General features: G+C 62.0%; 44 protein-coding genes and 1 tRNA gene. 24 read left to right on the top strand and 21 right to left on the bottom strand.

Going from position 1 to position 50065, the window contains the following annotated elements:
• Window positions 1–987: 987 nt before the first annotated feature.
• The 5 genes from IFT44_RS20870 to lon form a co-directional block, all read right to left on the bottom strand.
• The gene (locus IFT44_RS20870) at window positions 988–2235 is read right to left on the bottom strand and encodes a ribonucleotide-diphosphate reductase subunit beta (protein WP_122476712.1); all 1248 of its coding nucleotides are present in this window, start codon (window positions 2233–2235) and stop codon (window positions 988–990) included.
• A 643-nt stretch (window positions 2236–2878) separates the two neighbouring features.
• Window positions 2879–3835, bottom strand: a complete 957-nt coding sequence (gene cmoB / locus IFT44_RS20865; protein WP_192176502.1) for a tRNA 5-methoxyuridine(34)/uridine 5-oxyacetic acid(34) synthase CmoB — start codon at window positions 3833–3835, stop codon at window positions 2879–2881.
• The gene (gene cmoA, locus IFT44_RS20860; protein WP_192176501.1) at window positions 3832–4614 is read right to left on the bottom strand and encodes a carboxy-S-adenosyl-L-methionine synthase CmoA; all 783 of its coding nucleotides are present in this window, start codon (window positions 4612–4614) and stop codon (window positions 3832–3834) included. Before cmoA ends, cmoB begins: the two co-directional genes overlap by 4 nt.
• A gap of 406 nt (window positions 4615–5020) precedes the next feature.
• Window positions 5021–5413 carry a protease inhibitor I42 family protein gene (locus tag IFT44_RS20855; RefSeq protein WP_192176500.1) on the bottom strand — a complete coding sequence of 131 codons (393 nt, stop codon included), beginning with the start codon at window positions 5411–5413 and terminating at the stop codon, window positions 5021–5023.
• 546 nt (window positions 5414–5959) lie between these two features.
• The gene (gene lon / locus IFT44_RS20850) at window positions 5960–8380 is read right to left on the bottom strand and encodes an endopeptidase La (protein WP_122476705.1); all 2421 of its coding nucleotides are present in this window, start codon (window positions 8378–8380) and stop codon (window positions 5960–5962) included.
• 163 nt (window positions 8381–8543) lie between these two features.
• On the opposite strand from lon, the gene IFT44_RS20845 reads away from it, so the two are divergent.
• From IFT44_RS20845 to IFT44_RS20830, 4 genes are read left to right on the top strand one after another with little or no spacing between them, the layout of a single operon-like run.
• The gene (locus IFT44_RS20845; RefSeq protein ID WP_192052725.1) at window positions 8544–9218 is read left to right on the top strand and encodes a methylamine utilization protein; all 675 of its coding nucleotides are present in this window, start codon (window positions 8544–8546) and stop codon (window positions 9216–9218) included.
• A complete protein-coding gene (locus IFT44_RS20840) occupies window positions 9202–11562 on the top strand; it encodes an EAL domain-containing protein (RefSeq protein WP_192052727.1) in 2361 nt (786 codons plus the stop codon). The genes IFT44_RS20845 and IFT44_RS20840 overlap by 17 nt, the downstream gene beginning before the upstream one ends.
• A gap of 19 nt (window positions 11563–11581) precedes the next feature.
• The gene (locus tag IFT44_RS20835; RefSeq protein WP_244652209.1) at window positions 11582–12427 is read left to right on the top strand and encodes a DUF3034 family protein; all 846 of its coding nucleotides are present in this window, start codon (window positions 11582–11584) and stop codon (window positions 12425–12427) included.
• Between the two features lies 1 nt (window position 12428).
• Window positions 12429–12854: a group I truncated hemoglobin gene (locus tag IFT44_RS20830; protein WP_192176499.1), complete on the top strand. Its 426-nt coding sequence runs from the start codon at window positions 12429–12431 to the stop codon at window positions 12852–12854.
• A 72-nt stretch (window positions 12855–12926) separates the two neighbouring features.
• Here IFT44_RS20830 and IFT44_RS20825 read toward each other — a convergent pair whose 3' ends face one another.
• Together IFT44_RS20825 and IFT44_RS20820 are read right to left on the bottom strand one after the other, a co-directional pair.
• Window positions 12927–15338 carry a glucose/quinate/shikimate family membrane-bound PQQ-dependent dehydrogenase gene (locus IFT44_RS20825; RefSeq protein WP_192102522.1) on the bottom strand — a complete coding sequence of 804 codons (2412 nt, stop codon included), beginning with the start codon at window positions 15336–15338 and terminating at the stop codon, window positions 12927–12929.
• A gap of 91 nt (window positions 15339–15429) precedes the next feature.
• Window positions 15430–16791, bottom strand: a complete 1362-nt coding sequence (locus IFT44_RS20820) for a carbohydrate porin (RefSeq protein WP_192176498.1) — start codon at window positions 16789–16791, stop codon at window positions 15430–15432.
• Window positions 16792–17108: 317 nt separating this feature from the next.
• Here IFT44_RS20820 and IFT44_RS20815 point away from each other — a divergent pair, with 317 nt between their 5' ends.
• Together IFT44_RS20815 and IFT44_RS20810 are read left to right on the top strand one after the other, a co-directional pair.
• Window positions 17109–17333 (top strand): VF530 family protein, encoded by a 225-nt coding sequence (locus IFT44_RS20815; RefSeq protein WP_122476696.1) that lies wholly within the window; start codon window positions 17109–17111, stop codon window positions 17331–17333.
• The gene (locus IFT44_RS20810; RefSeq protein ID WP_446730969.1) at window positions 17333–17971 is read left to right on the top strand and encodes a Pr6Pr family membrane protein; all 639 of its coding nucleotides are present in this window, start codon (window positions 17333–17335) and stop codon (window positions 17969–17971) included. Before IFT44_RS20815 ends, IFT44_RS20810 begins: the two co-directional genes overlap by 1 nt.
• 30 nt (window positions 17972–18001) lie before the next feature.
• Here the strand turns inward: IFT44_RS20810 and IFT44_RS20805 are convergent, their stop codons facing one another.
• The 3 genes from IFT44_RS20805 to IFT44_RS20795 all read right to left on the bottom strand — a co-directional run bounded on the left by IFT44_RS20805 (window position 18002) and on the right by IFT44_RS20795 (window position 23548).
• Window positions 18002–18781, bottom strand: a complete 780-nt coding sequence (locus tag IFT44_RS20805; protein WP_192176496.1) for a siderophore-interacting protein — start codon at window positions 18779–18781, stop codon at window positions 18002–18004.
• Window positions 18782–18865: 84 nt separating this feature from the next.
• Entirely contained in the window at window positions 18866–21964 is a 3099-nt protein-coding gene (locus IFT44_RS20800; RefSeq protein WP_192176495.1) for a transglycosylase domain-containing protein, read from the bottom strand.
• Between the two features lie 150 nt (window positions 21965–22114).
• The gene (locus tag IFT44_RS20795; protein ID WP_122476690.1) at window positions 22115–23548 is read right to left on the bottom strand and encodes a M48 family metalloprotease; all 1434 of its coding nucleotides are present in this window, start codon (window positions 23546–23548) and stop codon (window positions 22115–22117) included.
• Between the two features lie 145 nt (window positions 23549–23693).
• Between IFT44_RS20795 and IFT44_RS20790 the strand changes: the two genes are divergently transcribed.
• Complete coding sequence (locus IFT44_RS20790) at window positions 23694–23933, top strand: sulfurtransferase TusA family protein (RefSeq protein ID WP_122476689.1); 240 nt, start codon at window positions 23694–23696, stop codon at window positions 23931–23933.
• 40 nt (window positions 23934–23973) lie between these two features.
• Window positions 23974–25044 carry an AI-2E family transporter gene (locus IFT44_RS20785; protein WP_122476688.1) on the top strand — a complete coding sequence of 357 codons (1071 nt, stop codon included), beginning with the start codon at window positions 23974–23976 and terminating at the stop codon, window positions 25042–25044.
• A gap of 89 nt (window positions 25045–25133) precedes the next feature.
• Here IFT44_RS20785 and IFT44_RS20780 read toward each other — a convergent pair whose 3' ends face one another.
• A complete protein-coding gene (locus IFT44_RS20780; RefSeq protein ID WP_192057814.1) occupies window positions 25134–25607 on the bottom strand; it encodes a peroxiredoxin in 474 nt (157 codons plus the stop codon).
• A 10-nt stretch (window positions 25608–25617) separates the two neighbouring features.
• Window positions 25618–26178, bottom strand: coding sequence for a glycine cleavage system protein R (locus IFT44_RS20775; protein ID WP_122476686.1), 561 nt, complete (start codon window positions 26176–26178; stop codon window positions 25618–25620).
• 331 nt (window positions 26179–26509) lie between these two features.
• On the opposite strand from IFT44_RS20775, the gene dapA reads away from it, so the two are divergent.
• From dapA to IFT44_RS20730, 9 genes are all read left to right on the top strand, one after another.
• Complete coding sequence (gene dapA, locus IFT44_RS20770; RefSeq protein WP_192057815.1) at window positions 26510–27388, top strand: 4-hydroxy-tetrahydrodipicolinate synthase; 879 nt, start codon at window positions 26510–26512, stop codon at window positions 27386–27388.
• Between the two features lie 17 nt (window positions 27389–27405).
• Complete coding sequence (bamC, locus tag IFT44_RS20765; protein ID WP_192057816.1) at window positions 27406–28524, top strand: outer membrane protein assembly factor BamC; 1119 nt, start codon at window positions 27406–27408, stop codon at window positions 28522–28524.
• A gap of 3 nt (window positions 28525–28527) precedes the next feature.
• Entirely contained in the window at window positions 28528–29286 is a 759-nt protein-coding gene (locus tag IFT44_RS20760) for an MBL fold metallo-hydrolase (RefSeq protein ID WP_192176494.1), read from the top strand.
• A 48-nt stretch (window positions 29287–29334) separates the two neighbouring features.
• Window positions 29335–30048, top strand: coding sequence for a phosphoribosylaminoimidazolesuccinocarboxamide synthase (gene purC, locus IFT44_RS20755; RefSeq protein ID WP_056843894.1), 714 nt, complete (start codon window positions 29335–29337; stop codon window positions 30046–30048).
• 93 nt (window positions 30049–30141) lie between these two features.
• Window positions 30142–30231: transfer RNA gene (locus IFT44_RS20750), tRNA-Ser, on the top strand.
• 927 nt (window positions 30232–31158) lie between these two features.
• On the top strand, window positions 31159–31983 hold the full coding sequence (locus IFT44_RS20745) for a lipid II-degrading bacteriocin (protein ID WP_192176493.1): 825 nt from the start codon (window positions 31159–31161) through the stop codon (window positions 31981–31983).
• Between the two features lie 600 nt (window positions 31984–32583).
• Window positions 32584–33750: an L-dopachrome tautomerase-related protein gene (locus IFT44_RS20740; RefSeq protein WP_192176492.1), complete on the top strand. Its 1167-nt coding sequence runs from the start codon at window positions 32584–32586 to the stop codon at window positions 33748–33750.
• Between the two features lie 122 nt (window positions 33751–33872).
• A complete protein-coding gene (locus tag IFT44_RS20735; protein ID WP_192176491.1) occupies window positions 33873–35444 on the top strand; it encodes a gamma-glutamyltransferase family protein in 1572 nt (523 codons plus the stop codon).
• A 76-nt stretch (window positions 35445–35520) separates the two neighbouring features.
• The gene (locus IFT44_RS20730) at window positions 35521–36213 is read left to right on the top strand and encodes a GntR family transcriptional regulator (protein ID WP_122476658.1); all 693 of its coding nucleotides are present in this window, start codon (window positions 35521–35523) and stop codon (window positions 36211–36213) included.
• 22 nt (window positions 36214–36235) lie between these two features.
• Here IFT44_RS20730 and IFT44_RS20725 read toward each other — a convergent pair whose 3' ends face one another.
• From IFT44_RS20725 to IFT44_RS20710, 4 genes are read right to left on the bottom strand one after another with little or no spacing between them, the layout of a single operon-like run.
• On the bottom strand, window positions 36236–37459 hold the full coding sequence (locus tag IFT44_RS20725; RefSeq protein ID WP_192176490.1) for an amidohydrolase family protein: 1224 nt from the start codon (window positions 37457–37459) through the stop codon (window positions 36236–36238).
• On the bottom strand, window positions 37456–39948 hold the full coding sequence (locus tag IFT44_RS20720) for a branched-chain amino acid ABC transporter ATP-binding protein/permease (RefSeq protein WP_192176489.1): 2493 nt from the start codon (window positions 39946–39948) through the stop codon (window positions 37456–37458). The genes IFT44_RS20725 and IFT44_RS20720 overlap by 4 nt, the downstream gene beginning before the upstream one ends.
• Window positions 39945–40814 carry a branched-chain amino acid ABC transporter permease gene (locus tag IFT44_RS20715; protein WP_185794241.1) on the bottom strand — a complete coding sequence of 290 codons (870 nt, stop codon included), beginning with the start codon at window positions 40812–40814 and terminating at the stop codon, window positions 39945–39947. The genes IFT44_RS20720 and IFT44_RS20715 overlap by 4 nt, the downstream gene beginning before the upstream one ends.
• Window positions 40815–40817: 3 nt before the next feature.
• Complete coding sequence (locus IFT44_RS20710) at window positions 40818–42011, bottom strand: ABC transporter substrate-binding protein (protein ID WP_192176488.1); 1194 nt, start codon at window positions 42009–42011, stop codon at window positions 40818–40820.
• A gap of 185 nt (window positions 42012–42196) precedes the next feature.
• On the opposite strand from IFT44_RS20710, the gene IFT44_RS20705 reads away from it, so the two are divergent.
• The 3 genes from IFT44_RS20705 (at window position 42197) to IFT44_RS20695 (ending at window position 44298) form a co-directional block, all read left to right on the top strand.
• Entirely contained in the window at window positions 42197–42595 is a 399-nt protein-coding gene (locus IFT44_RS20705) for a nuclear transport factor 2 family protein (protein WP_192176487.1), read from the top strand.
• A 219-nt stretch (window positions 42596–42814) separates the two neighbouring features.
• The gene (locus IFT44_RS20700) at window positions 42815–43633 is read left to right on the top strand and encodes a hypothetical protein (protein ID WP_122476646.1); all 819 of its coding nucleotides are present in this window, start codon (window positions 42815–42817) and stop codon (window positions 43631–43633) included.
• A gap of 56 nt (window positions 43634–43689) precedes the next feature.
• Window positions 43690–44298, top strand: coding sequence for a hypothetical protein (locus IFT44_RS20695; RefSeq protein WP_244647915.1), 609 nt, complete (start codon window positions 43690–43692; stop codon window positions 44296–44298).
• A gap of 54 nt (window positions 44299–44352) precedes the next feature.
• Here IFT44_RS20695 and IFT44_RS20690 read toward each other — a convergent pair whose 3' ends face one another.
• Window positions 44353–44577: a hypothetical protein gene (locus IFT44_RS20690; protein WP_122476645.1), complete on the bottom strand. Its 225-nt coding sequence runs from the start codon at window positions 44575–44577 to the stop codon at window positions 44353–44355.
• A gap of 205 nt (window positions 44578–44782) precedes the next feature.
• On the opposite strand from IFT44_RS20690, the gene rnd reads away from it, so the two are divergent.
• The 3 genes from rnd to IFT44_RS20675 all read left to right on the top strand — a co-directional run bounded on the left by rnd (window position 44783) and on the right by IFT44_RS20675 (window position 47220).
• The gene (gene rnd, locus IFT44_RS20685; protein WP_192052755.1) at window positions 44783–45916 is read left to right on the top strand and encodes a ribonuclease D; all 1134 of its coding nucleotides are present in this window, start codon (window positions 44783–44785) and stop codon (window positions 45914–45916) included.
• Window positions 45913–46206 (top strand): YcgL domain-containing protein, encoded by a 294-nt coding sequence (locus IFT44_RS20680; protein ID WP_122476641.1) that lies wholly within the window; start codon window positions 45913–45915, stop codon window positions 46204–46206. Before rnd ends, IFT44_RS20680 begins: the two co-directional genes overlap by 4 nt.
• Window positions 46207–46284: 78 nt before the next feature.
• A complete protein-coding gene (locus IFT44_RS20675; RefSeq protein WP_192176486.1) occupies window positions 46285–47220 on the top strand; it encodes a D-2-hydroxyacid dehydrogenase in 936 nt (311 codons plus the stop codon).
• Window positions 47221–47274: 54 nt separating this feature from the next.
• Here IFT44_RS20675 and IFT44_RS20670 read toward each other — a convergent pair whose 3' ends face one another.
• Entirely contained in the window at window positions 47275–47868 is a 594-nt protein-coding gene (locus IFT44_RS20670; protein ID WP_122476637.1) for a nitroreductase family protein, read from the bottom strand.
• 187 nt (window positions 47869–48055) lie between these two features.
• Here IFT44_RS20670 and IFT44_RS20665 point away from each other — a divergent pair, with 187 nt between their 5' ends.
• Window positions 48056–48505 carry a YcgN family cysteine cluster protein gene (locus tag IFT44_RS20665; protein WP_122476635.1) on the top strand — a complete coding sequence of 150 codons (450 nt, stop codon included), beginning with the start codon at window positions 48056–48058 and terminating at the stop codon, window positions 48503–48505.
• 83 nt (window positions 48506–48588) lie between these two features.
• Here the strand turns inward: IFT44_RS20665 and IFT44_RS20660 are convergent, their stop codons facing one another.
• From IFT44_RS20660 to IFT44_RS20650, 3 genes are all read right to left on the bottom strand, one after another.
• A complete protein-coding gene (locus IFT44_RS20660) occupies window positions 48589–48954 on the bottom strand; it encodes a YgaP family membrane protein (RefSeq protein ID WP_192102509.1) in 366 nt (121 codons plus the stop codon).
• Window positions 48955–49019: 65 nt separating this feature from the next.
• Window positions 49020–49490, bottom strand: coding sequence for an RNA methyltransferase (locus IFT44_RS20655; protein WP_049862310.1), 471 nt, complete (start codon window positions 49488–49490; stop codon window positions 49020–49022).
• A gap of 8 nt (window positions 49491–49498) precedes the next feature.
• Entirely contained in the window at window positions 49499–49864 is a 366-nt protein-coding gene (locus tag IFT44_RS20650) for a YajD family HNH nuclease (RefSeq protein ID WP_043185061.1), read from the bottom strand.
• Between the last annotated feature and the right edge of the window lie 201 nt (window positions 49865–50065).

Genomic DNA, 50065 nt, shown 5'->3' with positions numbered 1-50065 from the left:
GTCAAATCTTACCTGTAGCGAGATCTTCGATAAAGTGTAGTTTGTTGTCTGCTTTTGGCCGATTCCTGCCTGTCACCAACGTCAGCTATGGGTCTGTTGCGGACCTTCGCGACAGGCTGCAATCGGCAAAAGCAGTCGCTCCGCATCTCGCTGATATGATTCAATCGGCCTGAGTGACCGTCGCATCCGCTAGGCTGGATTTTGCGGAGCTGAGCTAAGGGCTTAAGGCCCTTACCTACCCAAGGACGAGCAGGACAGTGGATGAAAGCTGACATTAGCGACGCGCCGGAACGAGTCATTCGAAGACGTCGAAAACATAGCGTTCTCTACACAGTCGCCTGTCTGGCGATTGGAGGCATAGCCACAACAAGTGCGTTCCTGCTGATCAGCCGACCCCTCAGCCTCGACTCAACACACAAACAGTCAATCGGCGCAGTCGTTAGCGTCGAGGAAACGGGCCGAGCAAATGAAATGCCTTCCAGGCAAGTCCCCGAGTTCTCTCTGCCTCGAGCATCATCCGAAATACCTTTGCCAGCCAATACAGCTCGGCAAACCGTATTCAACGAGCAGAACTTCATTCCGAGAGGTGCTGACAACGTCGTTGCCTTTCGAACTGGCTCTGATCCTTTCCCAGCGAAAGCGGCTCCAAAGGGAGTGGATCTGACAATCATTCGGCAATCGCGCAGCATGAAAGAACGTGCGTGTTGGCCTTATAGGCAGGGAAGTGTCGAGTCCCGGAACTGCCGCGCCTCGATCGGTCTGAGGCATCGAGACTAGGTCATGGATCACATCGAGGAAAGTAGTAGTCACTCGACGCTGACAGCATGGGCCTCCCTGATGCCACGTAACTCTCAATATGTTCCTTTTCCCTTGATGAACTGAAGAGCATCTTGCGCGGCCGATGGGTCAAAACCCCCTGAATTCCCGGCACAAAAAAAGGCCGCCCAAAGGCGGCCTCTTCCTAGTAGTGCTAAGCAGGATCCACCATCAATCCCAGCTCAAAGCCCCACCCGTCTGATACTCAATAACCCGCGTCTCGAAGAAGTTCTTCTCTTTCTTCAAGTCCATGATCTCGCTCATCCAAGGGAACGGGTTCGTGGTCCCTGGGTATTCCTCTTTCAACCCAATCTGCGACAGGCGACGGTTAGCGATGAACTTCAGATAGTCCTCCATCATCGCCGCGTTCATACCCAGCACGCCGCGGGGCATGGTGTCGCGGGCGTATTCGATCTCCAGCTGGGTGCCCTGCAGAATCATCTGCGACGCTTCTTCCTTAAGTTCGGCGTCCCACAGGTGCGGGTTTTCGATCTTGATCTGGTTGATCACGTCGATGCCGAAGTTCAGGTGCATGGATTCGTCGCGCAGGATGTATTGGAACTGCTCGGCGACGCCGGTCATCTTGTTGCGGCGGCCCATGGAGAGGATCTGGGTGAAGCCGCAGTAGAAGAAGATGCCTTCGAGTACGCAGTAGTAGCCGATCAGGTTGCGCAGCAGTTCTTTGTCGGTTTCGACGGTGCCGGTGTTGAATTCCGGGTCGGAGATGGCGCGAGTGTACTTGAGGCCCCAGGCGGCTTTTTTAGCGACCGATGGGATCTCGTGGTACATGTTGAAGATTTCGCCTTCGTCCATGCCCAGCGATTCGATGCAGTACTGGTAGGCGTGGGTGTGGATCGCTTCTTCGAAGGCCTGGCGCAGGATGTACTGGCGGCACTCCGGGTTGGTGATCAGGCGGTACACGGCCAGGGCCAGGTTGTTGGCGACCAGGGAGTCGGCGGTGCTGAAGAAGCCCAGGTTGCGCATGACGATGCGGCGTTCGTCGTCGGTCAGGCCTTCCGGGTTTTTCCAGAGTGCGATGTCGGCGTTCATGTTGACTTCTTGCGGCATCCAGTGGTTTGCGCAACCGTCCAGGTACTTCTGCCAGGCCCAGTCGTACTTGAAGGGTACGAGTTGGTTGAGGTCGGCGCGGCAGTTGATCATGCGCTTCTCGTCGACGGCGACGCGGGCGGCGGAGCCTTCGAGCTCGGCCAGGCCTTCGGCGATGTCGAGTTTGTTCAGGGCGGCCTTGGCGCGGGCTACGGCAGCTGAATCGCTGGCGCTGGCGGCGCGGGCTTCTTGGGCGGCGGCGCCGCCGGCGCTGTCGAGCTTGTCCATCGCAGCTTCGCTGGCGTGGCCGGCGTTGGCGCCTTTGGCGGGTTCGGCTGCGTCTTCTTTGTCGAATTCGTCCCAGCTCAGCATGGGGGAGGCTCCTGCTCGAGGCCGCTGTGGGCGGCTGATGAATTTAGAAATCTGATTGCCGAGGTTGCGTGGCGCAAGCTGGCTTGGTGTGCGTGTTGCGTCGCCAGGTCCAGGCTTTTTCAGCGTGGTGCCCTGGCGTGGGCTATCAACGATCCGGTTGGAGCGCGCTGAGACGCTGACTTCGCGGGCAAGCTTCGGTCGAGGTGCTCGTGCCGGCTTCGATGTCGCGATGGGTCATGTCTCAGGTCCTTGAAGTGGGCGGCGATTATAGGGTTTTTTGCCTGCTCGTGTTCACGCCAGGACACAAAAAAACCGCCGCGACAGGTATTTCTTACAACCTTGATGCCAGTCGCCCGGTCAGGACCTGAAAGCCCTGGTTTGCACCAAAAATCGCCTATGTGGTGGTTTTGGTAAGAAGTGGACACAGGATATAGGCTTGAGTTCGGGTTGAAAACCCAATGAGCTGGTTAGAAATCAGCCAGGTTTTCGCTGTGCTGGGCGCAAAACCTTGCCCTGCTTGGCTTGCAGCAAATGCAACCATTTCAAGTTTTTTTATGGTTCTGTGAAGGAGTCGATGAGCGGCAAGAAGGCAAGTGCGACGGCGTTTATTTCACCGTCCATTTACCCCTTCCAGGCTTACGGGCTATTTCCGGGCAGTGATCACCGCGCGCATCGGCGCCGGCAGGCCTTCGACGGTTTTGCTGTGGTCGTCGGGGTCGAGGAAGTCGCTCAGTGACTGGAATTTCATCCATTCGGTGCCGCGTTGCTCGGCCACGGTGGTGATGCTCACGTCCACGCATTTTACGTCGGTGAAGCCCGCGCGGCGCACCCACTTTTCCAGGGCTGGGACGGAAGGCAGGAACCAGACGTTGCGCATCTGCGCGTAGCGGTCTTCGGGGACCAGCACTTGGTGCTCGTCGCCGGGCACTACCAGTGTTTCCAGGACCAGTTCGCCGCCTTTGACCAGGCAATCCTTGAGCGCCAACAAGTGTTCGATGGGGGAGCGGCGGTGGTAGAACACGCCCATGGAGAACACGGTATCGAAGCCTTCCAGCCCGGCGGGCAGGTCTTCCAAGGCGAAGGGCAGGTGCCAGGCGGGGAGGTCTGGCAGGTAGCGTTGCACGGCCTGGAACTGGCAGAAGAACAGCCAGTTGGGGTCGACGCCGATGACGCTGTCGGCACCGGCGCCGAGCATGCGCCACTGGTAGTAACCGTTGCCGCAGCCGACGTCGAGCACGCGTTTGCCGCGCAGGTCGAGGTGGGGGGCGACGCGGTCCCATTTCCAGTCCGAGCGCCATTCGGTGTCGACGTGGACGCCGAACAGGTCGAAGGGGCCTTTGCGCCACGGGGACAGGCCCATTAGAGCGGCGCGCATCTGGTCGTAGGTAGCGGGGTTGTCTTCGCAGTCCAGGCGCAGGCCGTTGACCAAGTCTATGTTGCAGGCGGTTACCGGGGGCAGGGCGTCGAGTGCGCTCTGCCAGCGCTGGAGGTCGCCGTGGCCTTTTGCCATCTTGGTGTCGAGCTGGGCTTGCAGGCCGTTGGCCCAGTTGGCCAGCGGGGTATTGGCCAGGCGGCGGACGAGCGGGGACAGGTCAATCATGGCAGGGCGATCATCGAGGCGAAGTTGAGGCATTGGAACCACGGCACGACCTTGCTGAAGCCGGCGGCGAGCAGGCGGTCGCGGTTTTCTTCGAGGCTGTCGGGCTTCATGACGTTTTCAATGGCGCTGCGTTTCTGCGCTATTTCCAGGTCGCTGTAGCCGTTGGCGCGTTTGAAGGCGATGTGCAGGTCGGTGAGCAGGTCGTGTTGTTGGTCGTCTTCGAAGCGCAATTTTTCCGAGAGGATCAGTGCGCCACTGGGGACCAGGGCCTGATGGATGCGGGTGAGCAGTTCCAGGCGCTGGGCCGGGGGGATGAACTGCAGGGTGAAGTTGAGCGCGATGACCGACGCGGGTTTGAAGTCCAGGGCCAGGATGTCGCCTTCGATGACGTCGACCGGGAGCAGTTCCTGAAACATGGAATTCTGCGCGTTGAGGTATTCGCGGCAGCGCTCGACCATCGCCTGGGAGTTGTCGATGGCGATCACCTGGCAGCCTTCGGCGCGCACGTGGCGGCGCAAGGCTTGGGTGACGGCGCCCAGGGAGCTGCCCAGGTCGTAGAGTGTGGTGTTGGGCTGGGCGAATTGCGCCGCGAGCACGCCGATGTTTTCGACGATAGTAGGGTAGCCGGGGACCGAGCGTTTGATCATGTCCGGGAACACGCGCACCACGTCTTCGTTGAAGGCGAAGTCGGGGACCTGGCTCAGGGGCTGGGCGAATAGGCGGTCGGGCTCTTTGCTCACGGGGCGATCCAGGCGGGTTGCGGGAAATCGGGGCGGCATTTTAGCGGATGTAGGGCGGGGGTGCATTTTTTGTGGGATGTGCGGTGCGGTAGTGGAACCGCGGTGCCCGTTTCGCGGCCGATGACCGCTCCTACGGGGGGGTGACGATTGCTGTAGGAGGGGGCTGTGGCCGCGAAGGGCCCCGCGGTGTGTCAGTTGAACCGCGGTTCCTGTTTCGCGGCCGATGACCGCTCCTACGGGTGATGACGATTCCTGTAGGAGCGGTCTGTGGCCGCGAAGGGCCCCGCGGTGTGTCAGTTGAACCGCGGTGCCTGTTTCGCGGCCGATGACCGCTCCTACGGGGGGATGACGATTCCTGTAGGAGCGGTCTGTGGCCGCGAAGGGTCCCGCGGTGTGTCAGTTGTACCGCGGTGCCCGTTTCGCGGCCGATGACCGCTCCTACGGATTATTTTACGGTGATGTCGCAGCTGAAGGTTTGGGCTGGGGGGATTTCCGGGGCCCAGGGTTGCTGCAGCACCAGCATCAGGTGTCCCTGGCCTGGGGTGCGCGCCTGGAAGCGCCAGGTGGATTGCCCGGCGGCTCCGACCACACCGGCCTCTTCGGGATGGCTGTAGACCTCTGGCCCGAGGCTGCGCAAAACGCTAGCGCCCGGATTCTGAACCAGCCAGCGGTAGCCGGTGCTGGGGTTGGTCGGCAATTGCAGGGTGACGGTCTGGTCGACGCTGAGGAAAACCGGGCATTGGCTCTGACTTTCCAGCACGACGCTGTGAAGCGGTTGCTGGGCGCAGGCTGTAAGCGCGGCAAGGCTGGCGGGAAGGATCAGGCGGACGACGGACATGGTGGCTCCGAACGGACGAGGATCTGGAAAGCATAACCCAGTTCGTCGGATGTGCAGGAGTGAGGCGCCTGAGCCACGTTTGGGAAGATTGTGGTGAGTCTGGTGGGGCGGTGGTGGGGCCGGACGCGGCTCGCGCCGCTGCTACAGGGGATTGTGTTGTTTCGGGGCGTTGTAGCCACCGCCCGAGCCGCGTCAGAGCGCAAGGAGTGCGGCGGATGAGGCCGTTGTAGCAGCGGCGCGAGCCGCGTCAGCGCGCAAGAAGTGTGGCGGATAAGGCCGTTGTAGCAGCGGCGCGAGCCGCGTCGGCGCGCAACGGTGTGGCGGATGGGGCCGTCGTAGCAGCGGCGCCAGCCGCGTCAGGGCGCAACGGTGTGGCGGATGAGGCCGTTGTAGCAGCGGCGCGAGCCGCGTCAGGGCGCAAGGGGTGTGGCGGATAGGGCCGTTGTAGCAGCGGCGCGAGCCGCGTCGGCGGTACATGAGGTGTGTCTGACCGAACGCAATGCCCCCCTGACGCGGCTTGCGCCGCCGCTACAGGGGGTGGATGGGTCAGAAGAGGATCTTGGCGACGTCGGCGAAACGTTTGGCGAAGTGCACGGTGATGCCCTGCTTGAGGTAATCCGGCAGCTCTTCGAAATTGCCACGGTTTGGCTCGGGCAGGATCAACTCCATGATCTTCTGCCGCCGTGCGGCAATGACTTTTTCGCGCACGCCACCGATCGGCAGCACGTGCCCGGTCAAGGTCAGCTCGCCGGTCATGGCCACGCCCTTCTTCGGCGCCTGGTCGCGGGCCAGGGACAGCAACGCGCTGGCCATGGTCACCCCGGCGCTCGGGCCGTCCTTGGGCGTGGCGCCTTCGGGTACGTGCAAGTGCACGAAGGCCTCGTCGAAGAACTTGGAATCGGCGCCGAACTGCGCAAGATTGGAGCTGACGTAGCTGTAGGCAATTTCTGCCGACTCCTTCATCACCTCGCCCAATTGCCCGGTCAGCTTGAAGCCACGGTTCAGCGTATGGATACGTGTCGCCTCGATCGGCAAGGTGGCGCCGCCCATGCTGGTCCAGGCCAGGCCGGTGATCACGCCCTTGCCCGACAGCACCTGCTCGCTGCGGAACACCGGCATCCCCAGGGAAGCTTCGAGGTCCTTGGGCACAAGTTTGATCGGTACATCAGGCTTGTCGATCAACTGCACCACGGCCTTGCGTACCAGTTTGCCCAGCTGTTTTTCCAACTGGCGCACGCCGGCCTCGCGGGCATAGCCTTCGATCACCGTGCGCAGCGCACTGTCGCTGATGGTCAGGCGATTCTTGTCGACACCGGCCTTGGCCAGTTGCTTGGGCCACAGATGGCGCTTGGCGATGGCCATTTTCTCTTCGGTGATGTACCCGGACAGGCGGATCACTTCCATACGGTCGAGCAGCGGGCCGGGGATGGAATCCAGGGTGTTGGCAGTACATACGAACAGCACCTTGGACAGGTCCAGGCGCAGATCCAGGTAGTGGTCGAGGAAGTCGACGTTCTGTTCCGGGTCCAGGGTTTCCAGCAGCGCCGACGCCGGGTCGCCCTGGAAGCTCTGGCCCATCTTGTCGATCTCGTCGAGCATGATCACCGGGTTCATCACCTCGACGTCCTTGAGCGCCTGCACCAGCTTGCCCGGCTGGGCACCAATGTAGGTGCGGCGATGGCCCTTGATCTCGGCTTCGTCACGCATGCCGCCGACGCTGAAGCGATAGAACGGACGACCCAGGGATTCGGCGATGGACTTGCCGACGCTGGTCTTGCCCACGCCCGGCGGGCCCACCAGCAGCACGATGGAGCCACTGATCTCGCCTTTGTAGGCGCCCACCGCGAGAAATTCGATGATGCGTGTCTTGATGTCGTCGAGGCCGGCGTGGTGCTGGTCGAGCACCTTGCGCGCATGCTTCAGATCGAGCTTGTCCTTGCCGTACACACCCCACGGCAGGGCCGTGGCCCAGTCCAGATAGTTGCGCGTGACAGCGTATTCCGGCGAGCCGGTTTCCAGGATCGACAGCTTCTGCATTTCCTCGTCGATGCGCTTCTGCGCGGCGGGCGGCAAGGTCTTGTCCTGCAGACGCTGCTGGAACTGCTCGACGTCGGCGCTGCGATCGTCCTTGGTCAGGCCCAGCTCCTGCTGGATGACCTTGAGTTGTTCCTTGAGGAAGAACTCGCGCTGGTGCTCGCCAATTTTCTTGTTCACTTCGGCGGAAATTTCTTTCTGCAGCCGTGCGACTTCGACTTCCTTGCGCAGCATCGGCAGGACTTTTTCCATGCGCCGCAGCATCGGCACGCAGTCGAGCACGCCCTGCAGCTCGTTGCCCGTGGCCGACGTGAGTGCGGCGGCGAAGTCGGTCAGTGGGGACGGGTCGTTGGGGCTGAAACGGTTGAGGTAATTCTTCAGCTCTTCGCTGTACAGCGGATTGAGCGGCAGCAGCTCCTTGATGGCGTTGATCAGCGCCATGCCGTAGGCCTTCACCTCGTCGGTGGGCTCGATGGGCTGCTGCGGGTATTCGACTTCTACCAGATACGGCGGGCGATGGTGCTTGAGCCAGGTGCGGATACGCACGCGCGACAGCCCCTGCGCGACGAATTGCAGCTTGCCGTTTTCGCGGCTGGCGTGGTGGATCTTCACCAGCGTGCCGTACAGCGGCAGGCTGGAAGTGTCGAAATGGCGATGATCGTCGGGCGGGGTGTCCATGAAGAACAGCGCCAGCGAGTGGTGCTCGGTGTTGGAGACCAGGTCCAGGGTTTCCGCCCAGGGCTCTTCGTTGACGATGACCGGCAGCACCTGCGCGGGGAAGAACGGGCGGTTGTGGATCGGGATGACGTAGACCTTGTCCGGCAGGTTCTGCCCAGGCAGGGCCAGCTCGGTGCTGGAGTGGGTCGAGTGCTCGATGTGCTCGTTGTCCAGATCTTCGGACGGATTCTCGTTGGATTCCTGCTGGTCGCTCATGGGGCACCTGCGTCAATGACTATGCTGCTTAGATGGGGCAGGGTGCGACTGGTTTCAATGGTTGCACTGAAGCTTTGCGGCCGGCTGCCGATAAGGTTGTAACCGGGCTTGTGGCCCAAGTGGGCCGCGGCAGGCGACACTTTCATCCGTCAGGTAAATTTTCATGATCAGGTTTGGCGCCTTGCTCGGCAGTCTCGTCCTCAGTACGTGGGTCAGCGCGGCCTCCTTCGAGGCACGTATCACCCAGGCCGACGGCAAGCCTCTGGCCGACGCAGTGTTCAGCCTCTCCGGAGGGCCGGCGGCCGCCGGATCCAGGCAGGCCACGGCGATCATGGACCAGCGCGCGCAGAAGTACCTGCCGCACGTGCTGGCCGTGGCCACCGGTACCTCGGTTTCATTTCCCAACAGCGACAATATCCGCCATCAGGTGTATTCCTTTTCGCCCGCCAAGCGCTTCGAGCTGCGGCTCTATGAGGGCACGCCGAGCAAGCCGGAGCTGTTCGACAAGCCTGGTGTGGTAGTCCTGGGTTGCAATATTCACGACTGGATGCTTGGCTATATCTATGTCACCGATGATCCCTGGTTCGCCGTCAGCGACGAGCAGGGGCGCGTGCGTTTCGATCAATTACCCGCAGGCCGCTACCACGTGAGCCTGTGGCATCCGCGCAGCGTGGATGCGCAAGTACAGCCAGGAGGCGAGATCGACATGACGGCTACGGCCATGACGCAGAACTACACCCTGAAGGTCGAGGCAACGGCGGACGATGCGGCCCAGGAGCCGGCGACCGGCGCGTTCAGCGATGCATTCAAAAAGGCTGCCGGTGAAGCTGCGCAATAGTTTCCAGGCGCGCATCGCCTGCGTACTCATTCTGCTGCTGTCGGTGGTAGTGGGGGCGTTGACTGTGGCCGTGAAAGTGGCCACCAACGATGCCGTGCGCGCCCAGGCTCGCGAGCAGCTGCAAGTGGGCACGCGAGTGTTCGAGCGTCTGCTGGATGTGCGCGGTCGGCGCCTGCGCGACGGCGTGCAGTTGCTGGCTGCCGACTTCGGTTTCCGCGATGCGGTGTCCAGCGGCGACTCGCCGACCATCCGTTCGGCGCTGCAGAATCAGGGCGCGCGCATCGGCGCCACCGACATGTTCGTGTTGGGCATGGACGGTCGTGTCCTGGCCAGTACCGTGGACCAGGTCCCCACCGGCAGCGTGTTTCCCTATGACACGGCGCTGCGCGAAGCCCGCCGAACCAGCCAGTCGATGCTGTTCGTGCCGCTGCAGGGGCTGCCGCACTTGCTGGTGGAAGCGCCAGTGCTGGCACCGCTGCCGATCGCGCGGGTGGTGATGGGTTTCAGCATGGATGTGACCCTTGCCCAGGAATTGCACTCGCTGACCAACTTGCAGGTGTCCTTCCTGACTACCGAGGCCGGCAAGGTCGGCACGCTGGTGAGCACCCAGCCGACCGAATTGTCCGCCAGCATCAGTCAATGGATGCAGGTCAATGAATCGGCGGCGCAGCACATTTCCCTTTCCGAACACAATGATCGTACCTACCTCAGCCAGCCCTTGCTGCTGGCCAGCAGCAGTGGCCCGGAGGGCGGAAAGGTCATGGCACTGCTGCAGAGCCCGCTGGATGAAGCGATGCGCGCGTTCGTCGCCCTGGATCGCAATATCTTCGGCATTGCCTTCGCCGCATTGCTGGCCTCCCTGGTGGGTGCCTTGCTGCTGGCGCGCAGTGTCTCGCTGCCGGTGCAGAGCCTGGCGCGGGCCGCTGGGCGCATCGGCCATGGCGACTACCAGACCGACGTGCCGCTGGACCGCACCGACGAACTGGGCGTGCTGGCCAAGGCCATCAGTCGCATGCAGGCCGGGATCGCCGAGCGCGAGCTGCAGCTGGCTCACAATGCCTTGCACGACGCGCTGACTGGCTTGCCCAACCGCACGCTGGCGATGGAGCGCCTGGGCAGCGCCATTGCCGCCGACCGACCGATCGCACTGCTGTACATCGGTATCGATAACCTGCGCGAACTCAGTGAAAGCGGTGGACCGACCTTCGTCGACAAACTGCTCCAGCAAGTTGCGCAGACGCTACTGGAGCTGGTGCGACCCGGCGACACGGTCGCGCACCTGATCACCGACGAATTCCTCCTGCTGCTGGAAAACCTCGACAGCGACAGCGCCGTGGCGGTGGCCGACAAACTGCAACAGGTGCTGCTGCAACCCCACCGTTTTGGTGGCCACGACGTTGCCATCGACTGCCGGATCGGCATCGCGGCCTTTCCCTCCGATGGCCTGAGCGCCGAGGAGTTGCTGGCGCGTTCGGCAATCGCGATGAAAGACGCCGCCGACATGCCGGGTCGCCTGCAGGTGTATCAGCACGGTCGCGACCTTGCGCACCAGCGTCAGGTGCGGCTGATCCGCGACCTGCGTCGGGCCGCCGCGAACAACGAGTTGTCCCTGCACTACCAGCCCAAGCTGGACCTGCGCGACAAGCAGGTACGCCAGGCCGAAGCCTTGCTGCGTTGGCAGCATCCACAGTTGGGCAATGTCTCGCCCGGTGAATTCATCGAGCTGGCCGAGCGCACCGGCAGTATCCAGACGCTGACCCGGTGGGTGATCGAGGAAGGCATTCGACAGTTGAGCGAATGGAGCACGCGCGGCCTGGTCGTGCAGTTGTCGCTGAACATCTCGGCGGATGACCTGCTGGGGTCCGACCTGCCTGAGCGGGTCGTGCGCCTGCTCGGCCTGCATCAGGTGCCGGCCGAGCAGTTGATTTTCGAGATCACCGAAAGCGCGATCATGCGCGAGCCCGAGAAGGCGCTGAAGGTGCTCAACAGCCTGCGCGACTGCGGTATCAGCTTGTCTGTCGACGACTTCGGCACCGGTTATTCGTCGCTGGCCCACCTCAAGCGCCTGCCGGTGCAGGAGCTCAAGATCGACCAGTCGTTCGTGCGCAACCTCGACGAAACCAGCGAGGATGCGGTGATCGTACGTTCCACCATCGAAATGAGCCACAACCTGGGCCTCAAAGTGGTGGCCGAGGGCGTCGAATACGAACACAGCCTGCGCTTGCTCGAACGCTGGAACTGCGACACCGCCCAGGGCTATCTGATCAGCCGGCCGCTGACCGCTGTCGCCTTCGAAGCCTGGATGCAGCAGTCCTCGCCCATTTCAATTGCTGTGGTTCACTGATGTCATGATGCGAAAAGCCATGTTGTTGTGCTCGCTGGCCTTGTGCTGGCAACCGTCGCTCCACGCCAACGAGGGCCGTTTGTTGGCCACCGGCGGTGCCAGCAGTATCGACGGCGCCGCCGGTGGGGGGATCACGCCCTGGGCCGTGCTTTCCGGCTATGGCGAGCAGGGCGAGTGGGGCGCCACGGCATTTGCCACCCGCGTGGACCTGCCGGACTACCGGCTCGACGTGGCAGGCATGGCCGCCAGCTACGACAATCGCATCGAATTCTCCTACGCCCGACAACGCTTCGACCTGGGGTCGCTGGTGCACAAGCTGGGACTGCCCGAAGACAGCCTCAGCCAGGACGTTTTCGGGGTGAAGGTGCGCCTGTTCGGTGACCTGATCTACGACCAACTGCCGCAGGTGGCGCTGGGCCTGGCTTACAAGCGGCAGAAGGATTTCCTCATTCCCAGCCTGGTCGGCGCCAAGCGTGACGAAGATGTCGAGGGTTACCTGACGGCCAGTCGCCTGTTCATGGGCGCAGCGTTTGGCTACAACCTGCTGGTCAATGGCGGAGTGCGCTACAGCCGCGCCAACGAACTGGGCCTGTTGGGCTTCGGCGGTGATTGCCGCGACAGCCGCAGCCTGCTCAAGGAGGGTTCGCTGGCCGTGCTGTTCAACCCGCGCTGGGCGTTGGGCGTGGAGTACCGAGAGAAGCCGGACAACCTGTCGTTCGCCGGCGAAAGCGACTGGGCGGATGTGTTCCTGGGGTATTTCCCCAACAAGCATCTGGCGATCGTGCTGGCCTACGCGAAACTGGGCGAGATCGCCACGCTGGACAACCAGAACGGCACCTACCTGTCCGTGCAAGGGAGTTTTTGACATGCGCATGTGTGTGCTGGGCATGGTTCTGCTGTTGGGTGCCTGCACGGGTCACCAGCAGCCGGCCAAGGACGACAGCCTGTACCAGGCGCTGGGTGGCAAACCGGGGATCAGCCGGATCGTGGAGGGGATGTTGCTGAACGTGGCTCGTGATGAGCGGATCGTGGCGCACTTTCGCAACGTCAACATCGAGTTGCTGCGTGTGCAGTTGATCGACAAGTTCTGTGTCGAGGCGGGCGGGCCGTGCGAGTACACCGGGGATGACATGGTGGAAGCGCACAAGGGCCAGCAGATCAGCCGCAGCGAGTTCAACGCGCTGGTGGAGGATCTGATCAAGGCCATGGAAGCCCAGGGTGTTCCGGTGCCGGTGCAGAATCGGTTGTTGGTCAGGCTGGCGGCGCAGCGGGGGGAGGTGATTGAGAAGTAGCGGGGTGAATGGTCGTCACTGACACACTCAAAAAAACGGCTCCCGTGGGAGCCGTTTTTCATCACATCGACATCACTTCTTTTCAGGCAGTGCAAACGCCATCACGTAGTCACCCTGCTTGGTACCCAGCGAGCCGTGCCCGCCAGCGACCACCAGTACATACTGACGGCCATCCTTGCCGGTGTAGGTCATCGGCGTGGTCTGTGCGCCTGCAGGCAGGCGACCTTCCCACAGCTGCTTGCCGTTGCGGATATCGTAGGCACGCAGGTACTGGTCAAGCGTACCGCTGAGGAACGACACGCCGCTGGCCGTGGTGAAAGCGCCACCCAGGCTCGGCACGCCCATGCTCAACGGGATTGGCACAGGCGAGCTGTCGCGCACGGTACCGTTCTTGTGTTTCCAGATGGTCTGGTGAGTGGTCAAGTCGACCGCAGCCACGTAGCCCCAGGCAGGCGCCTGGCAAGGCAGGCCCATCGGCGACAGCAGCGCCTCCAGGATTACCCCGTACGGCGCGCCCTTGTTGGGCTGCACACCCTCGGTTTCGCTCTTGCGACCAGGGCCGCCGGCCACTTCTGCCGCAGGCACAAGCTTGGAGCGGAAAGCCATGTAGCTTGGGTTGACGAACGCCACCTGACGCACCGGGTCGACCGACAGGCCACCCCAGTCGAACACGCCGAAGTTGCCTGGGTACACCAAGGTGCCCTGCAGCGAAGGTGGCGTGAACGGACCTTCATAGCGCAGCGACTTGAAGTCGATCCGGCACAGCATCTGGTCGAATGGGGTCACACCCCACATGTCGCGCTCTTGCATGACCGGTGGCATGAAGTTGAGGTCGGATTTTGGTTGAGTTGGCGAGGTGTGGTCGCCTTCCACCGCGCCCTGGGGCACCGGCACTTCGTGGATCGGCACGATCGGCTCGCCGGTCAAGCGGTTCAGCACGTAGATGCTGCCCTGCTTGGTCGAGGCCAGCACGGCCGGCTTCACGCCATCGGCGGTCTTGAGGTCCATCAGGGTAGGCTGGCCGCCCACGTCCATGTCCCACAGGTCGTGATGGGTGAACTGGTAGGTCCACTTCACATGGCCGGTGTCGATGTCCAGCGCGGTCAGGCCAGCGCTGTACTTCTCCGACTCGGGAGTGCGGTTGCCGCCCCACTGGTCGGGCATCTGGTTGCCCATGGGCAGGTACAGCATGCCGTTCTTTTCATCGACGCTGAACATGGACCACATGTTCGGCGAGTTGCGGGTATAGGTCTGGCCCGCAGCGATCGGCGTAGTGTCGTCGGGGTTGCCGCTGTCCCAGTTCCATACCAGGTGACCGTCGTGCACGTCATAGGCGCGGATCACGCCCGAAGGCTCGTCCACCGAAACGTTGTCGGTCACGTGGCCGCCGATCACGACCAGGTTCTTGGTCACGGCCGGTGGCGAAGTGGAGTAGTAACCACCCGCAGCGAACTCGCCGATGTTGGCGCGCAGGTCGATCTGGCCCTTGTCGCCGAAGTCTTCGCACATCTTGCCAGTGTCGGCATTCAGAGCGATCAGACGGGTATCGGCAGTCGGCACGAAGATGCGCTTCGGGCAGGCAGTCGGCGCAGCCGCAGGTGCGGTGGCGTCGGTGGCCGGGCTGGCGGCGGCGTAGGCAGCGTCGTCGTGATACGACACGCCACGGCAGGTCATGTGGGCCCAGCCCTTGAAGTTCGGCGCGTTCTGCGTGCTGATCTTCGGGTCGAAACGCCAGATTTCCTTGCCGGTGTCCGGGTCCAGAGCGATGACCTGGCTGTGTGGCGTGCACACGTAAAGCATGCCGTTGACCTTGAGCGGGGTGTTCTCCGCAGTGGTCTCGCCCGGATCGTTCGGGCCAGGGATGTCGCCGGTGCGGTAGGTCCAGGCCGGGGTCAGCTTGCTGACGTTTTCCGGGGTGATCTGCGCCAGTGGCGAGTAGCGATCGCCATGGGCACTGCGACCGTACGAATTCCAGTCACCATCGGGCATCGCCGGTGCGGTGTTGGGCATATTGGCGGTTTCGCGATCCAGTTCGCCCTTGATTTCACCGGGGTTGGTGAACTGGCTGGCCAGTGCGCAGAGGCCCGCCAGAACCACGGCGATGCTCAGCGCAGCCGTGGCCTTGGGCGCAGGCTGGCGCAGCAGTGGCTTGCGGAACCAAGGCAGCAGCAGGACCACGCCCAGGGCAAACCAGAGGGCCAGGCGCGGCACCAGTTGCCACCAGTCCAGACCCACTTCGTACAACGACCAGACGGTGCTGGCGAACAATACCGCTGCATACAGGCCGATGGCCGAGCGACGACCCTGCAGCAGCAGCACGCCGGTGAAGCCTACGCCGATACCGGCGATCAAGTAGTACAGCGAGCCACCCAGGGTGGCCAGTTTGATACCGCCGGCCAGCAAGGCCAGACCCATCAGCAGCATCACGATACCCAGAAGTTTGGGCAGCAGGCGCGACCGACGCAAAGCACCGTCAGTGCTCATAGTGAGTTTTCTCCGTCATGTTCAAATGGTTCAGCAGAGTTCAAGTTTTTCTGAGCTCGTGTGTGTAAGGGTATTTCAGCGCCGTTTAGTTTCAGAACGATGCTTGAATCTTCAAGCCGCCAATCAATGCGTCGTCGATGTGGCTGACGCCGCCCGGGTGGCGGATGTACTGCAGGTTCGGTCGCAGCACCAACCAGTTGGCCATGTGAACCCCGTAGTAGAGCTCGGCGCTGTACTCGGTGTCCTGGATCGGCAGGTACGCGGCATCGTTGTAATCGCTGAGCGCGAGGGTACGGTTGTGCCACTCGGCGTTCTTGCGATACGCCGGGTTGACGTGGACCCTGGCCACGGCGAAACCGATGTCATCGCGCGCACGCGCATCGAACAGACCCTTGTAGACGACGCCGGCCTGGACGTAGTTGTCGATGGCGTTGGTTTTCTTGTCATGCAGGGTGGCGTTGGCGAACACGCTCAAGCCCCGCGAGTTGTCGCTGGCGACACGGGTCAGCTGTTGCTGGGCACCCAGCCAGAAACCGTGGCGGCTGGAAGCACTGCGGTAATCCTGGCCGGTGATGGCAGCAGGCTGACCGCTGCGGTCCTTGTAGACGTCGTCGGCGTCTGCGGTGCTGTAGTAGTAGCCGGCACGGTACTCGCCCGGCAGCTCGCCGAACGTCGGCTTCCAGATCAGCTCGACCGGCAGCATGGCGCCCTCGGTACCACTTCCGCTGAGCTTGAAGCCGTTGTCGTTCTCCAGGTTCGAGGGGTTCTGCTCGAAAATGCCGACCTGGGCGTACAGCTGCGGTGTGATGTTGTACTTGATGCGCAACGCCCACTGGCTCACTGGCCAGTTGTACCAGACGCTGCCGACCCAGTTGCCCACCTGTGAGCCACAGAACGCCAGGTTCTGGAAGTCGCACGGGAAGCTGTTGAATTCTTCGCCTTCACCGAAGCGACCGGCCTTGATGTCCAGGCGCTGGTCAAAGAACTTCTGCTGGTACCACAGCTGGGTGATCCGCGTGATGTTGCCGCGACCCCAGACTTCCTGCGCCGATGTAAAACCGCCGACACGCGGATCGTTGATCCGGTCGTTGCTGATGTTGTCGCCGTTACGGTCGGTCAGGGTGAGCTGGAACTCGGCGTCGTGCCAACCGAGGATCTTCTCCAGGTCCATGTGCACACCCAATGCAAACTGGTCGCTGTAGCGCGTGGCATGGTCGTGGTTGTAACCGCCGTGCAGGTTGCTGCCGACTTCGCCGGTGTAGTCGAGCTTGAAATCGTAACCCTTGGCGGAAAGATCGCCGCGGGTGCCGTTCCAGTCGCCGAACATGAACGGAGACTGCGAATCGAAAGCGGGCAGGGCAACAGCGCTCTGGCTGGTGCCCAGGGCACTCAACGCGAGCAGGGCAGTGAACGGCAAAAACGCCATGGGGCGTGAGGGGGCAGTAAGAGGCATTGGCAGAGAGTTCTTCTGGTGGGTCCGAAGCTGTTCGAGAAGCGCTTCGTTATTTTTCAAAAGTGAAACGTTTCAGTTTGTTGCGGCGGAAGGATATAGCTCGAGGCCATGCTTTTAAAGCCGGGTTTGAAAGAGGGTCAGTTGCTGAAACTGCAACAGTGCGGCGGCTTGCCGCAGGTGGCGGGCACGCACGGCGCGGTCCGGCGCCTGCCCCAATGGGCATTGCGGCCGATGGTGGGCGCCCAATAAAAGCTTTGCGCCGCCGTGCCCGTTGGTTAAGGTGCGCACCTTCTGCCCCGCCGTTTCTGGAGCCTGGCATGCATGAGCCTACACACAACCCCCTGCACGGCGTGACGCTGGAGCAGATCCTTATTGCGCTCGTGGCGCATTACCAATGGGAAGGGCTGGCGCAGCGGATCGACATCCGCTGCTTCAAGAGCGACCCGAGCATCAAGTCGAGCCTGACCTTCCTGCGCAAGACGCCCTGGGCGCGGGAAAAAGTCGAACGGCTCTATGTGCAACTGCAGCGCGGCAAGCGTTGATCCCTGGCGAACGCCGGTTGGTTGCGCTGGCGGCGGCCGCCACCTGGTTTGCTCTGGCCCTGCAGCTGTATCTGGTGCTGTGGTCGCGCTGGCAGATCGAAGCGAGCCTGCTGGGTGGGCTGGTGCATTTCTTCAGCTTCTTCACCATTCTTACCAATACGGCAGTGGCTGGCGTGTTGACCGCTCACGTGTCGACGTGCAACTCGAAGTGGCGGCGTATCTGCCTGCGGCCCGCGGTGAGCAGTGGGGTCATGGTCAGTATCGTTGTGGTCGGCGTGGCCTACAGCCTGTTGCTGCGCAACCTGTGGCAGCCCCAGGGTTGGCAATGGCTGGCCAACGAGTTGCTGCACGATGTGCTGCCGGTCGCTTTCGTGCTGTATTGGGCACTCTGCGTGCCCAAAGGTACGTTGCGCTTGTGGCACGTACCGGCGTGGGCGATCTATCCACTGGTGTATTTCGCCTACCTGTTGCTGCGTGGACAGAGCATCGGCGTCTACCCTTATCCGTTCCTGGACGTTTCGAAGCTGGGCATGGGGCAGGTCTGGTTGAATGCACTGGGCGTATTGATGGCCTTCCTTGGCTGCTCCGTGCTGGTGTTGGCTGTGGACCGCTGGTGGGGGCGTCGGGGCACGCGCTAGGCGACCCCGTGCACCGACCAGGCGCCAGCGTCACTCGCCGTCGTCACCTTCGAGCCGCCAGTAGCCGGCGGCCTTGATCTGCTCTTCGCTCAGCCCATGCTGGTCGAGCAACACGCGCCGCAACTTGCGCGAGAGCCCCGCCTCGGTCGCGATCCAGCCATAGACCACGCCTTCGGGCAGGCGCAGGTCGCTGACCGTCTGCAGCAGGTCGCCCTGGTGCCGGTCGACCCAGATCACTTCGAAGGCCGCCGCGCTGTCGAACGACTGCTGCTCGTCGGCGTTCTCCACCTCGACCACCAGCAACGCGCGACGGTTGGCCGACAGTTCTTCCAGACGGCGCGCCATGGCAGGGATCGCCGTTTCGTCGCCGATCAGCAGGTAGGCGTCGAACACATCCGGTACATGCATCGAGCTGCGTGGGCCGCCGATGTGCAGGAATTGACCCGGCTCGGCCTGGGCCGCCCAGGTTGCGGCGGGACCGTCGCCGTGCAGGACGAAGTCGATGTCCAGCTCGCCGGCTGCAAGGTCGATGCGCCGTGGGGTGTAGTCGCGCATGTCGGGCTTGGCTTCGTCCGGCGTCGGTGCCCCCAGCACCATGGTGTCGAGCGCCGCTTGCTGCTCCGGGGTGGTGGCGAACATCAGCTTGATGTGGTCATCGCAGCCTTCGCTGACGAAACCGGCCAGCTCGGGGCCGCCCAGGGTGATTCGACGCATGCGCGGCGTGAGCTGCGCTACACGCAACACCTGCAGGCGGCGACGTTTGATCTCGTGCATAACGCGCTGAATACCGAACGGATTGTCTGCCTTCATTGCGAGGGGCTCCTGGGCCGATAGGGGGCTATCGATATAGCTTATTACGCGGCCACACGCGAGTCGATGAATTCGCAGTCCCGTTCAACGTGCCGCCGGCAAGGGCGCATTGCACTGGGTATGCGCACCCGGCTGCAGATAGGGTGTAAGAATCGGAGCCATGCCCTTGAGCACCTGCACCGGAAGCGCCGAAGTGAAGCGAAAGCCCTCCGCCGCCTTGCCCGGCACGAATGCGGTCAGGGTGCCGAAGTGGTGCTCACCGATGAAGAACACGAACGTGGCGGTACGGTTGATGGCCTTCGAGCTGATCACCCGGCCACCGGCACCGAAGCTGGAAATGCGGTTGTCACCGGTGCCGGTCTTGCCGCCCATCACCAGCGCCGTGCCGTCATCGGTCTTGAAACTGCCCGATACCCGCCGCGCGGTGCCGGCGTCCACCACCTGCGACAGCGCCTCACGCATGGCCGCCGCGACCTCGGCGGGCAGGACTCGCTTGCCGCGGTCCGGATCGCTGATCACCCGCGTGTCGTAGGGGGTGTCGGCAGCAAAATGCAGGGTGTCGATGCGCACGGTAGGCAGCTTGATGCCATCGTTCTGAATGATGCCGATCAGCTCGGCCAAGGCCGCAGGGCGGTCACCTGAGCTGCCGATGGCGGTCGCCAGCGACGGCACCAGGTGATCGAACGGATAACCCACGCGCTGCCAGCGCTGATGGATATCGGTAAACGCTTCGATCTCGAGCATGGTGCGAATACGATTGTCGCGGGCGCGCTTGTGGCGACTGTTGAACAACCAGCTGTAAACCTCCTGCCGTTCGAACCGGCTGGCCGCGCCCGCCTCGCCGAACTTGGCGTCCGGATGATTGAGCAGGTAGCCCAGCAGCCACAGGTCCAGCGGGTGGACGCGCGCGATGTAGCCCTGATCCGGCAGGTTGTAGCGGCCCGGGCCATAGCCGGTGTACATCTCGTTCAGGCGCTTGTCGGTGACGTTGTCGCTTTTGCTGTGCTCGCGCACGAAGCGATCGAATTGCGCCTGGGGCGCATTGGGGTACAGGTAGCGATGCACGGCCGCCAGCCGCTGCGGGGTAGGGCGCATGCCGTCGAGGAAGGTTTCCAGGCGCTGCTCGGTGGTCTTGCGCTGGTACTTCTTCCAGAAGCGCTGGAGGAACTCCGTGCCTTCGCGATCGGCGAAGCGTGCCAGGTATTCCTGGCGACGCGGATCGTCGTCGTCCCTGAGCAACTGCCCGCTGTTGCTTGGCGCGGAGTAGGTGCTGTAGCGCACCAGGTCGCGCATCAGGCGGATGAAGGGCAGGTTGATGGACTCCTGCAGCGCTTCCTTGAGCGTGGGAATGCGGCCGTTGTCCTCGCGGCGAAAGTTGCCGAAAGTGTGGATCCCGCCGCCGGTGAAGAAACTCTCGGCAGGGCTTGCCGAGTACTTGCGCTCCAGGGCGGCGCCGAGCAATGCCCGCGCATCGACGCCGGGGTTCTGGATCATGTAGTCGAGCACCCAGCGCGACAGCCGATCGGCTTCTTCGATCTTCACCTGGCGCAGTTGCGCGGGCGTCTGCCCGGCATAGCGCTCATGCAGTTCGTGAATGATCTCGAGGTAGGTGGTGAGCACGCGCATCTTGGCCGTCGAGCCCAGCTCCAGCTTGCTGCCTTCGTTGATGTCGAAGGGTTGGTCGGTGTTGTCGGTCTGCACTCGTACCCGCGAGCCGTCGGCCGTCCGTTCGAACAGGGTGAAGCTGTAGCTGACCTCTCGGGTGCTGGCCGAGGTCAGCAGGCGCTCGCCGATCAGGCCGATCTGCTGGGCGAAGGCCGGGTCGGCAAGGTTGCGCAGATAATCACTGGCCTGTTTCTGCAGATCGGCATGCAGGGTGGTGGTGGCCGAGAGGTCCAGCCGGTCCAGGTCGTACAACGGTCGGTCGAGCATGGACGAGAGGCGGTTGCGCGCCACGCTGATGCCCTTGTTCGACTCGTTGGGTTGCCAGGTAGGCTCCTGCACCCAATCGCGGTACATGACCTGGCTGGCCAGGGCTGCGGTGGCCAGGGTAGGGTCAACGATACCGTTGGCGGCCAGCAGGCGAATATGGCTGTCGGTCAGCTCGGCGAGGTCGTCATGGCCCTTGTTGAGGAAGTACGAAGGACGGCGCTGGGCGATCATCAGCGACAGTACCTGGCGCAGGGCGAGCCCACGCGCGGCTTCGCTGGCGGGGTCGGTGGTGGTGCTGGCGAGGGCGCGGTTGACCTGCTCGAAATCGGCGCCATACCAGACCCGCAAGCCTTCGGCCATGCCGTGCACTTCACCATGGCCAGGCACGGCCGACAGCGGCACGCTGTTGAGGTAGTCGCGCACGACGCGCTGGCGTGCCTCCAGGGTCTGCGGACCGTCCTGATAGGCACGCACGCTGGCCGAGATCATCTGGCGAATCTTCTCAGGCCCCGAACCGGTCAGGCCGTCGGGCGAGTGCCGATACTTCTCCAGTTGCGTGGCCAGGGTGCTGCCACCGGCCGACTGGCCGGGGAGGGCGAACATCTTGGCCACCTGCGACCACGCGGCCTTGGCAAAGCGCGGCCAATCCACGGCCGGGTTGAGCAGGGGTTCGGGGCTGTCGAGCAGGCCGCGGTTCTCGACGAACAGCAGGCTGTTGACCATGACTGGCGGAATCTGGGCGAACTCGGTGTAGAGCTGTTGCGGGTAGCGATACAGGTACAACGGGTCGCCCCGGCAATCGGTGATCACCAGCCCGGCCTGGGGTTTTTCCTGATAGGGCACGAACAGGTCATGACCGGCGTAGCGCATCAACGCCGGCGAGAAATGGGTCTGTCGTTCGACCACGTAATTGCGCTTGAGCAGGCGCGGAATGAAATCGCCCAGGGCGCTGTAGCCCAGGCGTTTGTCGAACGGACCTTCGCCGGGATAGACAATGGCCTCGCTCGGCCCAGGCTGCACGTCATAGGTCAGCGATGTTGCCCAGCGGCTGAACTCGCGCGCCTGCAGTCGCGATGTGCGCATCTCCGCATACATCGCATACGCCAGCGCCGCAGCAGTGATCAGTACCAACAGCCAGAACAGACGCCGCCACAAGTGACGTTGACGTGGGCTATCTGGCAATGGAGACGGGTCAGGACTGCCAGCCGGGGTTGCAGTCTTGTCAGGTTCGGTTTGCCACAAAACGCCCATAGATATTCACACCGGTCACGGAAAATTCATCGCACCTGGAGCAAGTCTAGACGCTAGAGCAGTTGCGTGAAAAAAATGTGAAAATCAATGTGTCAGATACGTCGGTTCATTCCGATCGACCGTGCGGGTCCGATTCGGCCCGCCGCAGCCTCAGCGCAGCATTTCCTTGACCAGCCGATCCTGCTCGATCAACTCGCGTTGCCGTGCATCGATTCGCGAGGCGAGCTGGAAGTTGTCGGCGGCCCGGCGCTTGGCCAGATCGAGTTGCTGGATGGCCTGGTCGAACTCGCCGACCAGGGCGAAGAACTCGGCACGTGCCTGATGCAGCCCAACGATGTTGCCATTCTGTCCGCGCGTTTCGGCCACCAGGTACCACACGTCCGGGTCGTCCGAGCGGCTCTTGAGCAGGTTTTCCAGGCCTTTTTCGGCATCCGCCATGCGGTTCTGCTTGAGCAGCACGTCGACCCGCTTCTGGTTGATCGGGTAGTTGCCGGGATACTGCGTCACCAGCCGATCGATGCGCTGCTGGGCATCGGGAATGCGGTTGTTGGTGATGTCCAGATCGACCTGCGCCAGGTTGAAGGTGATGTCGTCCGGCTGTTTGCCGAGCAGCTGCTTGAGGTTCTCCCGCGCTTCGTTGAGTTGGCCAGCCTTGACCTGAGCCAGCGCCAAGCCATAGCGCGCGGGGAGCGCATTGGGGTTTTCATCCAGTTGCGCGCGGAAGCGCTTGGCTGCCAGCCCTGGGGTTTCCTCGTAGTACAGCTGAACCCGCGCGCGCATCAGTTGGTACCACAGGCTGTCTTCCTTGCCCCCTTTGGCCGCTTGTTCGGCGCGGTTGCGCGTGTCGGCGATACGCGATTCGCTGACCGGGTGAGTCAGGAGGAATTCCGGCGGCCGTGCATCGAAACGGTACTGGCGCATCAGGCGTTCGAACATGGTCGGCATGTTGCGCGGGTCGTAGCCGGCCTTTTCCATGTTGATGATGCCGATGCGGTCCGCCTCCTGCTCGTTCTGCCGGGAGAAGCGTCGCTGTTCCTGGATCGCCGCAGCCTGGCTGCCGGCGATTGCCGCAATGCCGGCGTCACCGGCACCGGACGCGGCGATCACGATGCCAGCCAGCAGCGCCGCCATCATCGGCAGTTGCATGCGCTGCTGCGCCTCGACCCCGCGCGCGAAGTGGCGTTGCGACAAGTGCGCCAGTTCGTGGGCCAGCACACCGATGTACTCACCCTCGGTTTCGGCATTGAAGAACAACCCGCCATTGACCCCGACGATGCCCCCTGGCGCAGCGAAGGCATTGAGCTCTTTGCTGTCGATCAGGATGAACTCCAGGCGCCGGTCGTTCAGCTGGCTGGTTTCAGAGAGCCGATACACGCTGGTTTCGACGAAATCCTTGAGCTGTGGGTCATTGAGCTGTTTGACCTGACCGCGCAGCAGGCTCAGCCAGGCACGACCCAACTGATGCTCCTGCTGGGGCGAGACGATCGCGGAACTGGCGTCGCCAAGTGACGGCAGATCGCTGGCGTGGCCCGGCAGCGCCAGCAGGCAGGCAAGTGTCAGCAGGGTAGGGCGCAGAAAGGGCATGCACTGAGCTCGGCAGATGAAAGGCCCTACTGTAGCCGCCCCATCCGACGACCACCAGAGGCGCCGGCCTTGGGTTATCCTGTCGCGCCGCTGGCTGCCGCGATCGAGGCGGCATCACGGCTTTCTTTGGTTGGAGAAGATATCGATGAGCGATGCGCCTGAATGTGACGCCGAGCTGGACACCAGCGGTCTTAATTGCCCGTTGCCACTGCTCAAGGCCAAGCTGGAACTGAACCGGATGGCCAGTGGCACGGTATTGAAGGTGATCGCCACGGACGCCGGCTCGCAGCGCGACTTCCGCTCGTTCGCCACGTTGGCAGGTCACGCGCTGTTACATGAACAGGCGCTGGACGGGGTCTACTCGTATTGGTTGCGCAAGGCCTGAGCCACCACCTTCGGTAGCTGGGCCATTCAAGGGAATTTCAATGTTCAAAGTGTTACGCAACTGGATCCAGCGGTACTTCTCCGACGAAGAGGCCGTCGTCCTGGCGGTGCTGCTGGTGCTGGCGTTCACCGCCGTACTGACCCTGGGCGGCATGCTGGCGCCTGTGCTGGCAGGGATGGTGCTGGCGTTTCTCATGCAGGGCCTGGTCAATTTCCTGGAACGCTTGCGGGTGCCTTCGGGCGTGGCCGTGGGAGCGGTGTTCGCGCTGTTCATGGGTGCGCTGGCGCTGTTCATGCTGGTGCTCGTGCCGCTGCTCTGGCACCAGTTGATCACGCTGTTCAACGAGTTGCCCGGCATGCTGGGCAAGTGGCAGTCACTGCTGTTGCTGCTGCCCGAACGCTATCCGCACCTGGTCAGCGACGAACAGGTGCTGCAGGCCATCGAAGCGGCGCGCGGCGAGATCGGCAAGTTCGGCCAGTGGGCACTGACCTTTTCCCTGTCCAGCCTGCCACTGCTGGTGAACATCATGATCTATTTCGTGCTGGTGCCGATCCTGGTGTTCTTCTTTCTCAAGGACCGGGTGATGATCGGCCGCTGGGTCAGCGGTTACCTGCCGCGCGAGCGGGCGCTGCTGACTCGGGTGGCGCAGGAGATGAACCGGCAGATCGCCAATTACATCCGTGGCAAGGTCATCGAGATCTTCATCTGCGGGGTGGTGACCTACATCGCGTTCGTTGCGCTGGGCTTGAACTACGCGGCGCTGTTGGCCCTGCTGGTAGGCGTGTCGGTAGTGGTGCCCTATGTGGGCGCCGTGGTGGTGACCGTACCGGTGACCTTGATCGCACTGTTCCAGTGGGGTTGGGGCGACCAGTTCATCTACCTGATGGTGGTGTACGGCATCATCCAGACCCTGGACGGCAACGTGCTGGTGCCGCTGCTGTTCTCCGAGGCGGTGAACCTGCACCCGGTGGCGATCATCTGCGCGGTGTTGCTGTTCGGCGGGCTGTGGGGGTTCTGGGGAATCTTCTTCGCCATCCCCCTGGCAACCTTGTTCAAGGCCGTGCTCGATGCCTGGCCGCGCCAGGAGCCCACCGTGGCGCCGATGCTCTGAAACCGCGGCGCGGCCTTCGCGGCCGCTGACCGCTCCTACACACGATCGTCGCAGGAGCGGTCAGTAGCCGCGAAAAATCCAACCCCCTCTCAACCCTTGCTCAACGCCTGTGCCGCCCCCAGCACGCTCTGCACATGCCCCGGCACCTTCACGCCACGCCATTCCTGGCGCAACACACCGTCCCGGTCGATCAGGAAGGTGCTGCGATCCACGCCCAGGTATTCCTTGCCATACAGCTTCTTCAACTTGATCACGTCGAACAGCTGGCACAACGCCTCGTCCTGATCGCTGATCAGCTCGAAGGTGAAGCCCTGCTTGGCTTTGAAATTCTCGTGGGACTTGAGCCCGTCGCGCGACACCCCGAATACCTCGGTGTCGGCGGCCTTGAACTGCTCGAGCAGGTCACGGAAATCCTGACCCTGGGTGGTGCAGCCCGGCGTGCTGTCCTTGGGGTAGAAGTAGACCACCACCTGGCGACCCTTGAGCTCGCTCAGGCGGACGGTCTGGCCGCTGGTGGCCTGGGCTTGGAAATCGGCTACAGGTTCATTGAGAGCGACAGCCATCGGTCAGTCCTTACATGGGGTTCTGTGGGCGCCAGGGTTCGATCAGCGCATCCAGGTTCAAGGCATCGGCGAAGTCCAGGAACTGGTCGCGCAACCAGCTGATCTGCACGCCGGCGGGCAGTGTCACGGTAAACGTGGCATTGAGCATGGTGCCACCGGTCTGCGGCGCCTGGTAGGTGTCGCAGGTCAGGTTCTCCAGCTCGACGTTGTGGTCGATGAAGAACTGGCACAGCTCGTTGATGATGTCCGAGCGGTACGCCGAACTGACGTAGGCCACGTAAGGCAGCGCTTGCGGGCGGCTGTCGAGGGTGGCGCTGCGCACCAGGCTGACCGTGAAGTCGTGTTTCTTGGCCAGCGAAGCCAGGCTGGTTTCCAGGCGCGCCAGGGCGTCCCAGTTGCCTGCTACCTGCAGCACCAGGGCGCTGTATTCGCCGTGGCGGGTCAGGCGCGAGGTGGACACCGAGCAGCGGGCGTCGTGGGCCGCGCGGCACAGTACATTGGTCAGTTCCATGGGATTGCGGCCCAGGGCGCTGATGACGAGGAATTGTTCGCGAACTGTGGGGGTGGACATGCAGCATTCCTAAAGCGATGAGCGGTCGGCGGCGTCAAGGGGCCGGATGACTGGTTCAAGGCCTGCGCCGTACCTCGTGCGTACCCCTGCCGACCGCCCGGCAACGCCCGCAAATACGGGGTAAAGCCAGGTGGCAAGGCTCAGGGACGGGGTTCGAAGCGCCGTTACGGCAGGCGATGACCAGGCAAGAAAGGCAACCCCTGCCGATCAAAGTCTGAAAGGGTATAGAAAACCGGCGCCAAGGGGAATGCTCGCGGCGTGGTACTTCGCTTGTGCAAGGTGGATAGCGCCAGTACCATTACCGCTCTCTTTTTCCGGCAGGAGCGGTTGCATGATTGCGGGCAGTATGGTGGCACTGGTCACACCCATGGACGCCCAAGGGCGTCTGGACTGGGACAGCCTGAGCAAACTGGTGGACTTCCATCTGCAGGAGGGCACCCATGCCATCGTCGCGGTCGGCACCACCGGCGAATCGGCGACGCTCGACTACGAAGAGCACATCAAGGTCATCGAGCACGTGGTCAAGCAGGTGAACGGGCGTATCCCGGTCATCGCCGGCACCGGCGCCAATTCCACCCGCGAGGCCGTCGAGCTGACCCGCAATGCCAAGAAGGCCGGCGCCGATGCCTGCCTGCTGGTCACGCCGTACTACAACAAGCCGACCCAGGAAGGCCTGTACCAGCACTTCAAGCACATCGCCGAAGCCGTCGACATTCCGCAGATCCTCTACAACGTTCCCGGCCGCACTGCCTGCGACATGCTGGCCGACACCGTCGTGCGCCTGTCCAGCGTGCCGAACATCATCGGCATCAAGGAAGCCACCGGCGACCTGGCCCGTGCCAAGGACATCATCAGGCGTGTCGACAGCGACTTCCTGGTGCTGTCCGGCGATGATCCCACTGCGGTCGAGCTCATCCTGCTGGGTGGCAAGGGCAATATTTCGGTCACCGCCAACGTCGCCCCGCGCGCCATGGCCGACCTGTGCAATGCGGCGTTGAAGGGCGAGGCCGAACTGGCCCGCGCCATCAACGACAAGCTGATGCCGCTGCACAAGAACCTGTTCCTGGAAGCCAACCCGATTCCGGTCAAATGGGCGTTGCATGAAATGGGCTTGATGCCCGAAGGCATTCGCCTGCCGCTCACCTGGTTGAGCGCCACCTGTCATGAACCGCTGCGGCAGGCCCTGCGCCAGTCCGGCGTCCTGGTTTAATTGAGGAAGTAAGACGCATGAAGCGATTGGCTGGCCTTTCTGCCCTTGCCTTGGTCATTTCGAGCACCAGCGGTTGCGGGTGGCTCTGGGGCGAAAACGGTTACTTCCGCGATCGTGGCAATGATTACCTCGAGGCGACCCAAACCGCCCCGATGCAACTGCCGCCCGGCGTGCAAACCGACAAGCGTCTGGATCCGCTGCTGCCGATCCCGCGCAACGTCGCCGACGATAACGCCAAGGCTTCCGAATTCGAAGTGCCGCGCCCACTGCCCTTGCAGGTAGCTGCGCAGGCCAGTGATTTCTCGCTGCAGCGCAGCGGTGAAAACCGCTGGATCATGGCCCAGCGTGCGCCTGCCGAAGTCTGGCCGATCGCTCACCAGTTCTTCGAGGACAACGGTTTCCGCATCGCCGAAGACCGTCCGCAAACCGGTGAATTCACCACCACCTGGCAGCGCTTCGACGAGCTCTCCGCCTCTATGGCACAGCGCCTGAGCGGTGCCACCACCTCCAGTGGAAGCGAAACCCGTGTGCGCGTGCGCATCGAACCCGGCGTGCAGCGCAACAGCAGCGAAATCTACGTGGTCAGCGTCGAGCGCCCGGCCGGCAGCAGCACCGAGCCCGATTTCCCGGCGCGCTCGGTGAACACCGGCCTGGACTCGATCCTGGTCGACCAGATGCTCGCCAGCATGACCCGCGACTCGGAACGCGGTGGCTCGGTGTCCCTGGTCGCCGCACGTGATTTCGACGCGCCCAGCCGTGTAGCCATGAGCGAAGACGGCAGCGGCAACCCGGTGCTCAACGTCGGCGCCGACCTGGACCGTGCCTGGTCCAGCGTGGGCCGTGCCCTGGAGCAGGGCCAGTGGCGCATCGAAGACATCAACCGCAGCCTGGGCCTGTACTACATCAACGTTGCCGAATCCGCCCAGCGCGCCGACGACAAGCCGGGCTTCTTCAGCCGCGTGTTCGGCAATGCGCCGAGCAAGGAAGAACTCGAAGCCCGCGCCGAGCGTTACCAGGTGCGCCTGAGCAAGGTGGGCGACAGCGTCCAGGTCACCGTCGAGAAGAACATCAACACCGTGGCCCCGGCAGATGTTGCCCGCCGTGTGTTGGGTGTGATTCAAGACAACCTGGGTTAAGCGATGCGTTTTGCCGTTCTCGGCAGCGGTAGCCAAGGGAATGGCACGCTGATCAGCAGCGAAGACACCCATGTGCTGGTCGATTGCGGTTTCTCCCTGCGCGAAACCGAACGTCGGCTGGCCCGCCTGGGCCTGAGCGCCGCGCAATTGAGCGCCGTGCTGGTGACCCACGAACATGCCGACCACGTGCATGGCGTGGAGCTGCTGGCGCGCCGCCATGGCGTGCCTGTCTACATGAGCCTCGGCACCGAGCGCGGCCTGCGCAAGCCTGTACCGGTACGCACCCATGTGCGCTGCGGCGACGTGCTGGAAATCGGTGCGTTGCGTATCGAAGTGGTTGCCGTGGCCCACGACGCCCTGGAGCCTACCCAGTACGTGTTCAGCGACGGCAAGCGGCGCTTCGGCCTGCTGACCGACCTGGGCTCCCACTGCGCCAGGGTGCGTGACCACTACCAGGGCCTCGATGCCCTGATGATCGAAAGCAACCACTGCCGCGACATGCTTGCCCGTGGGCACTACCCTTATTTTCTCAAGCAGCGCGTCGGCGGTGACTGGGGCCATTTGAACAATCATCAGGCTGCCGGCCTGGTGGCACAGTTGGGCTGGCAGAACCTGCAACACCTGGTGCTGGCCCACCTGAGCAGCAAGAACAACCTGCCGCAGCTGGCCCGGCAATGCTTCGTCGACACCCTGGGGTGCGACGCGGACTGGCTGCAACTGGCCGACCAAAATTCAGGGCTCGACTGGCGCCACATCGCCTAGCGTCCCAAAGGGGCGCCTAGCCCATACTTTTAGCAAGCGGAGCCCATCATGGAAAAACGTGAAGAACTCTACCGCGGCAAAGCCAAGTCGGTGTACAAGACCGACGACGCCGACCGCTTGATCCTGCTGTTTCGCAACGACACCTCGGCGTTCGACGGCAAGCGCATCGAACAGCTCGACCGCAAGGGCATGGTGAACAACAAGTTCAACGCCTTCATCATGCAGAAACTGGAAGCCGCCGGCATCCCGACCCAATTCGACAAGCTGCTGGCCGACAACGAAGTGCTGGTCAAGAAGCTCGACATGATCCCGGTCGAATGCGTGGTGCGCAACTACGCTGCCGGTAGCCTGGTCAAGCGCCTGGGCGTCGAAGAAGGCATGAAGCTGAACCCGTACACCTTCGAGCTGTTCCTCAAGGACGACGCCAAGGGTGACCCCTTCATCAACGAGTCCCACGTCGTAGCCTTCGGCTGGGGCACCGCCGAGCAACTGGCGAAAATGAAAGAGCTGTCGCTCAAGGTCAACGACGTACTGACCAAGCTGTTCGACGACGCCGGCCTGCTGCTGGTGGACTTCAAGCTCGAGTTCGGCGTGTTCAGCGACGGCTCCATCGTCCTGGGCGACGAATTCAGCCCCGACGGCTGCCGCCTGTGGGACAAGGACACCCGCAAGAAAATGGACAAGGACCGCTTCCGCCAGGGTCTGGGCGACGTGATCGAAGCCTACGAAGAAGTGGCCAACCGCCTGGGCGTGCCGCTGTAACACCGCTGCAGACGCGCAAGCGCCTGAATTCGCAAATTATTTTGCATCAGGGGCTTCGCGTTTGGCGCAGACGCTGGTATGATTCGCGCCGTTGGAGAGATGCCAGAGTGGCCGAATGGGACGGATTCGAAATCCGTTGTACCTTCACCGGTACCTAGGGTTCGAATCCCTATCTCTCCGCCATTATTTGAAAAGCCCCGAGTGCTTATAGCCTCGGGGCTTTTTTTGTTTCGGGGATTTAAGTAATGGGTGCCTGTGCGTCTGCCGCCGGCCACCCCTTGACGCTTGAGTCCATGGTTTTCAGCGCAATGCTGCCCTCTGCGACTCCTGTTTGGCGCCTACAATATCGACACAGCAGCTTTCAAAAAATCAGACGCGTTTCACATCGGACCGAGTAAAGTCACAGCGGCCAAACGGAAACCCAACGGCAGGGTCGCCTGCTATTCAAAGGAAGGAACAAATGTGCTCGTTCAGAATGATTGTAATAACTGCATGCTGTTTTTTTATGATGGGCTGCGAAAAACGGCAGATAGAACCATGCCCCCAGGCAGGGAGAGACTTTCTGGAGAGATCGGTGCGGGCCTACTTTGATAGGTTCAAGCCGAATCAAGGGGGCAATTTCGTCCAGATATTTCATGACGAAGAATATAACCCCTCGACCAAAGGCTGGATAGTTTCGGTAGACAGCCCTGGCAAAGAGTATTTCGCGCTTGTGTCGTGCGCGGGCAGTGTGGAGCTGTCGGTTAGGGAGCTAGGTGGGGTGGCTCCAAAAAAATCCCTGTAGGGGTTTTTTTCAGGGTTTCCAGCAGGGAATGATTTTGCCCGTCTGACGCAGGCTTTATGGGATGAATTAAAACAACTTTCAGTAAGCCTTGATCGCTATAGATTCGTGCTGGATTACGTGCGGGACGATTAGGTAACTGTTTGTTGTGGGTGGCAAATCTACATACGCTGAATTGAGAAATATGCCGAAAGAACTTAGTAGTTAATAGGGTTGTTATAATTTTCTGGTTCTTTGTAAGATTTGGTCGAGCCTCCGGAAGCACGCGTGTATGTCTTCTGCGTTAGATTTCGAGGGGTCAAACTAAAATTTCTTAAAAGGACTTTGTCATGGCAGCTCTAGTTTTGCCACCCAGCCACGTTGGCGCGAACTCTCCCTATTTTAACGACATGGGTATAAACCTATCGGGCGCGGGCGACATGATTGCCTACTCATCTGCGTACTGGCTGTTTGCACAGCAGGCGGCAGACGAGCTATTCAGGGAGGATATGTATAAAAAGGGTGACTGGAAAAGCGCTTTGAACTCGGCACTTGTTTGGGGCAAGGATGAAGCGATGATGGCGTTTGAGAAAGCATCAGTAGCTGACTACTTGGTAGCCAAAGGCGCAAGTAGTATCGATAACGCCATCAGTGTTAACTGGGGCTACGGCGTTTTTGCAGACGTTATGCGACATTATGATGGTGAGCTTTCAGGAAGCGTGTACTCCCCGGCGGCCGCACTGTTTCATTCGGTGGCGGCATCAGGAACGCCTATGTGGGCTAATATAAACAATCTTGGTTTGCACTTTGAAATTGGTGAGTTTGGTAAAGTGCATAGTGCAATGATGTCTGCCGATCAGGGCGTTAGTCATTTGTATATTGATAAGCTGGCGTATTCAACGTCTAATGACTCACTAGTGACTGGCGCGTTTCTGGGTGACATAACGCTGAAGATTGAGGGTGACATAAATAAGACTGGAGAAATTGTTTCTTTTTCAGGCTCGGTTAAGGCGTGGGACGATACGTATGATGCGAACCTCTCTAGCCACAGGTCCGAGTTTGGGGAGGCTTCTACCAAAGTTTTAAATTTCATTCAAACCTATAGCCCTGCGCAACCTTTCGAAATCAAACTAATTGGCGAGTTGCCCATTAGCTTTGAAATTAATGGGGAGTAACCTTTTTAGCTTTAGGCGTTCTTGAGTAACTCGGTCATATATTATTTTTCAAGTTTCTGATGGAGAGACGTTACGGTGCGATGGGTGATGAATGAGTGTAAGGCTACTCGTCCGGTCGCTAAGGGTTCATGGCCCATCGCAGCCCCGAATTTTGTCCTGATACATTTTGATGATCGGTGTGAGAGTTAGGTGTCGAGGGTTCCGTTAGCGGTAGATGACTGGGAAAACAAGATTGATCAATTTGCGATTATGCCGTGAGATATGAATCAAGTTAACTTGTTAAAAGTACGGTCCGCACACAAATGATCTAAGAGTCGCGCATCAAGCCTCGTTTCGGTGCCTACATAGCCCTGATAATCTCCGACACCCACCACTTCTATCTAAACGCCTAGGCCGTCACGACCTTTCAGTCCATTCCCAGCCACACGTCGCCACCCATCCGGTGGAACTTACCCACTTAAATTCCCTTCAATACCCATGAACCTGTCGCGGCGTCTGTTCCTATCGGTACCTGAGCAGGTTTTTTTTCGGTTGATCCTGAAACCGGTTTCAGGATCAACCCTATACCAGTCCATCTCATCCCGAAGGAGCCTGGAACGGATGAACAGAAACCTATTGAAGCGAACCTCAATCCCCGTCCTGGCGGCCGCAACATTGGCGCTGGCAGTGAACGCAGCCCATGCCGAGACCATCGATCGCAGCCTGGTTCCCATCGGTTCGATCCAAGAGGTGGCGGCGTTCAACGGCCCAGGCCCGTCAGGTATCGTGGTGACCCCGGAAGGGCGCACGTTTGTTGGCTTTCCGCGTCATGCCGAGGATCACGCGGGCATGACGCTGGGCGAGTTGGTCAACGGCAAGCTGGTTCCCTATCCCTCCGCCGCCGTCAGCCTGCCGTCTGAACTATCCGACGCCAAGCGGCTTGTTTCCCTGCATGGCATGACCCTGGACAAGTGTGGGCGCCTCTGGTTGATCGACGATGGCAAACGCGCAGGCAAGCCGGGCATTCCGGCGGGTGCAGCGAAGGTGGTGGGTATCGACTTGAGCAGCAACAGCATCGTGACCTCCATCGAGCTCAAGGATGCCTTGCGTCAAGACAGCCACATGAATGACCTGCGCATCGATCTGACTCACGGCAGCCAAGGCACCGCTTATGTCGCCGATTCATCCTTCGGCGACGACCCGGCTTTGGTGGTGGTGGATCTGGCCACCGGCAAGCAGCGTCGTGTGCTCGCCGGTCACCCCTCCATCGTTGCGCAAAAAGATTTCGTCACCCAGCTCGACGGTGTGCCCATGCGCTACGACGGCAAGAACAGCGCATTTCCTCATGGTGGCGTCGATGGTCTGGCGCTGACGCCCGACAGCTCGCGTTTGTTCTACTCGCCGCTCACCAGTCGACACCTGTGGAGCCTGCCGACCGCGGCTCTTGCTGACTTCAGTCTCGATGATCGACAACTGGCTGAGCAGATCAAGGATGAAGGGGAGAAAGTGATGGTCGACGGGATGGACATGGATGCTCAGGGCCGCTTGTACATGACCGATGCCGAACATCATCAGGTGCTGCGCCGCTGGCCGGATGGCCGCCTCGACGTGGTGCTGCGCGACCCGCGCCTGGTGTGGCCGGACGGGGTATTCGTGACCGCCGATTCGGTGTACGTGACGCTGGGGCAGTGGAGCCGGATGGGCAAGGGATTCGACACCCGGCAGCCGCCTTACCTGTTGGTCAGGGCGCCTATCGAGGCCACGCCGAAGTTCGACGCTGCACAGTGACCGGATGGGGGGGCACAGATCGTGCCCCGAGCCTCATCCGCCACCAGTAAAAACCACGGCACACATATTGCTCTGCTAACAATAACTTCATAGATAGCTAGCAAAGCCGGGGCCCCCAAATCATGATCGCTACCTCCTCTCGTGCGGTGATCTGCACGCCTCACGCCCAGGCCAGTGCCGCTGGGATGCAGATCCTCGAAGCCGGTGGCACTGCCATTGATGCCATGTTGGCAGCCAGCGCCATGCTCGCCGTGGTCTTCCCGCACATGACCGGCCTGGGCGGGGATGCCCTGTGGATGATCCACGACACCCAGGTGCGCACCATCGTGGGGATCGGGCAGGCCGGACAGCGTTTGCCCGACGGCGGAGTCATCGGTTTGAGAGGGCCATCGTCGGTCGCCACCACGGCGGGTGCGCTGGCGAGCTGGCACACGGCGGCGTCGATCAGCCGACATGAGTGGGGTTCGAATTTTGGTTGGGCCGACCTGTTGCAGGACGCCGCAAGCGTGGCGGAGGCGGGCACGTCTGTTTCACAGTCCCAGCTGTTTTGGCAGACACTGCGGCAGCCACTCATAGAACAGTTGCCGGACCTGCACGGTGTCTGTAAGACCGATGGGCGCTGGTTGCGCTCGGGCGATACGCTGCGTCAGCCGGCGCTTGCCAATACCCTGCGGCATTTGGCCAGGCACGGTGTCGAAGACTTCTATCAGGGCGAGTTGGCCCACGCCTTCGGGGCGGCGTTCGATCGCCTCGGTTGTGGCTTGACCCAGGCCGATCTGGCGGCTACGCGTGCACCGCTGGTGGCCCCTGTTTCGGTACCTTATCGCCAGGGCCGACTCTATAACGTCGCACCGCCGTGCCAGGGTCTGTACACATTGCAAGCCATGGCCGCGCTGCAGCATAAGCCACTCGCGCGGCTCGGCAATGGCAGTGCGCTTTATTACCACTACTTGGTCGAAGCCATCAAGCAAGGTCTGCTGCGCCGCAACGCGCAGTTGTGCGATCCGCTGAGCACCGCTTGGGATTTCACCGCCAGTCTCGATGAACGGCACGTTCAGGGGTATGCCGATGCCATCGACGACCAGCGTGCAGCTCCGTGGAACGAGCCGGGACGTCCGGCCGATACGGTGTGGATGGCGGCGACCGATGCCCAGGGTCGCACGGCCTGCCTCATCCAGAGTTTGTTTCACGACTTTGGCTCTGGCTGTATTCTGGGTGACACCGGGGTGCTATGGCAGAACCGTGCTGCGGGTTTCAACGCCAACCCCGAGCACGTCAACGGCTGGGCTCCTGGCAAGCGTCCCGCGCACACGCTCAACCCGTCCTGTTACCTGGCGGACGATGGCCAGCGCTGGTTCTTCGGCACGCAAGGGGGCGATGGCCAACCGCAGACACAGATGGTTCTGGCGACTCAGCTGATCGACTATCGGCAGCCCATCGATCAGGCGCTGGCCACTCCGCGCTTTCTGTTGGGCCGCAGTTTTTTCGACAGCACCGACAACCTCAAGCTCGAGGGCGATATGCCTGCCGCGACCATCGAAGGCCTGGCGGCGCTCGGCCATGAGGTGGAAATCATAGCTGCGCAGAGCCCGATGACGGGCCATGCCGGTATCATTGCCATTGATGCCCAGGGTCGGCGCAGCGCCATGCATGATCCGCGAGGTGAGGGTACGGCCCTTGGCCAGGTAGACTGAGGGCCGAACCGGGCATTTGCCGGATACGGGGCATCTCGTGTATAGGCATGAGGCCTTCCAGACAACAGAGGAAACGATGGGGTTGAGTACCGTCACTGCCAAACAGCTCGAGGTGCAGCGTATCGTCGATGCGTTGTTCAAGGCCATTGCCCAACATCGCCTGCCGCCCGGCACTCGGTTGGTCGAGGCCCACATCGTCGAAACCTTGCAGGCCAACCGCAATCATGTGCAGGTCGCGCTACAGCGCCTGGCGATGCAGAAAGTAGTGACCATCGAAGCCAATCGGGGCGCCATGGTTGCCCAGCCGACGGCGAAGGAAGCGCGGGACATCTTCAGCGCCCGTCGTGCCATCGAGCGGGCCATTGTCGAGGCCATTACCCCGGCCGTTATGCGCAAGCAGCGGCAACGCATTGCCAGCCATATGAGTAACGAGCGCAAAGCCACCAGCGATACCGATCGCCGCGCCATCGTTCGCGAGCTGAGCGAATTTCACCTGCTGCTCGGCGAGATCAGCGGCAATACCGTGCTCAGCGATATCCTCGGCAACCTGATGGTGCGCAGCTCGTTGATCGTGGCGCTGTACCAGCGTAACGACGTGCCGTCGTGCGCGTCGGATGAGCATCAGGAAATCATTACCGCGCTGGAGCAGGGCGACAATGCACGGGCCGTGGCGGTCATGCTCGAACACCTGGACGAACTGGAAGGGCAGCTGGCGCTGGAAGAGCGAGCGCTGGAGGAGTTCAACCTCAAGCAAGCGCTGCGTGGCTGATGCGCAGGCGTTGCCTGTTCGATCACGGCCTCAGCAACTTCCCAACCGGTCTGCTGAAGGTTTGCCTGCCACCCTTGAAACCCATCACCGGCGCGCTGATCTCGGCGATCACCGCAGCGGGTGAGGGCGCGTCGAAGACGATGAAGTCGGCGCGGCAGCCCGGTAGCAGGCCGTAATTTTCCAGCCTGAGCAGGCGTGCCGACTCGCTTGATACCCAAGCCAGGCATTGCAGCAACTGCCCGACGGTACCCATCTGACAGACGTTGGCGAACAGATTGGCCTGACGCACCAGCGAGGCATCGCCATAGGGCGTAAACGGATTGCCGACATTGTTGGTAGACACCGAACACGTCACGCCACAGGCGTGCAGATACGCCAGCGGCGCCAGCCCGCGGGGCTTGTTGTGGAACACCTCGCGACCCATCAGGAACAGGTCGGTGCTGGGCAGGCAGGTCACCTGTACGCCTGCTTCGGCCAGCTCGAGGGCGATTACCGTCAGTGATTCCCTGGGCAGGGCGGACAGCTTGGTCACATGGCCGATGGTCACGCGTCCGCCCCAGCCATGCAGCCGCGTACAGCGTGCGACTTCCATGACGGTCAGGCCTTCGGGGTTCAGATCGAAATCCAGATGCAGGTCAAGGTCGCAGTCGTAGCGCGTAGCCAATTCGAACAAGCGCTGGATCTGTCCCAGCGGGTCGCTGTCCATGTACGGACACCCGCCCAGGACCGTTGCGCCACTTTCCAGTGCCTCGCACAACAGTGCTTCGGTGCCCGGATTGTTCAGCAGCCCTTCCTGCGGGAACACACACAGCTCCAGGCTGATCGCCCAGGCATAGTCAGCCTGCAAGCGGCGAATGGCATGGAAGCCGGTCAAGCCGATCTGCGGGTCCAACTCGACATGGGTGCGCATGTGTGTCGTGCCTTGCACGATGGCTTTGTCCAGCACCAGGGCACCGCGCCGATACACATCGTCTTCGGTAAACCCCGCTTTCGCCGCTCGGGTCTGGGCCACCGCTTCGGCCAGCGTGCCTTCCTGCAGGTGGCAGCGCTCCATGATGCAGGCCTTGTCCAGATGAATGTGGGTTTCGATCAGGCCGGGCATGATGAGCTGCCCCTGCAGATCGAGGGTGTCCCACTGGTGTGTGTCGGCACTCCAGGCGTCGACGAAATAGCCGTTCTCTACCTGCAGCTGGGTCAGGTGGTTACCGTCGCCAAGCCGCGCATTGATGATCTGCAAAGCGTTCATGCGCTGACTCCTTCGCCCAGGTAGGCCGCGGCCAGGTCTTTGTCGTCGCGCAATTGCGTGGCGCTGCCGGATTTCACGATGGTTCCGGTTTCCAGCACATACGCGCGGTCAGCCACTTGCAGCGCGAGGTTGGCCATCTGGTCTACCAATAGAATGGTCACGCCCTCGTCGCGCAGCGCAGCCAGCGCGTCGTAAAGCTCGCCGATCATGGCAGGTGACAGGCCCAGCGACGGTTCATCGAGCAGAAGAATTTTCGGCTTTGCCATCAAGCCGCGACCCACCGCGACCATCTGTTGCTCGCCACCGGACAGCAGACCGGCCGGGTTGTCGATGCGATCGCGCAGACGAGGGAAGCGCTTGAGGATGGCCTCGATTTCAGCGTCGTTATCGAAGGCTTCGCGACGTGAGTAACCACCCAGCAACAAATTGTCGCGCACGCTCAGGTAAGGAAAGACCTGACGACCTTCGGGCACCAACGCCAGGCCCTGCGCGGCAATCAGACTGGCACTGGTCTGTTCGATATTTTCGTTGTCGAGCAGGATGCTGCCGCTGCTGGCGCGATGCAGGCCGGCCAGGCATTGCAGGATGCTGGATTTACCCGCGCCGTTCGCGCCGAGGATGGCCACCAGTTCGCCGGGATTCACCAGCAGATTGACCTTGTTGACCACGGCGGACGCGCCGTAATCAATGACCAGATCCTTGACGTACAAACGCGCGTCGCGGCTACCCGCCCAAGGTTGCGCGCGCGGGGTGGCTTGGTAGTCGGTGCCGCCCAGATACGCGGCGATCACTTGCGGGTTCTGGCGGATTTCGGAGGGTGGCCCCGACGCAATCGGCTTGCCCGCGTCGAGCACCAGTAAACGCTCGGACACCGACATCACCAGTGCCATGTCGTGCTCGACCAGAATCACCGTGAGGCCAAAATCCGCCAGCTTGCGCAGCAGTATCGCCAGGTCGTCGGTGTCGCGACGGCTGAGGCCTGCCGCTGGCTCGTCCAGCAATAGCACGGTCGGTGCAGTCGCCAGCGCCCGGGCTATTTCCACCAGGCGGCGGTCTACGTGGGGCAAATCCTCGGCGGCAATATTCACTTCGCCGCGATAGCCCACCAACGCCAGCAACTCCAGCGCCAGGCTGCGTTGCGTTTCCAGGGCACGGCTGAACGGCAGGCCCAGGCGCCCCTTCTGCATCGCCACGAGCAGGTTGTCGAGCACGGACAGTTCGCCGAACAACAAGGTGGTCTGGTACGTACGGGCAATGCCGGCCCGGGCCGTCTTCCAGGCAGGCAGCCCAGCCAGCGGTTGTTGCAATTCGATCTGGCCGCTGTCCGGTGCGTAAAACCCGCTGATCATGTTCAGAACCGTGGTTTTGCCTGCGCCGTTGGGGCCGATGATGCTGGTGATACTGCCGGCGGGTGCCTGCAGACTGACGTGTTGCGCCGCCTGTACGCCGCCGAAGCGGATGCCGATATCGGTAACCCGCAGCCCTGAGGACGGGCCGCGGCTGCGCAGATGAGCGGCGACGCGTGCGTGATCGATGCACGTCGGCGGCACCAGGCGAGCGGGTTTGATCACGCGCCGGGCGAGGGCACCGAGCAAGCCGTTGGGCGCGATCCACAGTACGATCAGCAGCAGTATGGAGAAGATCAGCAACCGGTATTCAGCGAAATCCGACAGCAGTTCCGGCACCAGCACGATCAACACGGCACCGATCAACGGCCCGAACAGCATACCGCTGCCGCCCACGATCACGGCCAGAACGAACAGGATGGATTGCGAGAAGGGGAAGGATTCCGGGTTGATGAACATCAGCAAGGGCGCGAGCAACCCGCCTGCCAGCCCGGTCAAGGCCGCCGACAATGCGAATGCCAGGGTTTTACTTATCACCGGGTTGAAACCCAGCGAGCGCGCGGCGATTTCCGAAGTTTTCACCGCCAGCATGGCCTTGCCCCAGCCGCTCTGGCTCAGGCGCCGATAGAACAACAGCGCGCCGATCATCAGCGCGGCAGCCAGCAGCGCGAGCAGGATCGCCGGATCGAGGCCGGCGAACTCCGGCAGCGGGATACCCATCAGGCCATTCGAGCCCCCTGTTACATCCCGCCATTCGATCAAGCCGTGATGCACCACGAACGAGAAGGCGATGGTGATCATCGCCAGATACGGGCCGCTGACCCGAAGCGCGGGGATCGCCAATAGCGCGCCGATCAGACCCGCCACAACACCGGCCATTGGCAGGGCCAGCCACAGCGTCCATCCCGCCATGCTCAGCAGGGCCGATACATAAGCGCCAATCGCGTAGAACGCGATATGTCCGAAGGAAATTTGCCCGCTCAGGCCAATCAGGATGTTCAGGCCCACACCGACCACTGCCGCCAGCGCACAGAGGGTGAAAACCAACAGCGAGTAGCTGTCGAGGGTGAATGCCAGGACGCCAGACAGCACAGCGAGCAAGGCGATGAACGCCGGAGCGACCAGGGTTTTGAGGTTATTCATACTTTCACCAATGCCCGGCTGCCAAACAGACCGTTGGGACGAATCGCCAGCGCCAGAATGACCAGCGCGAAGGTAAATATCTGGGTGAATGCAGAGCCGAAGTACAAGGTGATCAATGCTTCGGTCAGGCCGAACAGCAATCCGGCGGCAAAGACCCCGCCCGCGCTGCCGATGCCGCCCAGAATCGCCACCGCAAAGGCTTTCAGGCCGAACAACATGCCCATTTCCGCGTTGACGCTGAACAGCGGCGCAATCAGCAGGCCCGCCACCCCCGCGAAGACGGTCGACAACGCAAAGGCGATGGCCACCACACGATTGACATTGATGCCCATCAACATCGCGGCGCGCGGATTCTGCACGCAGGCTTCGAGTACCTTGCCTAGCCGGGTGTAACGCCGTACCAGGTGCAGCGCCAAGGCGACGGCAGCGCCCGCTAGCGGAATCAGCAATTGCAGGGCACTGATGTGGCTGCCGAACAGCTCGACACTCAGGTTCACCAAGGCGCTTTCGAACTGTCGAGGCTCCTTGCCGAAGGTGAACAGCGCAAGGTTGTCCACCAGGATTCCGCCCGCCACCGTTGCCATCAGCCAGGCCTGCGAGCCGCGGCTGTGGAAAGGTCGCACCAGGTAGCGCTCGATCACCAGGCCATACAGCGCACAGAGGATCAGTGTCAGCGGCACGCCCAGCCACAGTGGCCAGCCCCAGTTGATGCAAAACGTGTAGCCGAGCACCGCACCGACCATCATGGCGCTGCCCTGGGCAAAGTTGACGGTGCGCGATACGACGTAGGTTAGGTGAAAACCCAACGCCAGCAACGCATACATGCTGCCCAGGCCAAGCCCGGTGATAATGGCGGCGGTGAACATCGCTTACTCCTGCGGCTTGAGCGGTACGATCTGGTCGTTGACGAAGTGGCTGAAGATATAGTCGTCAGGCCCCAGGGCGTCATGCTTGGATGGGCTGAACGGCTGCTTGTAGTGCTTGATCAAGCCGTCATAGTCGGTGATGGCGTAGAAACCATCGCGCACGGCCGGGCCGTCCGTTTTGCCGGCCTTTTCGATGGCTTGAGCAGCGAGATGCAGCGCGTCGTACGCATTGGCAATGCCGACTGCCGGGGTCACGTCGGCCACGGTCTTGATCTGCGGGTAGGCTGTTTTCAATGCGGCCAGCAATGCATCGCCCTTGGCGCCGTTGTGTTCGGTGAACACGTAGGTCTGGATGAAATGCACCTTGGACGCATTGGGGCCTGCCAGTTCGCCGAAGCGACCACCGGCCGGCCCCCAGTGGGAAACCACCGGGACGTCCCAGCCCATGCGGTCCAGAGACTTCACGACCTGCGCCGATGGACCCACATTGCCGACCATCAGCAAAGTGTCCGCACCGGCGTTTTTCAAGCGCGTTAGTTGCGGAACCACATCCAGATCGCTGTCCTGGATGCGCTCGACACCGGCATTGGCCAGGCTGCGTTTTTCCAGGGCACGTTTGAAACCTGCCTCGTTGGATTCGCCCCATGGGTTATTGATAAGGATCATGCCCGGCTTTTTCATGCCGTTGTCGACGCCGTATTGCACCAGCGCCTCGTCCACCAGCTCGTCGACGGCAGAGACGCGGAACACATAGTTATCTGCCGCGCCGTTCTCGGTGATCTTCGTACCTGCCGCCCAGATGCCCATGAACGGCACTTTCAGTTGATTGGCCAGCGGTACGATTGCCAGAGAAACCGGCGTGTCCAAGCCGCCGAACAGCACGGTGACTTTTTCGCGCTGGACCAGTTCGCGGGCGGCGAGCATACCTTTGGACGGGTTGCTTTCGTCGTCACGGCGCACCAACTCCAACTGACGGCCAAGTACTCCGCCGCGGGCGTTGACCTCATTGATGGCCATGCTCAGGCCGCGGGTCAGGGCTTCGCCGGACTTGGCCGATTGACCCGAGAGGGCGGCTACCAGACCGACTTTGATCGGCGGTTCGGCCGCGTGCGCGCCGAGAACCATTGCCAGGTTGAGAGTGGCTGCCGCAGCCACGGGGAACAGCAGACGTTGCAGGTTTGGAAGCCAGGTGGCCATGGTTTACTCTCCTGATTGCTAGCATTTGCATATTTATTGCTAGCAAGTAGGGTGCCAGTCGTTACATCCTTGGAAACGGCTTAAGTATCCATTCGGGCGCCTGTTTACGCGCCAAAATAAAGCGGTCCGCACCAGGCAGAGGCATGCCTGGTTAGCGGGTTTCCCTTGATTCAGGAGTTACAGCAATGATTGAGATGAACGAAGACGTACAGATTGTTAGCAGTTTCCTCGAGGCTTCGATGGCGCCGGATCCGGTCCGCGCTGCGACGTTCATGAGTGAGGATGTGCAGATCACCTTCACCGGCGGGCGGGTGATGCCCAATCCCCAGGCAATCACTGCGTTCAACGGTTCACGTTACGCCTGGGTCAAAAAAGCCTTGGGTAACTTCGACTGGATGGATCGCGGCGATCACACCGTGGTGTATTCGAACGGCACACTGTTCGGCGAATGGGCTGATGGCCGGAGTTTCTCGGGTAATCGTTATCTGGATCGGTTCGAGGTACGCAATGGCAGGATAGTGCGCATGGACGTCTGGAATGACAGTGCCGAATGGCTGCTGGCGCCAGAGATTGCCAAGGCCTGAAAAGCGGTCTGGCGAAATTTTTTTCCATGGGTCCAGCAGCCCCTACCTGCGTCCAGGGTGAGCCGGTTACCGGCTCGCTCCCTGGTCTCTTGCATACATAGGCTGCGCTGAAGAAACCCTGTAGGACAAATCTGAAAATCCCCCCTTTGCCTATCGTCCCACCCCACCCCCTGCCAACCTTCGGCTTTCCCTTACCAAACGCTTGAGCCGGAGAGCTGCATGGACGTCGCCTTGTGCACCATCAACAACACCGTTTACGACATCGCCGGATTCGAGGCGCTGAGCCCCAATTGCGTGGCTGTCATGCGGCGCAATCTGTTGTGCCCGCGTTGCCTGGGGCCGGGGTTCTATCGCAAGGCGGCGCGCAGTGGCCAGGCGTCGTGTTTCGGTGCGCGGCCGCATGCCGACTTCTGCGACATGGGCGGCCCGCAAAGTGAGTCGTATCGGGGTGATACGCTGGAGCAGGATGATGTGGTCAATCGTGGCGAGCGCATCGAGGTGGACTTTGCCTTCGGTGCGCCGCTGCGTCACTACGGGGTAGAGGAGGGTACCGAGCCGGTCTACGGGGTGGGCCGGCACAGTGGCGGGCATGCCGCCCAGGGGGCGCAGACGCGTCAGCGTCGGTTGAGCACGCTGTTGAAGAACTTGATCCTGAGTGAGGACTTCCGTCGCTCCGAGCAGTTGATTTCGGTGGAAAGCGGGCTGTTCAAGGTGCGCGATTTCTTCGTGCCGTTCGCCCGCGCCGAGTTCGATGAGCTGGAACGCATGCGCGGTTACTGGGGCTTGGTGTCCGACGCGGCGCAGTCGGGCGATCAGCCGCCGAGCCTGTGGCTCAACACCGGCGGGCGGCAGGACTTGAGCGTGGTGGTCGACGGTTCGCTGGTCGACGATTTCACCCAGCGTTTCCCCATCCATGAGCTGGAAGACCTGGCCGGCGCCTACGTGCTGGTGTTTGGTTGCATGCGTGTGTCGAAGAATGCCAAGAAGTACATCGCGGTGAATGATATCTCGCGTATAACGCTCAACAAGACGCTTTGACGTTGCGCCGGGCTTTCATGCCTGGCGCCGCCTGTTCGATTTTGAAGGAGTGATGCATGTTGTTGGAATACGGTGCTATCACCGTGATGTTTCCAATTGCGCTGGTGATTGCCGGTTGGTTGTGGTTGGCCGGTTCACGCGCGGCTTGTACGGTGTGGTTGCTGACGGTGCTGTGCGCCTATGGCCTGGTGGGTGCCAGCAAAATTTTGTTCAAGGGATGGGGCATCGGCCTGCCGTCGTTGAACATTGCCGTGTTCAGCGGTCATGCGATGAATGCCTGCCTGATGGTGCCGGTGCTGGCGAGCGTTCTGGCGCGGCAGGTTCACCCGTACCTGCGATGGCCGGCGGCCTTGGCGGGTATCGGCTTCGGGGTATGGTTCGCCGCGACGCTGGTGGGCAATGTGATCCACCCGATGGCGGAGGCCATCATGGGCGCGCTGATTGGGGGGAGTGCCGCCTTTGGATTCTTGCTGGTACTGGAGCGTTGGAGCCTGCAGCGCCTGGGGCCGGCTACGCTGCTGCCTGGCCTGATGCTGATCACGCTCGCCGGGGCTGCGCCAAAATTCACTGCCGAGCACTGGCTCGATCAAGTGGCCACATCGCTGTCCGGGGCCACAAAGCCCTTTCGTCATGCAGACCTGAAGCGCGAATCGTCAACGCTGTGAAGCAGGGTCGGTGCAGCGGGAGGCGGCGCGCATGCGCCGCTGCGATGGGTAGGGTCAGCCCAGATGCTGGACAATCTTGTCCTTGATCAGCAGGCGTTTTTCCTTGAGCTTCTTGACCTCGTCGTCCGGCGCGGCGCGGTCTTCGGCCTTGACCACATCGGCATCGCTGACATGGTATTGGGTCAGTAGCTGGCTAAGCCGATCGTCGCTCTTGGCGCGGGTTTCGACTTCTTCCTTGCTCTGTTTCAGATCAGCGAACAGGTTGTGTTTTACCGGCATCTCGACACCTCTGGGTGGGGTGGACAGAATGGTGGGCCATGGAAAATGACCCGATGCCTAGGTTCGACCCCCCGTTGGGGGCAGATCGTTCAATGCATGTGCCCGCAACGGGCGCTCGCCGGATTAACGACCGCAGGCACGCATGGATGTCCCCGTGGAAGCAGGGCCGATATATACTGCGCGCCATTATTCGTGGGAGAGCCTTGTGGCCATCGATATTCACTGGATTCGCGACGATGCCAGCCTGGCTGAGCATTGCGCCCACTGGCAGAGCTTGCCGTACGTTGCCCTCGACACCGAATTCATGCGGGTCGACACCTTCTACCCCATCGCAGGGCTGTTGCAGATCGGCGATGGCGCCAGCGCCTTCCTCATCGATCCGTTGTCGATTACCCAGTGGCAGCCACTGACCCAACTGCTGGAAAATCCGGCGGTGATCAAGGTGCTGCACGCCTGCAGCGAAGACCTGGAAGTGCTGCTGCGCCTGACCGGCAGCCTGCCGGCGCCGCTGTTCGACACGCAGCTGGCCGCTGCCTACCTCAATCTTGGTTTCTCCATGGGCTATTCGCGCCTGGTCCAGGAAGTGCTGGGCATCGAGTTGCCCAAGGGCGAGACGCGTTCGGATTGGCTGCAGCGGCCGTTGTCCGACACCCAGGTCAGCTACGCTGCCGAGGATGCCGTGCACTTGGCCGAAGTGTTCGAGAAGCTGCGCCCGCAGCTGTCCGAGGACAAGTACGCCTGGGTCCTCGAAGACGGCGCCGAATTGGTGGCACAGCTGCGCCGCGAAGTGAACCCCGACGAGTTGTACCGTGACGCCAAGCTGGCCTGGAAACTGTCACGCGCGCAACTGGCGGTACTGCGCGAACTGTGCGCGTGGCGCGAACGGGAAGCCCGTGCGCGCGACCTGCCGCGCAACCGCATCGTGCGCGAGCAGTCGCTGTGGCCGCTGGCCAAGCTGCAACCGGATAACCTGCAGACGCTGGCCAAGATCGAAGACATGCATCCGCGCACCGTCCGCCAGGATGGCGAGCAGATTCTGGCGTTGATCAAGGCTGCGGCCAGCGTTGCACCCGAGCAGTGGCCATCGGTGCTGCCCGAGCCGCTGCCGATCGAAGCGTCGGCCGTGCTCAAGCAGTTGCGTGCGATTGGCCAGCGTGAAGCCGAGCGTCTGAACATGGCGCCCGAGCTGATGCTGCGCAAGAAGACCCTCGAGGCGTTGCTCAAGACAGGCTACCCCGACGGTCCCTATCACTTGCCCGATTCGCTGCGTGGATGGCGACGCGAGCGCATGGGGCAGGCCCTGCTCGATAGCCTGGCCACCGCTGGAGACCAGCCATGAAACGTATCTGTTCGATCTACCGTAGCCCGTGCAAGAACGGAATGTACCTCTATGTGCTCAAGAGCGATGCGCTCGAGCGCGTTCCCGAAGGCCTGTTGAGCGTGTTCGGCAAACCGGTGCACGCCTTCGATCTGGTGCTCAGCCCGGAACGTGCCCTGGCGCGCGAAGACATCAACCTGGTGCTCGAACACTTGGAAACACAGGGTTACCACCTGCAGATGCCGCCTGCCGAAGACGAGTACATCGAGCATCTTCCCGAAGAGCTGCTGCGCCGCAACGACCCCATCTGACTTTCCTTATCTGACCAACCTGCCTGCTGCCGCCCTGCCGATACGGGGTCGCGCAGCTGTCTTGACCAAGGCCTCGCAATGACCCGCGTTCTGATCGCCGAACACGATTATGCCGTTTACGCCAAGTTGCTCGGCGCAGCTGCTCCCCATTTGAATGTACACACCAGCGGCGACCCTGCCGAGCTGGCGCGGCTGGCGGCGGACTGCCCGGTCTGGCTCGGCCAGCCGGACCTGTTCGTCAACCTGCTGCGCACCGGCGCGACCCCGCAATGGGCGCAGTCGACGTGGGCGGGCATCACCCCGCTCTTGGGCGACGGCCTGCCGCGTGCCTATCGCCTGACCCGCGCCGTGGGCATCTTCGGCCAGGTCATGGCCGAGTACATGCTGACCTATATGCTGGGCCATGAGCGCGAAGTGCTGGCGCGGCTGGTCAGCCAGGTCGAGCGCAAGTGGGATCCACGTCCCGGTTGCAGCCTGGCCGGGCGTCGCGTGCTGATTTTCGGCGTCGGCGAGATCGGCCAGGCCGTGGCGAAGTTCCTGCAACCCTTCGGCGTCACGCTGCTGGGGGTAGCCAGCACAGCGAGAGAATTGTCACCGTTCATCGAGGTGGCGCCGCTCGATGAGCTCGGGCGTCTGGTGGAAGAAGCCGACTACGTCATCAACTTGCTGCCCGACACCGTGCAGACTCACGATCTGTTCGACGCCGCGCTGTTCAAGCGCTTCAAGCCGCAGGCACTGTTCATCAATGCCGGGCGCGGCGTGGCGGTGGTGGATGCCGATCTGGTGGAAGCGCTCAAGGAAGGGCACCTGGCTGGGGCTGTGATCGACGTCTGTCGTCAGGAGCCGTTGCCGGTCAAGCACCCGTTCTGGACGGCCTGGGGCTTGCTGCTCACCGGCCACAGCGCAGCGCCAACCTCGCCACCGGCCATGGTCGAGCTGTTCGTCGAAAACCTGCAGGCGTGGCAGGACGGCAAGGCGCTGCGCGGCGAAGTGGATTTCGCTCGCGGGTATTGAGTGGGTCAGGGGCGGCGGCGCAGAGTCTGCCGCCCCATCGGTCTACGGGTTGGCTTACAGCGTGAAATCGCCTTCGGCCACCAGCTGGCTCAACGGCAGGCGTGGGCTGGGCAGTTCGCGACCTTGCAGGTACTCGGCCAGGGTGGCCTTGTCACCCAGCTTGCCGATGGCCACGGCCGCATGCACGGCATATTCAGCCGGGATCTTCAGCTCTTCACGGGTTTTATCCTGATCGAAGCCGGCCATGCCATGGGTGTGCCAGCCGCTGATGCTGGCTTGCAGCGCAAGGTGCGCCCAGGCCGAGCCGGTATCGAAGGTGTGCCACAACGCCGGTGATTCTTCGGTGGCGCCGGGGGCGGTGAAGGTGGTCTTCGACGCGATGATCACGATGGCCGACGAGTGCTGCGCCCAGGAACGGTTGAATTCATTGAGCAGACCCAGGTAGCGCTCCCAGTTCGGCGTGCCGCGGCGCGCGTAGAGAAAGCGCCAGGGTTGCGAGTTGTAGGCCGAGGCGGCCCAGCGGGCGGCTTCGAAGAAGCTGAGCAGGGTGTCCTGTTCGATTTCGACCGGCTCGAACGCGCGCGGCGACCAGCGATTGATGAATTGCTCGTGGATGGCATAGTCGGCGATGCGGGGATTGGCGCTCATGGCATTCCTGATTGAAGGGTGATGGAGGGCAGGGGGTAAAAACTACTGCGAATCGATCGCGCCTGACAAGTGAAGCTTACCGGCAGTCGCCAGAGCTTGGCCCGCGCTGCAGGGCGCACTAGACTGGCGGCCCTTTCAGGTACCGCCCACGCCTGAGCCGTCAATTTCGTACAGGACACTCGGTCACATGGCTGCCATCGTCGAACCCTTCTGGATGCGCAAGACGCTCGAGCAACTCGACCCGCTCGAGTGGGAGTCCCTGTGCGACGGCTGTGGCCTGTGCTGTCTGCAGAAGCTCGAGGACGAAGACGACGAGAGCGTCTACTACACCCGTGTGGCCTGCAAGATGCTCGACCTCAAGACCTGTCAGTGCAGCGACTATCCGCGGCGCAAGTCTTTCGTGCCGGACTGCATCCAGCTGACGCCGGGCCAGGCCGACCAATTCAAATGGCTACCACCGACCTGCGGTTATCGCCTGGTCAGCCAGGGGCAGGACCTGCCGCTTTGGCATCATCTGGTCTGCGGTGACCGCGAACAGGTGCACAAACAGCGTATTTCGCAGTCCGGCAAAATGGTCAGCGAGAAGGATGTCGACGAAGACGATTGGGAAGACTATCTGATCTTTCGCGCGGGTTGATTCGTCGCGCCGGTCGCTCGGCCGATAAAGCTGCGCCCCGCTGCAGCATGACTGCAGAGGGGCGCGTTTGAGGCTCGAGGCACTCAGATCTTTGGCGTTACCGCCGGGTCTTCGCCAGTCACGGTAGCGGTGTCGGTCGCCGAATCAGCATTTTTCTTCAGGTTCAGCAGATCTTCGCCAGCGCGTTCGATCTTGTTGCGGATCTCTTCCAGATCGTTGCGGCCTTTCTCGGCCAGCGACTTGGCTGCACAGTGACCGCTCCAGCCGCGGGCCAGGGCTGCGCCGCCAATGGCCACCTGGATCAGACCGAAGATCCCGCCGCGGCGCAGACCCTTGCCGATCGAGACGACGCCCACCAGCAACGAGCCGGCGCGTTCCCAGCCCTTGACGTTATGGTAGTCGGGCTGGGTAACGGATTTGATGACGTCCACGGTTTTGCTGTCGCTCATGGTGAATCTCCTGATAGGGCAGTGATAACAAGCTGACTGCCAAATCTTCACGCTGTTCCATCGGCTTATTTGAATTTGGGCCCGGAGCGCGTGTTGTTGCCTTTGGCCAGGCGGTCGTAAAGCACGACGTTGACCGTGGCGGCCAGATTCATGCAGCCGGTGGTGGGGATGTAGATGGTGTCTTCGCACCAGTCGCGCACGCTTTGGTCGAGGCTGCCGTCTTCGGGGCCGAAGATGTAGATGGCGCGATCCGGATGGGTGTATTCGGGCAGCGGACGTGCGCCATCGACCAGCTCGACGGCCACGGGGGTGCAGCCCAGCGGGATGATCTTCTGCAGGTCGTCGATGCCGATCAGTGGTATGTCGTAGTGAACCCGCTTGGTGTCGGTGACGAAATCACGTGCACGCTCGTAGCGCTTGCCCGTATAGAACACCGAGTTGACCCCGTAGCAACCGGCGGCGCGCATGACCGAGCCGACGTTTTCCGGGGATTTGGGGTTGAACAACCCGATGCAGCTGTACCGTTTGTTGGCCACGTGCTCGCTCAGTCTTTTTTCATCAATCCGGCCAGGGCCGCGAAGGGGTTGTGGGTCGCCTTGGCGATGGTCGGGCTGCTGGTGGAGCCTTCGGCGTAGTACTGCTGGTCGGTGTAGCGCGAGTGCTCGTTGTCGTGGCAGTACAGGCACAGCAGTTCCCAGTTGGAACCGTCCTGGGGGTTGTTGTCGTGGTTGTGGTCGCGGTGGTGCACGGTCAGCTCGCTCAGGCGCTTGCCGGCGAACTCGCGGGCGCAGCGGCCGCACACGTGCGGGTACATGCGCAGGGCCTTGTCGCGGTAGCCGCTTTCGCGCTCGCGCTGGGCATCGGCGAGAATGCGATCGAGCTTGGCGGTATGGGGTGTGGACGAACTCATGGGGTTCACCTCGGATAATGACGGTCAGGCGCTATATTAACGTTTTCCCTCGCGTAGGAACGGTCCGTGGCCGCGAAAAGGGCGCTGCGGTGCCTCAGGCAGACTGCGGCGCGCCTTTCGCGGCCGATGACCGCTCCTACGGTGGGAATGGTGCAGCGTTCGTCCGTAGGAGCGGTCCGTGGCCGCGAAAAGGCGCTGCGG

The organism is Pseudomonas sp. CFBP 13710 (assembly GCF_014842235.1).
GTDB classification, from domain to species: Bacteria; Pseudomonadota; Gammaproteobacteria; order Pseudomonadales; family Pseudomonadaceae; genus Aquipseudomonas; species Aquipseudomonas baltica.
Note: the sequence above shows the minus strand (reverse complement) of the source record. Positions and strands in the feature narration are given on the sequence as shown.

Bases quoted from the DNA above. Each gene is read 5' to 3' on its own strand.
- IFT44_RS20870 (WP_122476712.1), bottom strand. From the start codon at position 2,235: ATGCTGAGCTGGGACGAATTCGACAAAGAAGACGCAGCCGAACCCGCC.
- cmoB (WP_192176502.1), bottom strand. From the start codon at position 3,835: ATGATTGACCTGTCCCCGCTCGTCCGCCGCCTGGCCAATACCCCGCTG.
- cmoA (WP_192176501.1), bottom strand. From the start codon at position 4,614: ATGCCGCCCCGATTTCCCGCAACCCGCCTGGATCGCCCCGTGAGCAAA.
- IFT44_RS20855 (WP_192176500.1), bottom strand. From the start codon at position 5,413: ATGTCCGTCGTCCGCCTGATCCTTCCCGCCAGCCTTGCCGCGCTTACA.
- lon (WP_122476705.1), bottom strand. From the start codon at position 8,380: ATGAGCGACCAGCAGGAATCCAACGAGAATCCGTCCGAAGATCTGGAC.
- IFT44_RS20845 (WP_192052725.1), top strand. From the start codon at position 8,544: ATGATCAGGTTTGGCGCCTTGCTCGGCAGTCTCGTCCTCAGTACGTGG.
- IFT44_RS20835 (WP_244652209.1), top strand. From the start codon at position 11,582: ATGTTGTTGTGCTCGCTGGCCTTGTGCTGGCAACCGTCGCTCCACGCC.
- IFT44_RS20830 (WP_192176499.1), top strand. From the start codon at position 12,429: ATGCGCATGTGTGTGCTGGGCATGGTTCTGCTGTTGGGTGCCTGCACG.
- IFT44_RS20825 (WP_192102522.1), bottom strand. From the start codon at position 15,338: ATGAGCACTGACGGTGCTTTGCGTCGGTCGCGCCTGCTGCCCAAACTT.
- IFT44_RS20820 (WP_192176498.1), bottom strand. From the start codon at position 16,791: ATGCCTCTTACTGCCCCCTCACGCCCCATGGCGTTTTTGCCGTTCACT.
- IFT44_RS20815 (WP_122476696.1), top strand. From the start codon at position 17,109: ATGCATGAGCCTACACACAACCCCCTGCACGGCGTGACGCTGGAGCAG.
- IFT44_RS20805 (WP_192176496.1), bottom strand. From the start codon at position 18,781: ATGAAGGCAGACAATCCGTTCGGTATTCAGCGCGTTATGCACGAGATC.
- IFT44_RS20800 (WP_192176495.1), bottom strand. From the start codon at position 21,964: ATGGGCGTTTTGTGGCAAACCGAACCTGACAAGACTGCAACCCCGGCT.
- IFT44_RS20795 (WP_122476690.1), bottom strand. From the start codon at position 23,548: ATGCCCTTTCTGCGCCCTACCCTGCTGACACTTGCCTGCCTGCTGGCG.
- IFT44_RS20790 (WP_122476689.1), top strand. From the start codon at position 23,694: ATGAGCGATGCGCCTGAATGTGACGCCGAGCTGGACACCAGCGGTCTT.
- IFT44_RS20785 (WP_122476688.1), top strand. From the start codon at position 23,974: ATGTTCAAAGTGTTACGCAACTGGATCCAGCGGTACTTCTCCGACGAA.
- IFT44_RS20780 (WP_192057814.1), bottom strand. From the start codon at position 25,607: ATGGCTGTCGCTCTCAATGAACCTGTAGCCGATTTCCAAGCCCAGGCC.
- IFT44_RS20775 (WP_122476686.1), bottom strand. From the start codon at position 26,178: ATGTCCACCCCCACAGTTCGCGAACAATTCCTCGTCATCAGCGCCCTG.
- dapA (WP_192057815.1), top strand. From the start codon at position 26,510: ATGATTGCGGGCAGTATGGTGGCACTGGTCACACCCATGGACGCCCAA.
- bamC (WP_192057816.1), top strand. From the start codon at position 27,406: ATGAAGCGATTGGCTGGCCTTTCTGCCCTTGCCTTGGTCATTTCGAGC.
- IFT44_RS20760 (WP_192176494.1), top strand. From the start codon at position 28,528: ATGCGTTTTGCCGTTCTCGGCAGCGGTAGCCAAGGGAATGGCACGCTG.
- purC (WP_056843894.1), top strand. From the start codon at position 29,335: ATGGAAAAACGTGAAGAACTCTACCGCGGCAAAGCCAAGTCGGTGTAC.
- IFT44_RS20745 (WP_192176493.1), top strand. From the start codon at position 31,159: ATGGCAGCTCTAGTTTTGCCACCCAGCCACGTTGGCGCGAACTCTCCC.
- IFT44_RS20740 (WP_192176492.1), top strand. From the start codon at position 32,584: ATGAACAGAAACCTATTGAAGCGAACCTCAATCCCCGTCCTGGCGGCC.
- IFT44_RS20735 (WP_192176491.1), top strand. From the start codon at position 33,873: ATGATCGCTACCTCCTCTCGTGCGGTGATCTGCACGCCTCACGCCCAG.
- IFT44_RS20730 (WP_122476658.1), top strand. From the start codon at position 35,521: ATGGGGTTGAGTACCGTCACTGCCAAACAGCTCGAGGTGCAGCGTATC.
- IFT44_RS20725 (WP_192176490.1), bottom strand. From the start codon at position 37,459: ATGAACGCTTTGCAGATCATCAATGCGCGGCTTGGCGACGGTAACCAC.
- IFT44_RS20720 (WP_192176489.1), bottom strand. From the start codon at position 39,948: ATGAATAACCTCAAAACCCTGGTCGCTCCGGCGTTCATCGCCTTGCTC.
- IFT44_RS20715 (WP_185794241.1), bottom strand. From the start codon at position 40,814: ATGTTCACCGCCGCCATTATCACCGGGCTTGGCCTGGGCAGCATGTAT.
- IFT44_RS20710 (WP_192176488.1), bottom strand. From the start codon at position 42,011: ATGGCCACCTGGCTTCCAAACCTGCAACGTCTGCTGTTCCCCGTGGCT.
- IFT44_RS20705 (WP_192176487.1), top strand. From the start codon at position 42,197: ATGATTGAGATGAACGAAGACGTACAGATTGTTAGCAGTTTCCTCGAG.
- IFT44_RS20700 (WP_122476646.1), top strand. From the start codon at position 42,815: ATGGACGTCGCCTTGTGCACCATCAACAACACCGTTTACGACATCGCC.
- IFT44_RS20695 (WP_244647915.1), top strand. From the start codon at position 43,690: ATGTTGTTGGAATACGGTGCTATCACCGTGATGTTTCCAATTGCGCTG.
- IFT44_RS20690 (WP_122476645.1), bottom strand. From the start codon at position 44,577: ATGCCGGTAAAACACAACCTGTTCGCTGATCTGAAACAGAGCAAGGAA.
- IFT44_RS20680 (WP_122476641.1), top strand. From the start codon at position 45,913: ATGAAACGTATCTGTTCGATCTACCGTAGCCCGTGCAAGAACGGAATG.
- IFT44_RS20675 (WP_192176486.1), top strand. From the start codon at position 46,285: ATGACCCGCGTTCTGATCGCCGAACACGATTATGCCGTTTACGCCAAG.
- IFT44_RS20670 (WP_122476637.1), bottom strand. From the start codon at position 47,868: ATGAGCGCCAATCCCCGCATCGCCGACTATGCCATCCACGAGCAATTC.
- IFT44_RS20665 (WP_122476635.1), top strand. From the start codon at position 48,056: ATGGCTGCCATCGTCGAACCCTTCTGGATGCGCAAGACGCTCGAGCAA.
- IFT44_RS20660 (WP_192102509.1), bottom strand. From the start codon at position 48,954: ATGAGCGACAGCAAAACCGTGGACGTCATCAAATCCGTTACCCAGCCC.
- IFT44_RS20650 (WP_043185061.1), bottom strand. From the start codon at position 49,864: ATGAGTTCGTCCACACCCCATACCGCCAAGCTCGATCGCATTCTCGCC.